General features: G+C 46.0%; 50 protein-coding genes and 1 other annotated feature (2 of these 51 cut by a window edge). Of the genes, 9 read left to right on the top strand and 41 right to left on the bottom strand.

Annotated features, from left to right (window positions below; all coding sequences use genetic code 11):
• The 15 genes from mnmA to C0033_RS04155 all read right to left on the bottom strand — a co-directional run.
• Window positions 1-456, bottom strand: the start of a protein-coding gene (gene mnmA / locus C0033_RS04225; RefSeq protein WP_103226766.1) for a tRNA 2-thiouridine(34) synthase MnmA. It extends 624 nt beyond the left edge of the window; only the first 456 of its 1,080 coding nucleotides appear in the window; its start codon is at window positions 454-456; the stop codon falls past the left edge of the window.
• A 33-nt stretch (window positions 457-489) separates the two neighbouring features.
• Window positions 490-927, bottom strand: coding sequence for a Fe-S cluster assembly scaffold protein NifU (nifU, locus tag C0033_RS04220; RefSeq protein ID WP_103226628.1), 438 nt, complete (start codon window positions 925-927; stop codon window positions 490-492).
• A gap of 51 nt (window positions 928-978) precedes the next feature.
• Window positions 979-2,166, bottom strand: coding sequence for a cysteine desulfurase NifS (gene nifS, locus C0033_RS04215; RefSeq protein WP_103226627.1), 1,188 nt, complete (start codon window positions 2,164-2,166; stop codon window positions 979-981).
• A gap of 265 nt (window positions 2,167-2,431) precedes the next feature.
• Complete coding sequence (trpA, locus tag C0033_RS04210; protein ID WP_103226626.1) at window positions 2,432-3,202, bottom strand: tryptophan synthase subunit alpha; 771 nt, start codon at window positions 3,200-3,202, stop codon at window positions 2,432-2,434.
• Window positions 3,195-4,379 (bottom strand): tryptophan synthase subunit beta, encoded by a 1,185-nt coding sequence (gene trpB / locus C0033_RS04205; RefSeq protein WP_103226625.1) that lies wholly within the window; start codon window positions 4,377-4,379, stop codon window positions 3,195-3,197. Before trpB ends, trpA begins: the two co-directional genes overlap by 8 nt.
• Window positions 4,376-4,987 carry a phosphoribosylanthranilate isomerase gene (locus C0033_RS04200; RefSeq protein WP_103226624.1) on the bottom strand — a complete coding sequence of 204 codons (612 nt, stop codon included), beginning with the start codon at window positions 4,985-4,987 and terminating at the stop codon, window positions 4,376-4,378. Before C0033_RS04200 ends, trpB begins: the two co-directional genes overlap by 4 nt.
• Window positions 4,980-5,771, bottom strand: coding sequence for an indole-3-glycerol phosphate synthase TrpC (gene trpC, locus C0033_RS04195; RefSeq protein WP_103226623.1), 792 nt, complete (start codon window positions 5,769-5,771; stop codon window positions 4,980-4,982). The genes C0033_RS04200 and trpC overlap by 8 nt, the downstream gene beginning before the upstream one ends.
• 9 nt (window positions 5,772-5,780) lie before the next feature.
• Window positions 5,781-6,824 carry an anthranilate phosphoribosyltransferase gene (gene trpD / locus C0033_RS04190; protein ID WP_103226622.1) on the bottom strand — a complete coding sequence of 348 codons (1,044 nt, stop codon included), beginning with the start codon at window positions 6,822-6,824 and terminating at the stop codon, window positions 5,781-5,783.
• Window positions 6,825-6,828: 4 nt separating this feature from the next.
• Entirely contained in the window at window positions 6,829-7,395 is a 567-nt protein-coding gene (locus C0033_RS04185; RefSeq protein WP_103226621.1) for an aminodeoxychorismate/anthranilate synthase component II, read from the bottom strand.
• Complete coding sequence (locus tag C0033_RS04180; RefSeq protein WP_103226620.1) at window positions 7,392-8,873, bottom strand: anthranilate synthase component I family protein; 1,482 nt, start codon at window positions 8,871-8,873, stop codon at window positions 7,392-7,394. The genes C0033_RS04185 and C0033_RS04180 overlap by 4 nt, the downstream gene beginning before the upstream one ends.
• 79 nt (window positions 8,874-8,952) lie before the next feature.
• Window positions 8,953-9,207: a binding site (T-box leader), on the bottom strand.
• Window positions 9,208-9,339: 132 nt separating this feature from the next.
• Window positions 9,340-10,125 (bottom strand): class I SAM-dependent methyltransferase, encoded by a 786-nt coding sequence (locus C0033_RS04175; RefSeq protein ID WP_180994555.1) that lies wholly within the window; start codon window positions 10,123-10,125, stop codon window positions 9,340-9,342.
• Between the two features lie 13 nt (window positions 10,126-10,138).
• A complete protein-coding gene (locus C0033_RS04170) occupies window positions 10,139-10,909 on the bottom strand; it encodes an ABC transporter ATP-binding protein (protein WP_180994554.1) in 771 nt (256 codons plus the stop codon).
• A gap of 79 nt (window positions 10,910-10,988) precedes the next feature.
• Window positions 10,989-12,047: an iron ABC transporter permease gene (locus C0033_RS04165; RefSeq protein WP_242984407.1), complete on the bottom strand. Its 1,059-nt coding sequence runs from the start codon at window positions 12,045-12,047 to the stop codon at window positions 10,989-10,991.
• A 2-nt stretch (window positions 12,048-12,049) separates the two neighbouring features.
• A complete protein-coding gene (locus C0033_RS04160) occupies window positions 12,050-13,282 on the bottom strand; it encodes an ABC transporter substrate-binding protein (RefSeq protein ID WP_146043731.1) in 1,233 nt (410 codons plus the stop codon).
• Between the two features lie 260 nt (window positions 13,283-13,542).
• Window positions 13,543-15,255 (bottom strand): cell wall-binding protein, encoded by a 1,713-nt coding sequence (locus tag C0033_RS04155; protein WP_103226616.1) that lies wholly within the window; start codon window positions 15,253-15,255, stop codon window positions 13,543-13,545.
• 401 nt (window positions 15,256-15,656) lie between these two features.
• On the opposite strand from C0033_RS04155, the gene C0033_RS04150 reads away from it, so the two are divergent.
• Both C0033_RS04150 and C0033_RS27600 read left to right on the top strand, forming a co-directional pair.
• Window positions 15,657-17,210 carry an oligosaccharide flippase family protein gene (locus C0033_RS04150; protein ID WP_347501030.1) on the top strand — a complete coding sequence of 518 codons (1,554 nt, stop codon included), beginning with the start codon at window positions 15,657-15,659 and terminating at the stop codon, window positions 17,208-17,210.
• 10 nt (window positions 17,211-17,220) lie between these two features.
• On the top strand, window positions 17,221-17,346 hold the full coding sequence (locus C0033_RS27600) for a hypothetical protein (RefSeq protein WP_278320740.1): 126 nt from the start codon (window positions 17,221-17,223) through the stop codon (window positions 17,344-17,346).
• Window positions 17,347-18,142: 796 nt separating this feature from the next.
• On the opposite strand, the gene C0033_RS04140 is transcribed toward C0033_RS27600, so the two are convergent.
• From C0033_RS04140 to C0033_RS04130, 3 genes are all read right to left on the bottom strand, one after another.
• On the bottom strand, window positions 18,143-20,305 hold the full coding sequence (locus C0033_RS04140; protein ID WP_103226613.1) for a 3'-5' exonuclease: 2,163 nt from the start codon (window positions 20,303-20,305) through the stop codon (window positions 18,143-18,145).
• 1,192 nt (window positions 20,306-21,497) lie between these two features.
• Window positions 21,498-22,772: a nickel-dependent lactate racemase gene (gene larA, locus C0033_RS04135; protein ID WP_103226612.1), complete on the bottom strand. Its 1,275-nt coding sequence runs from the start codon at window positions 22,770-22,772 to the stop codon at window positions 21,498-21,500.
• Window positions 22,773-22,785: 13 nt separating this feature from the next.
• Entirely contained in the window at window positions 22,786-23,481 is a 696-nt protein-coding gene (locus C0033_RS04130) for a Crp/Fnr family transcriptional regulator (RefSeq protein WP_103226611.1), read from the bottom strand.
• A 228-nt stretch (window positions 23,482-23,709) separates the two neighbouring features.
• On the opposite strand from C0033_RS04130, the gene C0033_RS04125 reads away from it, so the two are divergent.
• The 4 genes from C0033_RS04125 to C0033_RS04110 are packed head-to-tail and all read left to right on the top strand — an operon-like array spanning window position 23,710 to window position 27,148.
• Window positions 23,710-24,558, top strand: coding sequence for a DUF3100 domain-containing protein (locus tag C0033_RS04125; protein WP_347501029.1), 849 nt, complete (start codon window positions 23,710-23,712; stop codon window positions 24,556-24,558).
• The gene (locus C0033_RS04120) at window positions 24,559-25,005 is read left to right on the top strand and encodes a hypothetical protein (RefSeq protein ID WP_103226610.1); all 447 of its coding nucleotides are present in this window, start codon (window positions 24,559-24,561) and stop codon (window positions 25,003-25,005) included. It abuts the gene before it with no gap.
• Window positions 25,006-25,031: 26 nt separating this feature from the next.
• The gene (locus C0033_RS04115; RefSeq protein WP_103226609.1) at window positions 25,032-26,345 is read left to right on the top strand and encodes an amidohydrolase family protein; all 1,314 of its coding nucleotides are present in this window, start codon (window positions 25,032-25,034) and stop codon (window positions 26,343-26,345) included.
• Window positions 26,346-26,371: 26 nt separating this feature from the next.
• On the top strand, window positions 26,372-27,148 hold the full coding sequence (locus C0033_RS04110) for a sulfite exporter TauE/SafE family protein (RefSeq protein ID WP_103226608.1): 777 nt from the start codon (window positions 26,372-26,374) through the stop codon (window positions 27,146-27,148).
• A 111-nt stretch (window positions 27,149-27,259) separates the two neighbouring features.
• On the opposite strand, the gene C0033_RS04105 is transcribed toward C0033_RS04110, so the two are convergent.
• The 15 genes from C0033_RS04105 to C0033_RS04035 form a co-directional block, all read right to left on the bottom strand.
• On the bottom strand, window positions 27,260-27,823 hold the full coding sequence (locus tag C0033_RS04105) for a Maf family protein (RefSeq protein ID WP_103226607.1): 564 nt from the start codon (window positions 27,821-27,823) through the stop codon (window positions 27,260-27,262).
• Window positions 27,824-27,919: 96 nt separating this feature from the next.
• Window positions 27,920-28,666, bottom strand: a complete 747-nt coding sequence (locus C0033_RS04100) for an ABC transporter permease (protein ID WP_103226606.1) — start codon at window positions 28,664-28,666, stop codon at window positions 27,920-27,922.
• Window positions 28,653-29,378: an ABC transporter ATP-binding protein gene (locus C0033_RS04095; RefSeq protein ID WP_103226605.1), complete on the bottom strand. Its 726-nt coding sequence runs from the start codon at window positions 29,376-29,378 to the stop codon at window positions 28,653-28,655. The genes C0033_RS04100 and C0033_RS04095 overlap by 14 nt, the downstream gene beginning before the upstream one ends.
• Before the next feature lie 37 nt (window positions 29,379-29,415).
• A complete protein-coding gene (locus C0033_RS04090) occupies window positions 29,416-30,195 on the bottom strand; it encodes a MerR family transcriptional regulator (protein WP_103226604.1) in 780 nt (259 codons plus the stop codon).
• 144 nt (window positions 30,196-30,339) lie between these two features.
• Window positions 30,340-32,295, bottom strand: coding sequence for a diguanylate cyclase (locus C0033_RS04085; RefSeq protein ID WP_103226603.1), 1,956 nt, complete (start codon window positions 32,293-32,295; stop codon window positions 30,340-30,342).
• A 127-nt stretch (window positions 32,296-32,422) separates the two neighbouring features.
• Window positions 32,423-34,225: a bifunctional diguanylate cyclase/phosphodiesterase gene (locus C0033_RS04080; protein ID WP_180994552.1), complete on the bottom strand. Its 1,803-nt coding sequence runs from the start codon at window positions 34,223-34,225 to the stop codon at window positions 32,423-32,425.
• 40 nt (window positions 34,226-34,265) lie between these two features.
• On the bottom strand, window positions 34,266-34,484 hold the full coding sequence (locus C0033_RS26850) for a hypothetical protein (protein WP_103226601.1): 219 nt from the start codon (window positions 34,482-34,484) through the stop codon (window positions 34,266-34,268).
• Window positions 34,481-36,004 (bottom strand): response regulator, encoded by a 1,524-nt coding sequence (locus C0033_RS04070; RefSeq protein WP_103226600.1) that lies wholly within the window; start codon window positions 36,002-36,004, stop codon window positions 34,481-34,483. Before C0033_RS04070 ends, C0033_RS26850 begins: the two co-directional genes overlap by 4 nt.
• Window positions 35,991-37,748, bottom strand: coding sequence for a histidine kinase (locus tag C0033_RS04065; RefSeq protein WP_103226599.1), 1,758 nt, complete (start codon window positions 37,746-37,748; stop codon window positions 35,991-35,993). Before C0033_RS04065 ends, C0033_RS04070 begins: the two co-directional genes overlap by 14 nt.
• Before the next feature lie 18 nt (window positions 37,749-37,766).
• Entirely contained in the window at window positions 37,767-40,925 is a 3,159-nt protein-coding gene (locus C0033_RS04060) for a glycosyl hydrolase (protein ID WP_103226598.1), read from the bottom strand.
• Between the two features lie 27 nt (window positions 40,926-40,952).
• Entirely contained in the window at window positions 40,953-41,789 is an 837-nt protein-coding gene (locus C0033_RS04055; RefSeq protein WP_103226597.1) for a carbohydrate ABC transporter permease, read from the bottom strand.
• On the bottom strand, window positions 41,789-42,655 hold the full coding sequence (locus C0033_RS04050) for a sugar ABC transporter permease (protein WP_103226596.1): 867 nt from the start codon (window positions 42,653-42,655) through the stop codon (window positions 41,789-41,791). Before C0033_RS04050 ends, C0033_RS04055 begins: the two co-directional genes overlap by 1 nt.
• 96 nt (window positions 42,656-42,751) lie before the next feature.
• Window positions 42,752-44,131 (bottom strand): extracellular solute-binding protein, encoded by a 1,380-nt coding sequence (locus tag C0033_RS04045; RefSeq protein ID WP_103226595.1) that lies wholly within the window; start codon window positions 44,129-44,131, stop codon window positions 42,752-42,754.
• Between the two features lie 303 nt (window positions 44,132-44,434).
• Complete coding sequence (locus tag C0033_RS04040) at window positions 44,435-45,763, bottom strand: MATE family efflux transporter (RefSeq protein WP_103226594.1); 1,329 nt, start codon at window positions 45,761-45,763, stop codon at window positions 44,435-44,437.
• Window positions 45,735-46,190, bottom strand: coding sequence for a MarR family transcriptional regulator (locus C0033_RS04035; RefSeq protein WP_103226593.1), 456 nt, complete (start codon window positions 46,188-46,190; stop codon window positions 45,735-45,737). Before C0033_RS04035 ends, C0033_RS04040 begins: the two co-directional genes overlap by 29 nt.
• Window positions 46,191-46,397: 207 nt before the next feature.
• Here C0033_RS04035 and C0033_RS04030 point away from each other — a divergent pair, with 207 nt between their 5' ends.
• The gene (locus tag C0033_RS04030) at window positions 46,398-46,718 is read left to right on the top strand and encodes a hypothetical protein (protein WP_103226592.1); all 321 of its coding nucleotides are present in this window, start codon (window positions 46,398-46,400) and stop codon (window positions 46,716-46,718) included.
• Window positions 46,719-46,946: 228 nt separating this feature from the next.
• On the opposite strand, the gene C0033_RS04025 is transcribed toward C0033_RS04030, so the two are convergent.
• From C0033_RS04025 to C0033_RS04010, 4 genes are all read right to left on the bottom strand, one after another.
• Complete coding sequence (locus C0033_RS04025; protein WP_103226591.1) at window positions 46,947-49,460, bottom strand: ATP-binding cassette domain-containing protein; 2,514 nt, start codon at window positions 49,458-49,460, stop codon at window positions 46,947-46,949.
• Between the two features lie 71 nt (window positions 49,461-49,531).
• Complete coding sequence (locus tag C0033_RS04020; RefSeq protein ID WP_103226590.1) at window positions 49,532-50,110, bottom strand: sugar O-acetyltransferase; 579 nt, start codon at window positions 50,108-50,110, stop codon at window positions 49,532-49,534.
• 12 nt (window positions 50,111-50,122) lie between these two features.
• Complete coding sequence (locus C0033_RS27595; RefSeq protein ID WP_278320739.1) at window positions 50,123-50,245, bottom strand: hypothetical protein; 123 nt, start codon at window positions 50,243-50,245, stop codon at window positions 50,123-50,125.
• A gap of 15 nt (window positions 50,246-50,260) precedes the next feature.
• A complete protein-coding gene (locus C0033_RS04010; RefSeq protein ID WP_103226589.1) occupies window positions 50,261-51,619 on the bottom strand; it encodes an MATE family efflux transporter in 1,359 nt (452 codons plus the stop codon).
• Between the two features lie 142 nt (window positions 51,620-51,761).
• Between C0033_RS04010 and C0033_RS04005 the strand changes: the two genes are divergently transcribed.
• The gene (locus tag C0033_RS04005; protein ID WP_103226588.1) at window positions 51,762-52,706 is read left to right on the top strand and encodes a helix-turn-helix transcriptional regulator; all 945 of its coding nucleotides are present in this window, start codon (window positions 51,762-51,764) and stop codon (window positions 52,704-52,706) included.
• A gap of 367 nt (window positions 52,707-53,073) precedes the next feature.
• Here the strand turns inward: C0033_RS04005 and C0033_RS04000 are convergent, their stop codons facing one another.
• The 4 genes from C0033_RS04000 to C0033_RS03985 form a co-directional block, all read right to left on the bottom strand.
• Complete coding sequence (locus C0033_RS04000) at window positions 53,074-54,078, bottom strand: tetratricopeptide repeat protein (RefSeq protein ID WP_103226587.1); 1,005 nt, start codon at window positions 54,076-54,078, stop codon at window positions 53,074-53,076.
• A gap of 207 nt (window positions 54,079-54,285) precedes the next feature.
• A complete protein-coding gene (locus tag C0033_RS03995) occupies window positions 54,286-54,519 on the bottom strand; it encodes a hypothetical protein (RefSeq protein ID WP_242984406.1) in 234 nt (77 codons plus the stop codon).
• A gap of 66 nt (window positions 54,520-54,585) precedes the next feature.
• Window positions 54,586-55,782, bottom strand: a complete 1,197-nt coding sequence (locus C0033_RS03990) for an iron-sulfur cluster-binding domain-containing protein (protein WP_103226586.1) — start codon at window positions 55,780-55,782, stop codon at window positions 54,586-54,588.
• Window positions 55,779-57,311, bottom strand: a complete 1,533-nt coding sequence (locus tag C0033_RS03985) for an NAD(P)/FAD-dependent oxidoreductase (RefSeq protein ID WP_103226585.1) — start codon at window positions 57,309-57,311, stop codon at window positions 55,779-55,781. Before C0033_RS03985 ends, C0033_RS03990 begins: the two co-directional genes overlap by 4 nt.
• Before the next feature lie 231 nt (window positions 57,312-57,542).
• Between C0033_RS03985 and C0033_RS03980 the strand changes: the two genes are divergently transcribed.
• Window positions 57,543-57,671 carry the 5' portion of a GntR family transcriptional regulator gene (locus C0033_RS03980; RefSeq protein ID WP_103226584.1) on the top strand. 573 nt of this gene lie beyond the right edge of the window, so 129 of the gene's 702 nt are visible here — the first part of the coding sequence; the start codon lies at window positions 57,543-57,545; its stop codon lies beyond the right edge, outside the window.

Below are 57,671 nucleotides of genomic sequence, written 5' to 3'. Positions count from 1 at the left end.
CTTGGCGGCGGTAGCCGACTTTTTCAGGGCATATCTGCCGCTTGGAAGCTGCTCAATCTGGGCATAATGGCCGGTTGCAATGTACTCCGCACCGATATCCAGGCTCCTTTTCAATAAGGATTCCCATTTCACATAACGGTTGCAGGCAATGCATGGATTGGGCGTTTTTCCCTGTACATATTCGTCGACAAAATAGTCGATCACATTATCTTTAAATTCCTGTTTAAAATTCATCACATAGTATGGAATATCCAGATCCCAGGCCACGCGTCTGGCATCGTCCACGGCGCTTAAACCGCAGCAGCCTCCGTTTTCTTCCTGGGTCGTCTGGTCTTCATCCTGCCAGATCTGCATGGTAACTCCTACCACGTCATATCCCGCTTCTTTCAGTAAATAAGCCGCAACGGATGAGTCCACTCCGCCGGACATTCCAACCACTACTTTTTTCTTATCCATCATTACACCTTTTCCTGGGATTTTTATCCGGGATTAATACTCTTCGGTTTCTTCCTCTTCACCGATGTCTGATTTCGGCTTGGACAGACCCTGAATCTCAATATTGTTCTTCTGGGCATAATCCCAAAGAGCTGCATGAATGGCTTCTTCAGCCAGCAGGGAGCAGTGGATCTTTACAGGTGGAAGCCCGTCTAATGCTTCACAAACTGCTTTATTGGTAACTTCCATCGCTTCCTGAATGGATTTTCCTTTAACCATTTCGGTTGCCATGCTGCTGGTCGCTACAGCGGCGCCGCAGCCGAATGTTTTGAATTTTACATCACGGATAATCTGATTTTCGTCGATATCCAGGTAAATTCTCATGATATCTCCACATTTTGCATTACCTACGGTTCCCATACCGCTTGCATTCTCTATCTCTCCAACATTTCTTGGATGTTCAAAATGATCCATAACTTTCTCTGTGTACATATTTCTCCTCTTTTCTTCCGCCCGATGCGGGTTATATTCTCAGTCTATTATTTATTTACGAGCCTGACGGCGCATATAGTCCTCATAAAGGGGTGACATATTTCTCAGATATGACACGATCTCTTTGATCTGGTCTGCGACGTAATCCATCTGCTCTTTTGTATTTTCTTCATTCAGTGTCAAACGCAGTGATCCATGGGCGATCTCATGAGGAAGGCCGATGGCTAACAGCACGTGGGACGGGTCCAAAGAACCCGAGGTACATGCGGAACCGCTGGAACCGCAGATTCCCGCCATGTCCAGTTTGATTAACAGGGATTCTCCCTCGATAAACTGGAATGCAAAGTTTATATTGTTTGGAAGGCGCATGGTTCTGTGCCCGTTAATGCGGCAGAAAGGAACCTCTGCCATCACCCGTTCCATCAGGTAATCTCTCAGCTCTTTTTCTTTTTTCGTTCTCTCTTCCATGGTGTTCATGGCGATCTCAGCAGCTTTTCCCAGACCCACGATTCCCGGAACATTTTCCGTGCCGCCGCGGCGTTTGCGCTCCTGAGCGCCGCCATGGATAAAGGAGCGGCTCTTAATGCCGGTGCGGATATATAAGAATCCGATTCCCTTAGGACCGTTGATCTTATGGCCGCTGGCGCTGAGCATATCGATATTATATTCATCTACATTGATCGGAACATGGCCATATGCCTGAACCGCATCCGTGTGGAAAAAGATGCCGTGCTCTTTTGCAATGGCGCCGATCTCTTTCACCGGCTGAATGGTTCCGATCTCATTATTGGCAAACATGATGGAGATGAGAATGGTGGTCGGGCGAATGGCTTTTTTAAGTTCTTCCAGCTTAATTACGCCGTTTTCATCCACATCCAGATAAGTGACTTCAAATCCCCGTTTTTCCAGATATTCACAGGTATGAAGCACTGCATGGTGCTCTATTTTACTGGTAATAATATGGTTTCCTTTGGACTGGTATGCCTCGGCTGTCGCCTTGATGGCCCAGTTGTCTGATTCAGTACCTCCTGCTGTAAAATAAATCTCATTGGTCTTGGTTCCAAGAGACTGGGCAATGGTTTCCCTCGCATGGGCAATCGCCTTTTTACTTGGAGATGAAAATTCATAAACGGAGGATGGATTTCCATAAAGTTCTGTAAAATATGGAAGCATCTCCTGTACGACCTCCGGCCGTGTTTTCGTTGTTGCTGCATTATCAAGATAGATAATTTCTTTCATAAGTGTAATCCGCCTTTCTGTAGAATTAAAGTTCAAAGCTTCACCTACAGTTTCTATTATATAATATATTCATAGAATTTCAATAGGAATTATCATTTTCATTATTAAAATCTTGGACAAGCTGTAAATTAAGCCGTTTTTTTCATTTTCTTTTCTAGTATAACCTGTCCTGCTGCATTTATGTTCCTTTTATTATAGAAGAAACAGTTCCGCTTTTCCATCTGATAAAGATCAAATGGGAAAAGACGGAACTGTCTGTTTTCTTTTATGAAATTGCTGCTTTCATCTGTGATACATACCGGCAGACCGGCTCTACACATTCCTTTCCATACTGAGCGGCCAGCTTTACAATGGCGCTGCCCACAATCACCCCATCGGCCTGTTTGGCCATATCGGCTGCCTGTTCCGGCGTTGAGATGCCAAATCCAACGGCGCACGGGATGCCGCTCACCGTTTTCACCATGGACACCATATCGGAAATGTTGGTGGTAATCTCTTTTCTGACTCCGGTCACTCCCATGGAAGAAACGCAGTATAAAAATCCTTCCGCTTCCTTTGCGATCATCTGTATCCGCTCTTTTGATGTGGGTGCGATCAGGGAAATCAGGGCCACTCCGTATTTCTCACAGAACGGCTGCAGTTCCTGTTTTTCCTCAAACGGCATATCCGGCACGATCAGAGCGTCGATCCCGCACTCCGACGATTTTTTCAGGAATTTATCCGGCCCGTATACATAGATGGGATTGATATATGTCATGAATGCCAGAGGCACATCGGTCTTCTCCCTGATACGTTTTACGCTTTCAAATATCTTATCCGTAGTCGTTCCCGCTTTTAGCGCCCTCATATCCGCTTCCTGAATCACAATTCCCTCCGCCACCGGATCGGAAAACGGGATTCCGATCTCGATTAAATCGGCCCCCGCCTCGGCCATAGCCGGAATCAGCTCTTCCGTTATCTCCAGACATGGATCTCCCGCTGTCACAAATGCGATAAACGCTTTCTGGTTCTTAAAAATATCGCTCACTCTACTCATAAAGCTGCACCCCCTTATATCTGGCGATAGCCGCCACATCTTTATCTCCACGCCCGGAAAGATTAATCACGATAATCTGGTCCTTACTCATGGACGGGGCGATTTTTCTCACATAAGCCACCGCATGAGCGCTTTCCACCGCAGGAATGATCCCCTCTGTTTTGGACAGATATTCAAATGCGTCCACCGCCTCATCATCCGTAACCGGCACATACTGCGCCCGGCCCGTATCGTAGAGATTGGCATGTTCCGGCCCGATTCCCGGGTAATCAAGCCCGGCGGATATGGAATACACAGGCGCGATCTGGCCGTATTCATCCTGGCAGAAATAAGATTTCATTCCGTGGAAGATTCCCAGGGTTCCGGTGGCAATCGTAGCCGCATTCTGAGCCGTATCGACGCCAAGCCCCGCCGCCTCGCAGCCCACCAGCTTTACGGACGGTTCTCCGATGAACTCGTAAAATGCGCCCATCGCATTGCTGCCGCCTCCCACGCAGGCCACGATCATATCTGGCAGACGCCCCTCTGTTTCCATGATCTGTGAACGGATTTCTTTACCAATAATGCTTTGGAAATCCCGGACAATGGTTGGAAATGGATGCGGCCCCATCACAGAGCCCACCACATAGTGGGTATCCTCCACCCGGTTGGTCCACTCTCTCAAAGTCTCATTGACCGCATCTTTTAAGGTCATCGTGCCGCTGGTAACCGGATGCACCTTTGCGCCCAGCAGCTCCATGCGGAATACATTTAACGCCTGGCGGTCTGTGTCCTCTTTTCCCATGTATACCTCACATTCCAGCCCTAAAAGCGCGGCGGCCGTGGCCGTGGCAACTCCATGCTGTCCTGCTCCGGTTTCTGCAATCACCCGTTTCTTGCCCATTTTCTTTGCCAAAAGCACCTGGCCTAAGGCATTGTTGATCTTATGGGAACCGGTATGGTTTAAATCTTCTCTCTTTAAATAGATCTTCGCTCCGCCCAGATCCTTTGTCATCTTCTCCGCATAATACAGAAGAGACGGCCTTCCCGTGTAATTTCGGTGAAGATCGTTCAGTTCTTTGATAAACGCCTCATCCCTGCTGTATTTTAGATATGCTTCTTCCAATTCCAGCACGGCGCTCATCAGTGTCTCCGGCACAAACTGCCCTCCATGCTGCCCAAATTTTCCATTGCTCATATCGATAAACTCCTTATCTTTGTAATAATTTTTCTGATCTTTTCCGGGTCTTTTTTCCCGTCTGTTTCCACAGAACTGCTGACATCGATTCCAAAAGTGCCTGTTTTTACAGCTTCGCACACATTCTCTTCTGAGATTCCGCCGGCCAGGAAATACGGCTTTTCTAATTCAGGAATCAAAGACCAGTCAAATGTTCTTCCGCTTCCTCCCAGCTGCCCTTTCACATAAGTATCCAGCAACAGGTAATCGGCATCGCATTCCTGGGCCTCTAATATGTGTTCTCCCCTTTTCACCCGCACCGCCCGGATGACGGGAAGCTTCAGTTCCCGTTTTACTTTATTAATAAAATGCCTGTTTTCGCCTCCATGGAGCTGGATCAGATCTAAAATTCCTTCTTCCGCATAGGCTCTGATCTCTTCTAAGGATTGATTGGCAAATACTCCTACCGTTTTTATAGCCGGGTCTGTCTGCGCTTTCAAAACCTTTGCCTGCCGGATGGATATACACCGCCTGCTGCCGGGTACGAAGATAAAACCTATATAATCCGGTTTGTACCGGTTGACAGCCTCTATATCCTCCTGCCTCATCATTCCGCAAATCTTAATCATAAACCAGACAACCTTTCCTCAGTTCTGCGAGAGCGGCTTTTTTATCTGCGGCTCTCATAAGCGTTTCTCCGATCAGCACTGCGTTTACCTTGGCTTCTTCCAATAACTTGATATCGGAAGCATTTTTAATTCCGCTCTCCGCTACAAATAAAACCTCGGGCGGAACCATTTTCCTCAGCCGCACCGCATTGCCGAAATCCACCTGGAAGTTCTTTAAATTTCGGTTGTTGATTCCGATTATCCTGGCCCCTGCCCGGATGGCCGTCAGCACTTCTTCGTCGGAATGCGCCTCCACCAGAGCGCTTAGCCCTAGCTGGTCGCAGATCTTTATATAATATTTAAGCGTCTCTTCATCTAACAGGGAACAGATCAAAAGGGCGGCGGATGCGCCGATACATTTGGCTTCATACAGCTGATATTCATCGATCACGAAATCTTTCCGAAGCAGCGGTATGGATACGGCCTGATGAATCTCCGTCAGATATCTGCTGCTGCCCATAAAAAATTCCGGTTCCGTCAAAACGGAAATGGCAGCCGCACCCGCTTCTTCATACTCTTTTGCAATCTGCACATAGGGAAAATCCTCTGCAATAATTCCCTTTGACGGCGATGCCTTTTTCACTTCACAGATGAAGGAGATGCCCGGTTTAATCAGCTGCTTTTCGAAATTGAATTCTCCTTTCGGCATATTCATCGCTCTGTGCATCATCATTTCCGGAGATACTTTTTCTTTTCCAATCTTCACCCGTTTTCTGGTGGATTCGGCGATTGTATCTAATATCATGATTTCCTCCTATTCCGCTGTATCGTCTGTCCGGCCTGTTTTCACTTCTTCCGACACCTTTACGAACTCTTCCAGCTTTGCAAGGGCGGCTCCTGAATCGATCAGCTCTTCTGCCATCTTCACGCAGTCTTTTACCGTGCAGTCATCTATTCCCAGATAAAGGCTGAGGGCCGAATTGAGAACTACGATATCTCTTTTGGCGCCTTTTAATGAACCGTTTAATATCGCTCTGGTAATTTCCGCATTTTCCTGAGGGGTTCCTCCCGTCAGTTCTTCCGGGCTGCACCGTTTCAGTCCCACCTCTTCCGGAGTGATCTCGTATTGAGTCAGCTCTCCGAAACGGATTTCGCAGATATGAGTTGGGCCTGTCACGGTGGCTTCATCCAGACCGTCCAAACCGCACACCACCATTCCTCTGTTAACCCCCAGATTGCTTAAAACCTTTGCCAGGGGAAGCACCAGTTTTTCATCATATACTCCCAACAGCTGCATGGATGCCCCGGCCGGGTTGGACAGAGGGCCCAGTATATTGAAAATCGTCCGGATTCCCATCTCTTTTCTTACCGGAGCCGCATATTTCATGGATGAATGATAGGATTGGGCGAACATGAAGCACATATTGGTTCTTTTTAAAAGTTCCTCCGACTGTTCCACAGTCAAATCCAGGCTGGCTCCCAGCCGTTCCAGCACATCGGCAGCCCCGCTTTTGCTGGACACGCTGCGGTTTCCGTGCTTCGCCACCGCCACGCCTCCGGCCGCCACAACAAATGAGCTGGTAGTGGAGATGTTAAATGTCCCCGCCTCGTCTCCCCCGGTTCCCACAATGTCGATCACGCTGCGGTCCGTATGGAGTTTCAATGCCTTTTCCCTCATCACGGATGCACATGCGGTGATTTCGTCAATGGTTTCCCCTTTCATTCTGAGCCCTGCCAGAAAACCCGCCATCTGCGCCTGGGTCGCCTCTCCGCTCATCATCTCATTCATCACTTCTTTTGCCTCTGTAAATGTAAGATCCTGCTGTTCTACCACTTTTTTGATTGCCTGCTGTATCATATCTTCATACCTCCAGAAATTTTTTCATAATCAAGCTGCCTTTTGGTGTCATAATGGATTCCGGATGAAACTGAAGCCCATAAACCGGATAGTTTCTATGCTGTACCGCCATAATCTCACCTTGTTCTCCTACGGCCGTCACCATCAGTTCCTTTGGGAACCGATCCGGCGACGCAATAAGGGAATGATATCTGGCAGCCTTAAATTGTTTGGGAACCTCCTCAAACAATGCGGAGGGTTCCGTAACCGTGATCGTGCTTTGCTTTCCGTGCATCAGCCTGGGTGCATGAATGATCTCTGCCCCAAACACTTCACAAATGCCCTGATGCCCCAGGCATACGCCCAATATGGGGATCTTCGGCCCCAGTTTCTTTACGGTTTCCTCACAGATTCCGGCATCTCTTGGATATCCCGGCCCCGGTGACAAAATGATGTGGGTGGGATGCAGATTTTCGATCTCTTCCACGGTCATCTCATCATTTCGTATCACCCGGATATCCGGGTTCAGCACTCCGCACATCTGAACCAGATTATAGGAAAAGCTGTCATAATTATCGATCAGTAAAATCATATGGAATCCACCTCCCCTGCCTGCATAATGGCCTGAATCACCGCTTTGGCCTTATTCGCCGATTCTTCATATTCTGTTTCAGGAACGCTGTCTGCCACAATGCCTCCGCCTGCCTGAACGTACACTTTTTGATTCTTTTTCACCGCCATTCTTATGGCGATGCAGGTGTCCATATTGCCGGAAAAATCCAGATATCCGAGGGCGCCTCCGTAAATGCCGCGGGGCACTTTTTCCAGCTCTTCGATGATCTCGCAGGCCCTGATCTTCGGCGCTCCGGAAAGGGTTCCTGCCGGAAGCACTGCTTCAATGGCCGAACATCCGTCGCAGCCGGGCCTGATCCCGCTTTCCACCTGGGAGCAGATGTGCATGATCTTTGAATATTTATGGATCATTTTGTATTGGGTGACCTCTACAGAACCGAACTGGGATATTTTACCCAGATCATTTCTCCCTAAATCCACCAGCATATTGTGTTCCGAAAGCTCTTTTTCATCGGCCAAAAGTTCCGCTTCCAGCCTGTTGTCCTCTTCTTCATCTCTTCCCCTCGGCCTGGAACCGGCTACCGGAAATGTGGTCAGCCTTCCTTCCTGGAGGCGGACAAGGGTTTCCGGCGAGGTGCTCATGATCTCATCATCATCAATCTTTAAGTACACCATATAGGGGGATGGATTGGTGGTTCTAAGCACCCGGTATGCGTTTAAAAGGCTGCCGCTGTAGTTGCTGACAAACTGTCTTGAGATGACCGCCTGGAAGATATCGCCGTCCACAATGTATTCCTTGGTTTTTTCAACCATCCGGCAGTATTCCTCTTTGCTCACATTGCATTGAAACTGAGGATGGTCTTTGATTGACGGTTCAGCGGCCGGTTCATTAAGCGGTTCCTGTCCGGCGGCCAGTTTGGCAATCCGGTTTATCTCCTGCAAAGCGTCTTCATACAGCTGTTTCAGATGAAGTTTATCGTTCTTTATATTTACAATAATTGAGATTTTTTGTTTTAAATGGTCATATGCGATTACCTTGTCAAACAGCATCAGATCCAGGTCGTGAAACTGGCCTTTGCTTATTTTTAAGGACGGTTCCGCATAACCGATCATGGAGTATGCAAAATATCCCACAAAACCTCCGGTGAAAGGAGGCATTCCGCTTATCTTCGGCGAACGGTATTTAGAAAGTATTTCGCGTACCGTATCGAGTGGGGCGGCGCTTGATAATTGCTTTTTTTCGGCGCCTTCCAGACGGATTTCTCCATCGCTGCATGTTAAATGCAGGATCGGATCGCAGCCGAGGAAGGAATAGCGTCCCCAGTTTTCTCCGCCCTCCACACTCTCTAACAGGAAAAACCTGCTGTTTTTCTCTGCAATGCGGCGAATCATGCTGATGGGGGTTACTACATCAGCGTAGAGTTCTGCGCATACCGGCAGGATATCATAGGCGCCGGTTATTTCCATTAAATTTTCTGGACTTGGAAAAATCTTCATAAATGCCTCCTTTCGAAATTGTTGTTTTGTGGTGCTTTCTGTTAAATAGAGAAATAAAAAAAAGCCCTCATCCCCAAAAAACAGGGACAAAAGCTTTACTTCTGCGGTACCACCCAAATTGACGTACAAGAAAATACGCCCACTCTGTAACATACTAACATATGTCTCCCTCTGATAACGGACAGGAATCCCGTCAGCACCTACTCCCGGATAATCCGGTTTCAAGCCGCCCTCGCAAGTCCATTCGGATTAAACATTGCCGCTTCCTTCCACCATACGAAAGCTCTCTGTGCACAACATAATAATCTTACTTACTCTTGCTCATCGGTTTTTTCTTTATTTGCTACAGTATATGACGACTTTGGGTATTTGTCAATATTTTTTTACTTATAATTTTGACATTCAGTTACTGTTCACAGCCCTATAAGCCACTGCCGCCCGTTTCCTATAGCTGCCTGCTCTATTATCATTTTTGTGCACCAACCATGAAAATCGGCGCCGTAGGCAATGTTTTCTTTTTCTCCGGTTCAAAAGAGTTGCCATACACCTTTTTATCACCATATATTTTATTTCCGAAATTGACATCCAGCCAAATTTTCTGCATTCCATTCTTTAAAAGTACATCCACATCCCATTGCGGCCTGATGCAGCTGCAGATTGAGAGCGATTTAGCAATATCGTTTCTCTCCCGGATCATGTCCATACTCTGAGGAGTATACTCGTAACCTCCGCTGGACCATTTTCTCTGCTCTTCTGTAAGTCCTGCTTCATCCGCGGCCGCAAAAGCCTGCCCATAATTCGCATCAAAGTTAAGAATCCGGCCACCAGGAGTCAGCACGCGGCACATCTCTTCATATGCTTTTCGCGGGTCAGGCAGAGTCCATGTGACATTTCGGCTAATGATAAAATCAAAACTTTCATCTGCAAATTCAAGCTTTTGAGCATCCATCTGCAGAAAATGTATGTCATCTCCGTATCCCAGAAGGGAACTGTTTTTTTCCGCCTCTTCAATCATCGCCGGAGAATAGTCGATTCCGGTGACTTCACAGCCCAAATCTTTTAATAAAAATGCATAGAATCCCGCTCCCGTGCCCAGATCGAGCGCCTTTATGATGTCTTTTTCCGGCAAGTAACTGGTAATTACGTTAAGCCACATATCTTTCTGGCTGCTGTTTAAATCTGCAAGCCTGGCCTGGCTGAATTCTTCCGCCCGCCGGGACCAGTATTTTTCAATTCTTTCTTTTATTTCCATATTCATTTCCCTTTCATGATACCGCATACAGCGGGTTTACCATAGGAATGCCCATCCTATCATATGTGACCTCAGACTCCACATGATAAGTCTGGCGTACTACTTCTTTTGTCAAAGTTTCTGCCGGGGTTCCCTGGCAATAAACCATTCCATCTTTTAGAATTACAATCCTGTCGGCATATCTGGCAGCCATATTAAGATCGTGAAGCGTAACCAATGTTGTTGTCTTCCTCTCCTTGGTGTATCTGCGCACCAAGTCCAGTATTTCCATTTGGTTCTGCATATCCAAATTCGCCGTAGGCTCATCCATAATCAAAATTTCAGGTTCTTTTACAATTGCCTGCGCAATGGAAACCACTCTTCTCTGGCCTCCGCTCAGCTGCCTAAACATGCGCTCTGCTAACGGCTCGATTTTAACATCCTTCATCACCCGGTATACACGCTCCAGTTCTTCCGGAGGAATCCGTAAAGAAAGAGAACTCATTCTCCCCAATAAAATCACTTCGAATACTGTGAGAAGAGCCGGAACTGCGTTCTCCTGAGTCAGATAACTGACTTTATCCGCACTTTTATATGCAAATAAATTTCGGCATTTCTCCTCCCCCACAAAAATCTGGCCTTTCGCATGCAGAATTCCCATAATACATTTAAGCAGCGTAGACTTTCCAACTGCATTGGCTCCTAATATGGCAGTAATCTCACCTGCTTTTGCCGTCATGTTTACGTCATGAAGGACTATTTTTGAACGATATCCAAACTCTATATTTTTTACTGTAAGATCCATATGCCTTCCTTTCTGCGCTGCATACCTGCTATCCGGGATTATTGAAACAGCGCGGGAAACAAACCCGGTCATATAACGATTACTTTGAGCGCAGTATCAAAACTATAAAGAACGGTACGCCGATGATTGAAGTGATGATTCCAATGGGAAATATAACTCCCGGAACCATAATTTTACTGATCACAGAGGCGACGGAAAGAATTAAAGCGCCGCCCAGCATAGATACGGGTATATAAAATCTCTGCTCTTCCCCCACTACCATACGGGCAATATGTGGTCCCGCCAATCCGATAAAGCCGATAGTGCCCACAAAACAAACGGCTGCCGCGGCCAGAAGGGAGATCATCAAAAATGAAAACAGTTTGATTCTGTCCACATTTATACCCAGGCTCTCTGCCTTTTCCTCTCCCATCAGCAAAGCGGTAAATGCCCATGACTTTCTCATAATCAACGGAAAACATATGAATACCACGCCTCCCACAATCGCTGTTTTCAGCCAGTTCGCTTTCTGAAGACTTCCAAAAGACCAGAACACAATTGTCTGCACCTGCCCTTCGGAGGCGCCGTATTGAATCAACGCCTGAAGAGCCTGAAATATAAAGAGCATGGATATTCCGGCCAAAACCATCGTATCTGTAGACATTCCTCTCACTTTTCCGAGAAAATAAATTAAAAGGCAGACCAGCATGGCAAAAAAGAAAGCATTTACGGAAACAATATACTCGCCCATTGCAAGAAAAACTGCGGTCCCTGTTATTACGGCCAAAGACGCCCCAAATGACGCTCCGGCTCCCACGCCAAGCGTATATGGGCTGGCCAGCGGATTGCATAAAATTGTCTGCATTACCGCTCCGGCAAGTCCAAGGCTGGCGCCCACTGCAATGGCCATAAATGCAATTGGAAGGCGCATGGAACGGACAATCACACGAATACTTCCATCCACCTGATCCGGATGAAATACGGATTTTACCACATCATTTGCGCTTATCACAGCAGGTCCGGTCATCACATCTACCAGCCAGGAGATACAACACAGGGAAATCAGAACCGCAATCAATATGTATTTTTTTCTGGTAATACTTCGGTAAATTTTCGCCCCCGTCATGCCGGGCGCTGTTTGTTCCAAATTGCCTCCCACCGTTAATCCTCCAAGCTCACAAACCAAGTTCCTTTATACTCAACAGGATAAAACTTATCATGAAATTCTTTCAAATTCTTATCAGGGTCCAGATCTTCAAATAATTCCGGATGGATCGTTTTTGCAAAATATTGAAGGCCTGCAAAATCAAAAATATGTCTTGATAAATCGTGGTACAAAGCATACATCTGCCCGTTTTTCACCGCATTAATTTCACTCCAGCCCGGACGATCTCCATAGGATTTTAAGTTTCTTGCAGCAGTTTCTTTGTCCGAAGTATATCCAAGCCCTACATTCACATCCGAATCAGCGAACTGATTGCCGGCAAAAATTATAATATCCGGATTAGCCGCCAAAACCTGCTCCGGCATAACAGGAGCAGACGCTCCCTCTACCAAATCTCTTGTAATATTGTCGCCGCCGCATTGATCAATCAAAGCACCCCACATCTGCTTTCCATAAGACGCGCCAAACGTTCCGGGTCCTGCAGCTTCGCTGAATTCTACATATACCTTAGGTTTTTCCAGATCCGCCCCTGCCTTTTTCATTCGTTCCGTGACGATATCGGTCTGTTCTTTATAAAAATCAACCAATGCCTGAGCCTGCTGCTCTTTCCCCATTACCTTGCCGATAAGGAGAGTGCTGTTGGTGTGATTGTCCATTGTCTGCAGATGGTAATCCACGAATATGACAGGAATTCCTGCAGCATTCAAACGCTCCAGATCTGTTTGAACGCTTTCATAATCATTTTTAGCCATCAGCACAAGATCAGGTTTTAAAGATATGACGGTTTCCACGTTAAATGTATTTTTCGGAACGTACCCCACATCGGGAATGTCTTTAAGCTCCGGAAATTTTTCAGTAAAAACATCCCAAGAGGACTGACGCCTGCCTTCCCAATATTTTCTGGACCATCCCACAATCTTAGAAATGCCTTCCTCGCCCGTAACTGCAAAATACTCCTCGAAATTAAAAGTCAGCACTACCCGCTCAGCCGGTTTCTCCAACGTGACTTCCCGCCCGCATAGATCAGTTACGTTAATTTCTCCTGATGCACTCTCTGTCTGTACGGTTTCTGCCGGAACAGTTTCTGTCGCGTCTCCAGTCTCCTGGCTTTTAGAAGTTTTTGTCAAACTGCTTTCTTTTGACATATCTTTTGTTGACGTTTGGGTACTGCAGCCGGCCAGCATTAAAACTGCGCAGCATGCTGCAATTATTTTTGATAACTTTTTCATATTCTCTTCCTTTCCGGTAACTATCAGTTTGTTTTTCAAAAACTACCGCTTCAGCAGTAAAGCGACGCAGCGATAGACAAAAAGACCATGAAGATCTACTGCATCTGCTGATGTAGTCAAACCTTCATGGTCTTCTGTTTTATCTGAAATACTATGTCTGCATTATCATACGCCTGTATCTTCTTGATACATATTGATCATTATCTTATCAAACTCCGGAGGGGTTTGTCAAATAATTTTACCCAAACGTTTGAACGCAATTAGTTTTTCTCGTAAACTGCTTTGATCTTTCCACCCTTAACTTCGTAGATGAAATCATCGCCGTCTTTTGCATTGCTCTTGTTGTCAACGATTTTACCGGAAGTATTTACCAGTTTGTATTCGTATCCTGCTTCCGCATTCTGAGCCTTGAATGAGTAGTAAACGTAATCTTCGTTGTATTTCACTCCGCTTTCGATTACTTCCTCTTTGGACATGGTTCCATTTACAAATTCATCGGTTGTTAACAGTTTCAGGCCGATAATCTTGCCTTCTTCGTTCTTCTGTACTTCAACTACAGAGTACTTGTCTTCTCTGTCAGCTTTCAGCAGTTTACCCTGCTGATAGTATTTGTCGTTATCCACACCGTTCTTACCGGCTCCCTTGGTGCTTCCTGATTTTGTGAATAAGAAGCTGAAGTTCTCGCCGTCTAAGTCGATGTTCTGGGTACCTGTCTTTAAGGAACCGTCTTCTTCTTTACCGAAGTAGTAGCAGTATGTAGTGTTTCCGCTCTCACCTGTGAAATCCGGTGCGATGCCGTCTTCTGAATTGTAATCCTCACCATTTACAAATGCGGTGAATTTTTCTTCTGTATCGTACCATTCATCATCATGAACCGCTACGATGTTGTTTTTGTTTGAATTTTCAACAGTAACAAATTTCAGGCCGCTGATCATAGCGCCGTACTGGTCGAAACCGTACTTCTTGCCGTTGATGGTCTTGAACTCGCTGGCAACCAGTTTACCGTTGTTGTCGCTGTAGTACCAGTTTGCTTCATCATCATCGTAATCTTTGTTGTTTAAGTACTCTGCAGGAACCACCTGGAACCAGCCTTTATTCACTCTTGCGCCGCTTTCAGGGCTTCCGTAGAATCTCCAGGACTGTGATTTTTCAGCTGTTGTCAGAGAATCAAATGCGTTGGAATCAGATGCAACTTCCTTTGCAGGATCGGCATTCATTCTCCACTCTGCAACCATTCTTCCGTGCTCATCAAACGCATATTTCTTGCCGTTGATGGTCTTTCCTGTTTCGTTAATTGTTTTCTTACCGCTGGCTTTAAAGTAGAACCAACGATCCTGCTCTTCGTCTGTAAATGCGGTATCCGCGTCAAATCCCTTTGTATCTTCGCTTGCATTGTCGTCGATAATGGAAAGTTCCATCCAGCCCACTGTCATGGCGCCGTCATTTTCATCTCCGAAATAGTAAACGCCTTCTCTCCACGCGTCATCGCCTGTTTCTCTGGAGCCGTCTTCATTAACCCAGCCGTAAAGCATCTTTCCTTCTTCATCAAATGTATATTTTTTGCCGTTAATGCTCTTTAAGCTGACCTTGTTGTCAGATCCCTTTAAAGCTTTACCATTAGCCTGGAAATAGTACCAGTGGTTTGCCGGCTCGTCTTCATCTTCGTCGTAGTCTTCATTTTCAACGGCAACCCATTTGTTTGTTACCATAACGCCGTTTTCATCTACATAGTAGTAATTGTCACCGGACTCAATCAGTGTATCCACAGCCATATAGCCTGACTCATCTAAGTAATACCAGTTATCTCCTGATTTTTTCCATTCGTCTTCTACACGTGATCCGTCTTTTGCATAGTACACCCATGTACCATCTTCTTCCTGCCAACCTGTAGCTGCGAAAGAAGCCATGGAAGCTCCAAGTGCCATTAATGCTGTTGCAGATAATACTGCAACTAATTTAGTCTGTTTTCTCATGTTGTTCTCTCCTTTTAATTTCTTGTTTACAGTTACAAGCTTCGTCGATCTTCTCGATCTGTTTTGTATCACTCACATCACGCTGCCTAGTATATAACACGTCTTTTGAAAATGCTATAAACTTTCTCTGTGCTTTTTTTTACGCCTTTTTACGCTCTGTGATAAGAAATTGTAAGAATGAATAATATGGTAAAATGTTGTGAACAACACAAGATAAAATGGGGGCTCAGAGACTTTTCCAGCTTATTCCAACAGGTGAAAATGGGGCTGGAACCAGTTTCCAGTTGACAAATTTATTTTAAAAAATATTTTAGCGCTGGCAGGGCCTGCCATCTTTTCCGCACTGATCCAGAAATATTTCCTCCTTCTTCCATAAAAGCCTGCGTATATTTGATTCCATAATGGAATACATTGTATCAATATATTCTGACGGAGTTCCCATGACCGATTTTTTCAAAAAGCATACGCTTATTACTGGCACTCTCCTTCTCACCATGACCGGTTTTCTGACACGCGTCCTGGGCTTTTTCTACCGTATTTTCCTTTCAAGAACCATTGGGGCGGAAGGTCTGGGACTTTACAACATGGTTCATCCGATCTTCGGAATCTGTTTTGCCCTCTGTGCAGGCTCCATCCAGACCGCCATCTCCAGGTTCGTTGCGGCCAACCTGTCGAAAGGAAAGGCGGTATTCCGGACCGGATTGGCCATCTCCCTGTCCATCTCCATCCTGCTTTCCTTCCTGATCTGCCAAAATGCCGATTTTCTGGCCACAAACGTTCTATTGGAAGCACGATGTGCGCCGCTTCTCCCGTTAATGGCCTTATCGGTTCCATTTTCCGCCGTCCATGCCTGCATCAACGGTTACTATTATGGAATCAAAAAGACAAAGGTTCCCGCATTTTCTCAGGTGGTGGAACAGGTGATCCGCATGGGCGCAGTCTTCTTCATCGCCAACATTCTGGTAGAATCGGGGCGGGAGATCACGGTGCATCTGGCCGTTTTAGGCCATCTGACCGGAGAAATGGCTTCCTGCCTGTACACCATTCTGGCCTTCAGCCTGTTCTCCCCTGATTCCGAAAAATCTCCATATGGCATCTTAGGAGACTTCAAGGAAATGGCTTCGCCCCTCATGACCCTGGCCCTTCCGCTGATGGGCAACCGGCTGGTGCTCAACATCTTAGCCAGTGCGGAAGCGATCTGGATTCCAAGCTGTTTAAATGCATTCGGCTTGACCGATTCGGAAGCCTTCAGCATCTACGGCGTCCTGACCGGTATGGCCCTGCCTTTTATCCTGTTTCCTTCCACCATCACCAATTCCATGTCGGTGCTCCTTCTGCCCACCGTCGCAGAGGCCCAATCCGTAGGAAATGACAGCCGTATCTCCTCCACCATCGCCATGTCGCTGCGATACAGCCTTTATATGGGCATTTTATGCATCGGAGTGTTCATACTGTTCGGCAATGAACTGGGAACCAGCGTATTCCACAACGCGGATTCCGGAGAATACATAACCATTCTGGCCTGGCTCTGCCCATTTCTATATCTGGCGACCACCATGGGAAGTATCTTAAACGGGCTTGGACGCACCACCACCACATTCGTTCAGAACGTCTGCGCCATGCTCATACGCCTGGCCTTTGTCCTGGTAGGCATTCCGCGGTTCGGAATGCTGGCTTATCTGTGGGGAATGCTGGCCAGCGAGCTTTTACTGTCTTCTCTGCACCTGATTTCACTAAAAAAACTGGTCCCATTTCACTGGGACCCGCTAAACATGCTGGTAAAACCGGCGGTCTTTCTGGTGATATCCATAGGAATCTACCTGGCCTTATTCGATCTCTACCGATTTAAAACAGGATTTTCTCTCTTTATAGAAACAGGCGTACACATTCTGTTTCTCTGCGGATGCTACGGAGGACTCCTTCTTCTCTTCCACAAAAAGGGGCATAAATTGTAATTTAACGTAGGTGGCGAAAGGGGTACGCACGGAACGGGGAGGCGGAACCGGAAGGAAACGATCTGAGAGGGAATCCGGGCCGGGGAAGGTAGATACAGCTAAATGGGATTCGGGATTCGCCCCTAAGAACTACTAAGGCCCGTAAGGACAGAACGAGGCAGGCCAGCGCCATTCGCAGTGAACTCTTGATGACTTCGCTGCTCAGCGGCGCTTTAGAAACTGAGACGGAAATCAGTTTTTACCTGCCTCGTTCTGCCCTTACGGGCCTAAGTAGTTCTAAAGGGGTTCCATACGATCCCATTTAGCTGCATCTTCCTTCCCCCGGCCCGGACACCCCCTTTGACCTTCGGCTCCCGGTTCCGCCTCCCCATTCCGTGCTGGTTTTCGCTAGCCTTGTTAAAAACAATATTGATGCATTGGTATTTATTCAATGCCACATTTATATAGACTGTGAGGTGATTCTCAAAAATGCCTTCAGATTTTACTTTAAACGTCAAGGCATTTCACAAAATGACCTCACCCTTTGCATTAAATGATGAAAGCATTTCTGAAAAAGACTTAACGGTTGATGTAAAAACATACTCACAATCCATCAAATCTTTTTTATCCTTAGCTAGCCAGGTAACAGCCGGAAAGAAGGGAGCACCCGGGCGGCGGGCAGAAATGAAAAGGCATAGGGGATCGTGTGCAGACCCTTAGTGATACTTGGACGGCAAGAGCGGAAAAAGGCAGACAAATACTGAATTCCGAATCAGTATTTGAGGCGCCCTTGAGCGATGAAGTCATAAAGAGTTCATCGCGAATGGCGCCGCGCTGCCTTTTTCCGTTCTTGGCGGCCTAGTATCACTTAGGGTCGTAACCCGAATCCCCTATGCCTTTTCATTTCTGCCCGCCGCCCGGGTGCTCCCTTCTTTCCGGCGTTTCTTACTCAACTAAATAAAGATTTTATTCTCCCCCTTGGTAAAGAGGTTCAGGCGGTGGAGGGCTCTTGTGCATGCGATATATAGGAGTTTTTTGTCGTCTTCGCTGTGATAATTTTCAGATTCGCAGTCGCAGATTAAGACAGCGTCGAATTCCAGACCCTTGGACATATAGACCGGAATGATAAAAACGCCGTTTAAATCCGACATGCTCTCGTTTTCGATTAATTGAAGTTCTATTTTGTCTTTCAGCTGGTCAAAGAGGCGGGCGGCGTTTCTCTCTGATTTGCAGATCAGGCCCACCGACTGATATCCCATTTTCTGACAGACGTTGACTTCCACAAGTATTTTGCCGACTAGATCCTCCTGGTCTTTGGCTGTGAAAAGCTGGGGTTCTTCGCCTTTGCGGTTGAAGCTCTTGATCTCCGGGTGCTGGTCGATGAATTTTAGGCTGTAGTTCAGGATTTCATTGGTGCAGCGGAAACTTTTGTCCATGGTGATGAGGGAAGATTTCTTTTTATTCAGTATTTTAGCGATTTGTTCGTATAGGGAGATGTCCTCCTGTTTTTCCAGCGTTTGGTTCATATCTCCTAATACAGTGAATTTGGCATTGGAGAACAGAAGGCTGAATATCTCATATTGGAGAGGATAATAATCCTGGGCTTCGTCGATGACTACCTGTTTAATATTTTTATATTTTCCCGTTCCATAGATTTTCAGCCTTAAATACGTTAAAACGGCGGCGTCATCATAGTACAGCAAATTGCTGTTTAAATTCTCCCGGGTGTATTTTATAATCCGGTCCATGGAAGCGTTTTGCCCGATTCCCTCCGCCAAATGGTAAAAATATTCGCGGTCGTTGAAAAGGGCTCTGTAAAGGTTCAGAAGGTTCAGCTCTGTAAAACGCCTCATTTCATTGATGATAATGACCTCTTCTTCTCTGCCCATACGGATTTTCTTCGATTCCCGTATTGACTCCACAACATAATCTTCCAGCTGCCTTAGCTTTGTGCCCAGCGGAACTTCTGCCCTTACAAGCGTCCTGTCTCTCAGCATTTCCTTGGTTACAATGCATTCCCCTTCAAAACAGATGTCGTCAAATGCAATCCAGCGGTGAGGCAGGTCGCAGATAAAACGGTCTAATATCTCCTTAAAAGATGGGGACATCTTAAATTCCATGCTGTTTTTGATCACACTGCGGTATTTTTTGCTGGTGATCAGGTTTTCTAAGAACTGGTTTCTGGACTGGATGTGTTCTCTCTGTAAAATTGCCGAAACCATCTCTTCAAATACAACGGAAACCACATTGCTCTCTCCCAGTTCCGGCAGCACGTTGGAAATATACTGTTCGAACAGGGGGTTGGGGGAAATGATTATGATGTTGTGGGCGGCCAGCCGGTTGGACAGTCCCTGATACATCAGATAGGCCGCTCTGTGAAGGGCAATGGAGGTCTTACCGCTTCCGGCCACTCCCTGCACCATCATCAGGTCATTTTCCATGTCGCGGATGACCATGTCCTGCTCCCTCTGAATGGTTTCCACGATGGTTTTCATCTTGGGCGATGTATTCTGAGACAGCAGTTTTCTTAAAAATTCATCGGTAATTTGTACGTCGGCGTCGAAAAAATACTCCAGCACCCCCTTTTTTATCTCATACTGACGTTTTAAATCCACCTCTCCTGTAATCCTTCCGCCGGGGGCGTCATAGAATGCGGGCCCTGTCACGAAGCGGTAAAAAACGCTTGCAATCGGAGATCTCCAATCATAGATATACATTTCCCTGCTTTTTTCTTCTTTTAAAGAAGACCTTCCGATATAGATCGGCTCAAACTGGTCTTCATCCTCAAATTTAAAATCAATCCGGGCAAAATAGGGAGACTGAATCAGAGTTTCCAGAACCGATATTTTATTTGCCACCTCTTCATAATCGGCAATCTTTTCATTGACCGGATCTACATACTGACTCAGTTCCGCAAGAGCTTCGAAATCATCTGAGGACCAGAGATTTGAAATGGAATGGGAAGTATTTTCGCGAACCTCTTTTTTAGCGGCTATAATCGCTGATTTGTTGTCCTCATTGCGCTGTTTGGCCTGGTTCAGCTGCTGCTTTGCCAGAGAAATTGTCTGCTCCAGCCTTTTGTTTTCAAATTCTAATTCCGTCTGCTTATTCATCATTCTGCAAATTATCCTTCCTGAGTTCTGAATTCTGCCCCACAGTTACTCAAACAAGTCTAGCATAACCGGAACCTAAAAAACAGTCTTGTTGCGCACCGTGATCTGTGATAAAATTAAGGTGAAAGAAAGGGCTGTTGCAAATCTTTATTTAACTGGCTAAGATACGCCGGAAAGAAGGGGAAACCTGGGTGGTCGGCGGTAATGATAAGAGATAGGGGATTCGAGTTTCGCCCCTAAGAGGTACTAAGGTCGCCAGAAACGAAAAAAGGCAGAGCGGCGCCCATTCGCGGTGAACTCCTGATGACTTCACCGCTCAAGGGGCGCCTCAAATACTGATTCGGAATGAGGCTGCTGAAAAAGTGTTTTGCTTAAAATTCATTCCCCATTTTATGTCAAAAATCCAGGGTTTTTAATTATATTTTCACCACTTCATATCAAATTATTGTGTATAAAATGGGATGACATTTTTGAATTTACAAAATCTGGGACTTTTTCAGCAGCCTCTTCGGAATTCAGTATTTGTCTGCCTTTTTTCATTTCTGCCGGCCAAGTACCTCTAAGGGTCTGCAAACGATCCCCTATCTCTTATCATTACCGCCGACCACCCAGGTTTCCCCTTCTTTCCGGCTGTTGCTTGGCTGGCTGAGGGTAAAAAAGATTTGATGGAGTAGTGAGTAAGTTTTTACATCAACCGTGAAGGCATTTCCGAAAATTCCTTGAAGATCTATGTAAATGCGGTTCCCTACAACTACCTGAGCACATCTATTGTTTTTAACCAGGCTAGCGAAAACCAGCACGGAATCGGGTTGTGAGGAAGGGAGAGGCGGTCTTTACGGGGAACCCGGGCGGGGGGAGAACGAAAAAGGACAATTGGGATCGTATGGAACCCCTTTAGTGATTCTTAGACACGCAAGTACAGAAAGAGACAGGTAGAAACTGAATTCCGAATCAGTTTCTAAGCGCCCCTTGAGCAGTGAAGTCATAAGGAGTTCACTGCGAATGGGCGCGATCCTATCTCTTTCTGTACTTGTGGGTCTTAGTATCACTTAGGGGCGAATCCCGAATCCCAATTGGCCTTTTTTCGTTCTCCCCCCGCCCGGGTTCCCCGTAAAGACCGCCTCTCCCTTCCTCGCAACCCGATTCCGGGCATACCCCCTTCGCCAACCCCGTTAAATAACAATTATTTATCTCTTTACTCTGTTTCACTCAATATATTAGAGATTCCCTCCGGAATCACTAAGATTTTTCCTTTGCTTTCCGTCATCTCATCTGCGATCCTGATGGCTTCTTCCACGCTGCCCGCCGGGATCATATGAAAATCCCTGACGACATTTTCCGCCGCCGAACTCACAAAGATCACCGGATGATCCATCAAAACCCGGGCGAATATCTGGGACTGCCACTGATCCGGCACGGTTTTGTCCTGTGGAGTGTTCAAAATATCATTCATCACTGCCTCTGCGGACTCATGGTTCTTAAATGTCCGGTAAAATTCATCTCCTCCGATTCCGTCCCCGCATTCCGCCGCTATAATGATGATTCCTCCCGGCTTACAGGCGGCTTCCGCGGTGGTCATTCCCTTTACAGACTGGTAGATATTCTGATCCAATGGGTAACCGTTGTTGGTGGTTACCACAATATCCGCTTTTTCCACCTGGCTTCTGCAAAGTTCGTCCAGGAACCGGCAACCGGCCAGATGAGCGTTCTCCCCGTCTCCTGCAAATGATCCGATCACCTCTTTTTTCGAATTAATCACCACATTTACGATGAATTTCAGGTTTGCCATCCTGGCCGCTGCCGCCATATCCTCGTGAATGGGATTGCCGGAAAGGATTCCGCATCTGGAATTGGGATCGGCGATCAGCTTGGAACAATGGTTGCCCCATACGGTTTGGGCCGCCGCCACACCGGGAAGTACACTCTTTCTTCCGCCGGAATATCCCGCAAAAAAGTGGGGTTCGATAAATCCTTCCGCAATCAGAAGATCTGCCTTGGCCGCAGTTTCATTGATTTTCAATTCCCCGCCGGACGGGAGAGTGCCTAAGGATACGAAGGGGCCGGTGAGACAGTCGTGCACCAGTATCTTTTCATTCGAAACGATCTCTTCTCCGAATTTTTCCGCCAGTTCCTCCCTGGTGGTCTCCCGGTGGCATCCGGTGGCGATCAGTAAGGTGATGTCGGCTTTTGGATTGCCCTCCCTGATTTCCTCCAGCATCTGAGGAATGATCACTTTGCTGGGAACCGGCCTGGTGTGATCGCTGCATATGATTACAATCGTATGAGCGGCGCGGGCCAGTTCTTTCAGCCTGGGGCTGCCGATTGGATTTTCCAAAGACTGCTTTACCAGTTCCTCTTGGGATAATTCGGTGATCCGGCCGTCTAAACGGCTGTGTATTACGCCTGCAATTCTGTCGTCCGGGATTTCCGCATGAATATGGCCTTTTCCATATGGTAATTCGATTTTCATAGCTGCCTCCTTCTCACTTCACATAATAAACGATTTCCTTTTTTCCTCTCTCATACTGCTCCAAATCCATAACCATCTTCCCTTTCCGCATGGATACCAGCCCATCTTCCTTCAGTTTGCCGATGGTGCGGTTAATGGTTTTTACCGTCATCCCCAGTTCCTCGTTGAGTTCCTGCCTGGTTTTCGTCACCACCACCTGTTTTTCCCCTTCTATGCCCTTCTCCTTGGCATACTTTAACAGGTAATCAAGTAGCAGAAAGTTCGGCGGGTAAAATAATTTGGCCCCGTTGGTGTATGAGGAACGGTACAGTTTAAATGCCACCTTCTGAGCCACCAGTCTCAGAAAATGAATGTCCTGCTCAATCCAGCTTTCAAAATCCTTTCTGGAAATCATGAGAATGGTGCATTCCGTAATCGTCTCGATGGTTACCGAAGTTTCCGCCATTCCCGCCAGAATGGTCACCTCGCCCACAAAATCAATGGGTTCATTTTTTTCGATCATGAACACATTGCCGTTTTCAAATTCATTGATCACCCGGTGATCCCCATTGCATACGATGCCGAAGTAATCCAGCGCAAAATGTTTCTGGTGAATGATGTGGCCGGGAGGAAATTTTTTAATGGTATAGCGCTTTTTGATTTCCTCCGGCATGTTCCTGATGTAAGGTTCAACCTTAGGATATTTGACGGTCAGTTCTTCCAGTGTCATGAAACCCCTCCAAAAATAATATTCTTATTATTCTTATCCCTGCAAATGGTTTTAACCTGCAAAATAATCAGACACTTTACAGGGTAAGGTTCATTTGTTGGGTGAATCATTTTTATTATACTACATAAATTTCCAAAAAAGGTACTTTTGTCCTTTTTTATACACAATGGTTTTTGTAAAATGGGTGTAAAGAAACAAACAAAACATTCACTTTAGGAGGTAAGCAACGTGAAACAAGAAACTTATCAATATTCCGGATTAAAAGAACGTATGAGAACGGAATACCGAATCATTCTCGCAGCATTTTTATTCATCGTTATTGCTGACTTTATCGGCCAGATCAAGATTCCGCTGGGGCCCGGAACTCTGATCCTGTTTCCTATCTTTTATTCCATTCTTCTGGGCATTCTTTCCGGTCCTGAAGTGCTGAAAATTTTTAAGACAAAAGAGGTAAAGGCGGCTTCCAAGCTGGTAATCGTCTGCATCTGCCCATTTATCGCAAAGCTGGGCATCAACGCAGGCGCTAATATCGAAGCCGTTATCTCCGCAGGACCCGCTTTAATTCTTCAGGAAATCGGAAACCTGGGAACGATCTTTTTAGCCCTTCCGGTCGCATTGATTCTGGGGCTCAAGCGTGAAGCCATCGGAGCCACCCACTCCATCAACCGCGAGACGAACCTGGCCCTGATTACCGATATGTTCGGACCTGATTCGGCAGAAGCCAGAGGAAGCCTTTCCATCTACATCGTCGGCGGTATGATCGGAACCATCTATTTTGGATTTATGGCAACTTTAGTCGCTGCGCTCAACTTCTTCCATCCGTATGCTCTCGGCATGGCTTCCGGCGTCGGCGCAGGTATCATGATGGCATCTGCAACGGCCAGCTTATCTGAGATCTATCCTCAGTTTGCAGAGCAGATCGCGGCTCTTGCCAGCACCAGTGAAACGATTTCCGGAATTACCGGAATCTATGTAGCGATCTTTGTGGGCGTCCCGCTTTGTAATTGGCTGTACAATCATTTGGAGCCAAAACTGGGACCGATATCCGATAAACTGTTTAAAAAGGGGGACAAATAAATGCGTTATATTGAATGGTCTGTTATGTTCATCGTAGCCGGACTCGGCATAGCACTTGCTAACTTCATTGGTTTTGAGGTAGGTTTTATGGATTCTCTTCCCGGCATCTGCGTGCTGCTTTTAATCTCCCTGGCCGCAGTGGTTGTCAGCAAACTGGTTCCGCTGAAACTGCCTATCATTGCCTATTGTTCCGTAATCGGACTGTTAGTCGCCTGTCCGTTTTCACCAATCAGAGACTTTGTGATTTCCTCAGCCGGAAAGATCAACTTCACCGCACCGTTAACCATGGTGGGGGCATTTGCCGGAATTTCCATCAGCGACCAGATCCGCGATTTCGCAAAGCAGGGCTGGAAAATGATTCTGATCGGTTTTCTGGTAATGACGGGAACATTTATCGGATCAGCCCTGGTTTCCCAGCTGGTTCTGTCCCTGACCCACGCGATCTAATTTTGTAAATGAAACTGGAGGAAAAAATGCAAAAAACAATTTGCGATATCTTACTACATAATACTGCCTGTCTGGACGAATCCATGAAGGTAATAAAAGGCAAATCCATCGCTGTCTTGGACGGCAGGATTCTGGAAATTGCAGATGCAAAAGACGCGGTCAGCCGGTTCAGCCCGGCTGAGACCGTGGACGGAAGCCATCTTCTGTGGATGCCCGGCCTTACGGACGGCCATATGCATACAGGACAGCAGCTTCTGCGCGGAAAGATCCTGGACGCCCTTCCTATGATATGGACCAGGATTATGCTCCCGTTTGAAAGCACCCTGACACCGGAAATGATGGAGCTGAGCGCCGGACTGGCGGCTCTCGAGATGATAAAGTCGGGCACCACTTCCTTTGTGGATGCAGGAAGCTATCATATGGAACAGGCCGCCAAGGTATATCTGGCCTCCGGCCTGAGAGGAGCGCTGTCCCACTCCACCATGGATGATTCCAAACTGCCTGATTCCATCCGCCAGACAGCGGACGAAGCGGTTGCGTCCACGGACCGCCTCTATGAGGAATGGAACGGAAAAGGATGTTTAAAGATTTATTACTCTCTCCGCTCTCTAATCAGCTGTTCGCCTGAGCTGATCACGGAAGCATTTGCACATGCAAAGGACAGAGGCGCTTATCTGCAGGCGCATATGAATGAATATCCCAATGAGATCAACTATCATCTGGAACGCTATCAGAAACGTCCTATGGAATATCTGGACTCTCTCGGCGTTTTAGGAAGCAATTTTATCAGCGCACACAGCCTTCTTCTGTCGGAACATGAGATGGATCTGATGAAGCAGTACGGAGTGAAAGCCGTTCACTGCCCGTTCAGTAATTGCGGAAAAGCAGCTCCCAACACTCCGGCCATTCTGGCCCGCTCCATTTCCACAGGTCTTGGGACAGACGGAACCGCCCACGGAGGAATGAGCCTTTGGAATGAGATGAAGATCTTCCGCTCTGTGATGAACGTAACCCGCGGAACCGCAGGCTCTGATCCTGTGATCATGCCGGCGGAAACCATTCTTTCCATGGTTCTGAACGGAGGCGCTGCCCTGATGGGAGAAGAAAACAGCCTGGGCGCGGTCAAAGAAGGATATAAAGCGGATTTGATTTCCATCAATATCGACCAGCCGCACCTTTTCCCAACGAATAACATGACTCATACCCTGGTTGAAAGCGTCAATGCCGGCGATACTTCCGACATGATGGTGGACGGCAAATGGATTATGAGAAACCGCCGGGTTCTGACCCTGGACGAAGAAAAAATCATGAACGCTGCCGGACGATATTTCGAAGCATAAGATCGGGCAGCTAAACGGAGGACACTATGTCAGTCATATTAATCACATTTCTCGGTAACTTCATCGTGGGGGGATTCATCGGAATCTGCGGCATAGCAGGATTTCTTCTCCCCATGATGTACGCAGGGCTGCTGGGCTTTCCGGTCAGCCAGTCCCTTGCCCTCAGCTTTCTCGCATTTTTTGTTTCAGGGGCCATCGGTTCCTATAACTATCATAAAAGAGGCAACCTGGACGTCCGCTTTTCCATTATCATCAGCGTGGGCAGCTTCTTTGGCGGACTGCTGGGCGTTAAGCTGAACGCGCTCATCACCCCGGTACAGGCCAAAATGCTTTTATACCTGGTGGTTCTGCTTTCCGGTATCTCCATTCTATGCAGAAAAGATAAGCCGGCAAATGATTCGGGTACGGAAAAAGACAAAGAAAAAAAGGGGCTTTTAGATTCCCCTGTCTTTGTAATCGCATTCGGTTTTATCACCGGCGCAGTCTGTTCTTTATCCGGCGCAGGCGGACCAGTTCTGGTTATGCCCCTGCTGGTAGCCCTTGGAATGCCGGTTCACATGTCCATCGGCGTCGCCCTGTTCGATTCCGTCTTCATCGCCCTTCCTGCCTGCGCAGGATATATGATGCAGTGCGATCTTTCACAGATGGGCCTTTTATTAGCCGTCACGGTGGTGGCCCACGGAGCCGGAGTTATCATCGGCAGCTCCAATGCCCATAAGATTAAGCAAAAGCCTTTAAAACTTGGGGTTGCGGTGTTCTCAATCGCAATTTCCATCTATATGATCGCCAATCTTTTGCGGTAGGATAAGTCAGGAATGAGGGAAATTGGGCGCGCAATACCGTCTGCCGCCTGCCCTTCCCCGGTTCCTGCTCCCCGCATCGTTTCACATCTCCCCGCCGTTAAGGTCTCAAAATCACATCTTTTTTAACCATTGATATACCCGCCCGACGGGAAGGCCTACCACGTTATTGTAGTCTCCGCGGATGCCTTGGATATGGGCTGCAAATTGGCCTTGAATTCCGTAAGCGCCCGCTTTATCCATAGGATCTTTTGTGGCGATGTAAGCCCGGATTTCCTCATCTTCCATGGGATAGACCAGAACTTCCGTCCGTTCGGCAAATGTTTCCCTTTTTCCATTTTCACAGTTTATAATTGTCACGCCCGTATATACCTGGTGAGTGTTTCCCTGCAGGTCTTTCAGCATCTCAAACGCTTCCTCTGTAGAATGGGGCTTTCCCAGGATTTTTCCGTTAAACGCGACCACCGTATCCGCGCCGATCACGAACGCATCGGTTCCACGGTATGCGGACGCCACATCTTCTGCTTTTTGCTGTGATAATTCCATCACTACCAAATCAGGTTCCGTACTGGTTATGGTTTCTTCAACGGTGCTTGGAATGATTTCCGGCTCCAATCCGATCTGATGGAGCAGTTCTCTCCTCCGGGGTGATGCAGATGCCAATATAATCCGTTTCATAATTTTCCTCCGTAATAGTTCTTTATTTTTATTCGAATCCGATCCGCTGTACAGCTTCGGACGGACTTATTTCTAAATCTATATTCGTTAAACTACTCACTCCCATTTGAAAAATCTGACGGCAATGCCGCTGCTGCAAACGGCAAAGACCACCATCACGCCTAACGGCATCCACATCATTTCAACGGGGCGGCCAAGCGCGGCGGCTTTTAAAAGCTTGATTCCCTGTGTCAGAGGAAGTAGATCCGCCGCTTTTTGTAAAGCCGGAGGCATCACTTCATAAGGAAGGGTGGTTCCGGAAAGGATGAGCATGGGAAAATACAGCAGGCTGGCCGCAATACCAGCTGTTTTCGCATCCCGCGCAATGCCTCCCACCATAATACCTATGCTGAACATGGAAATCATCACCTGGAGATAAAAGGCCAGAAAAAGCGGCCAGGAACCCCGCAGGCGAGCGCCGAACAATGCAAAGGCCAACGTGACTAAGATCAGGGAAACCAGGGAGTAAACCGCATAAACAGCCGCCTGTACAGCCAAAAGAAGCACTGGGCTCGTGGGCGTTACCTGATAACGTTTCAGGATTTTCTTCTGCCTGTAATCGGAAATCACCAGGGGAAGCCCCATGACGCCGCCTGCACAGACCGCAATGGTGGAAACCGCCCCAAAGGACTGCTCCAGAAACGAGTATTCAGCTCCCGGAAACGCGGGCCTGCCGCCGTAAATAATTCCAAGAAGCGCCGCAACGCCCACCGGCATGCAAAGTGCAAATATAATCATATCCATTCCACGGAATGATAATTTCAATTCTGTTTTTAACATGATAAAAAATTTATTCACAGCCATCCTCCTCTTTCGTAAACCACAAATAGGCATCCTCCATTTTCTCATACGGACTCATTTTTACAAATTCCTTCACTGTGCCGGAAAATGCCAGTCTCCCGTCCTTAATAACGCCAATCCGGTCACACAAGTTTTCCACCTCGTCCATAAAATGAGATGTGAGGAAAATCGTCATCCCCTGTTTCTTTAAATCCTGAAGGATGTTCCAGACACCCCTGCGGGCTTTGGCATCCAGTCCGGTGGTCAGCTCATCTAAAAAGACCACTTCCGGATCAGGAATCAACGCGAGAATGATGAACAGGCGCTGCCTCTGACCGCCGGATAACTGGCTTACCGCGGCTTTTTGTTTTTCCATCAGCCCGAATTTCTGCAGCAGAATCTTGTAATCCACAGAATCTTTATACAGACAGGCCGTTTCCTCACAAAGTTCATCCACTCTGATCCGGTCAGCATAATTCGCTTCCTGAAACTGCACGCCAACCTTTTCAAACAGCTGTTTCCTGGCGGTCCGGGGATTCAGGCCCAGAATCGAAATAGAACCTGCATCCGCCTTTCTCGTTCCCAGCATGCATTCAATGGCAGTCGTTTTCCCGGAACCATTGGCGCCTAAAAGCCCATATACCTCTCCCTTGGAAACGGTAATATCCATGTTTTCAATGACCGGTCTGCCAAAATAGGATTTGCTCAGGCCGAAAACCTCGATTACATCAGTCATATCTCTCTACCTCCTTTTTGGTGGTTCAAGAGTATCATTAAATTGAAGTCTGGTGTATTAGTGTAGGGTTTTCCTCCGTCATTTTTTTCATCTTTTCAATTTGTCCGGCCACAAACAGGGCATTTTCTTTCGCCTCTTTCAAAGAAGTGAGCAGTTTATCGCAGGCTGTGATAATATCGTCATCTTCCTCAGGCGTATCGATAATCTCCTGAATATCGATATCCGGATTTACCGATACTGCCTGAAGCATTCTCAGGATAGAGGCCAGCGAATAATTCGCACAGCGCAGCGAGCGGATGATCTTCAAACGCTGCATGTCCTCTTCCGTATAAACGCGGTATCCGTTTTTCCTTCTTTTGGCGGTAAACAGGCCGTTCATTTCCCAGTTCCGCAGCGTATCGATTGAGACTCCCAAAGCGGAAGCCGCCTCCTTTCTGGTAAAATCTCCATGTTCCTGCGGTTCTTTCATACCGGAAAGAAGGCTTTTGGCGATCCGGATGGCTTCCCCGGCATTTTTCCGCTCCTGATCCACCTGTTTCAGGTAATCGTCTGTCAGCCGGGCGGCCTGTTCGTAATCTCCGGATGCGGAAACTTTAATAATGGTTATGGCCTTCTTTCGCAGCCCGTTTTGAAGGACTTCTACGAGGAGAGCGGCACGGGCCAGCTTAAATTGTTCCACATGGAGATCCGTAAAGACCCGGTATCCGTTTGGAAGGCGTTCCGGCACGGGGATTAGTCCGCATGTTTCATATAGCCGGACGGTATTAACGTGAACGCCGAACATTCCTGCCAGATCGCTTGTTTTATAAGTTTTTATCTGAATACGCCTCCCATCTTTTTATGTCATATATGGAAACTCTAATTATAATACATATCCGTAAAAAAGCAAAAATAAAACCGGCAGACATCCCCACCATGCCTGTCAGTTCTATTGTTGCCTTACCGGCGAAAGATCAGTCTTTTAACGCTCTGTCTCTTCTGCTGTACCTTCATGCTTTATTTTTTTGTAATATTCCTTTTTATCCTCATACATTTTAGCGTCTGCCTCTGCTACTATCTGTTTTATATTCTTACAGGATTCCGTCCACTGCGCTCCGATGGCCGCATTGCATTGACGGTCATTTTCAAAATCAAAAGATTCTTTCAGCGCCGCCACTTTTTCCTCAAATTTCTCCTTTGATATATTGAGGCAGAAAACAACAAATTCATCGCCGCCAATCCGGTAACAGTCCGCCTGTCTAAAGACATCTTTCATCTTATCGGCAGCTGCGATCAGAAGTTTATCTCCGCATTCATGACCATATTTATCATTGGCTTCCTTTAATCCGTTTACATCCAGATATACGATACCTATCGGTATATTTTGATTCGCTACGGATTCTATGTCCTTCATGAAGCGGTTGCGGTTATAAAATGATGTGAGTGTATCGTGAAAGCTCAGGTGTGAAAGCTTCTTTTCATTTTCCGCCCGCCTGAACGCCAGAAGTATGAAATAGCAAAGCGTCTGAAGGAGAGAGCTCACATTCCAGATTTTGTCCGCCGGAGGATTATCCGCTCCCAGAAAGCCGACTAAAACGCCGTCTTTTTCCATAGGAGAAACCACAAGACTGTGAATACCCTGTATTGACAGCAGTTCGTACTCCTCAGGATCACTTTCCCTATACTCTTCCAAGTCCTGCATTACCAGGCATTCCTGTTTTTCGAATACCGACAGCCAACGCTTAAAAATAGAAATCGGAATACCCTGAAGTATGTCCTTCTGAGATTTAACCCCTTCCGCACACCATTCATAATCATTGGAGAACTCGTCATTCCTTAACTTAAAAATATAAGTTCGTTCCGCCTGCAGAAAAATTCCCACCTGTTCCAGCACTTTTTGTATATCCTTATCAAGGTTATGGCCCTGATATAAGATGCGGATACATTCCATCACCATCGTTTCCGTATCCAGCATATGTTTTAATTTCATCTTTTCATTTTCTTTTTCCGTCATATCAAAGGCGATTTCCATACGCGATTTGCGCCCGTCCCACTCAATGAGCCTGTCTTTCAGGAGATAGTGGCGTTTGGTAAGAGGATTTGTTATTTCCCAGGTATAATTTTCTCCCGGCTTTAACTTAGAGTTGGGGCAGTAAGAGCATGGACTGTCCTTCCCCTGAATAGCTTTATAGCATTTCACCCCTTCAATATCATCCAGATGAAATTCCCGTTTCCCTGTCTCGTTCACAAACAGCAGGTCATAGTTTTCCACATCCGACACATAGATCAATTCGGAAATTTCATTCATCGGCGCCTGGAGTTCCAAAGCCATCTTCAGCAGGCGCTCCCTTTTCATCAGGTTTTCATCCTCTGCCTTTTGGAGCGCTTTCTGACGCCTGTTCTGAACAGCGCTCAGCCATATCAGATAAAAGGCAACTGCAGAAAATACTGCCATAAGGATGATAAACCAACGTTCCGCCAAATTAGCGTTCTTTTCCGTATACACTTCCGCAGCGGACACGGTCTGGTCCGCCAGTTCAAAATAATCCTGACTCATGTTAAACAGCTTTTCTTTATCCGCACCCTGGCGCACCCTTTGAATCTCTTCTTTTAACTCTTTCCAGCTTTCTTTCATCCGGACCATGAGATTCTGGAACTCCTCACTGTTTAAACGGACCATCCCAAGATCGCCCTCTCCTGTCAGAAGTTCGTCAATGATATTGTCAAGACGGCTTATAAGCTGGTCATCAGGCTGTCCCTGCAGCTCTTCTTTTATGAGTTTTTGAGTTGCGCCGCGCACCACGCCGGCATAGTTAATCACTCTGGCATTTCCCTGTATTCTTTTTACCGCAATAAAAGAAAAGGCTCCTAAAAAAACTAATGCAGCGGACAAAACTATGCCAATCATCTTTTTTTGCAAAGCAGTATTTCCTGACATTATATCTTCCTCCTAATAAAACGCATCCCGTCACTTAATCTGCGTTCTTTCTCATTAAGAAAACCTTATTATTCAGGCACTCTGCACGAAAACAGACAGGTCAAATTAAATGTAACCGTCTGTCATGTTAATAAAAGTTTTCGTATTTCAATTTAAATTCTTCCTGTGGTATAGGCTTTGAGAAAAAGTAGCCCTGTCCATAGTCACAGCCAATATTTTTCAGGAACTCCACGTGGTCCTGCGTTTCAACGCCCTCACACACCACTTTGATATCCAGCGTATGCGCCAAGTCCGTCACACAGCTGATCACATTTTTCGCCTTCTCCCCAATTCCGTATTCCCGTAAAAATTCACGGTCCAGTTTAAGCGTCTGAATCGGCAGTTTATCCAGCAGGTTCAGGCTAGAATATCCGGAACCGAAATCGTCCATTGAAATAATAAATCCCATTTCCTGAAGATTCGTAATTTTCTGAATAATTACTTCTGATATCCCGTTAAATGCGCTCTCTGTAATCTCAATTTCGATACAGTGATGGGGAATTTGATACCGGTCCACAATTTCCATAATCGTGGAATAGCATTTTTGCTGGTAGATCGTAACACGCGAAAAATTCACGGAAACCGAGAATTCCCGTCCGCAGGAATCGAGATGATTCCGGATAAATTCACAGGCTTTTTCCAAAATATAGAAATCGATCTCGGCTATGTCTCCGTTCCTCTCAAACAGAGGAATGAAATCATCCGGGCACACAATGCCCTGTCCCGGAATCTCCCAGCGGACCAGGGCTTCCGCGCTCTGAATCTTTAAATCGTTCAGGCTGTATTTGCTCTGGAGATACATTTTAAATTCCGCATGGCCCAGCGCCCGTTTAAAACGTTTCGTCAGCTGGTTCTCCCAATTCAGCTTTTCAAGAAATGTTTCATCGTACCAGACAGTCATAGACTTTCCCAGCGTTTTTGCATTCTTGTGGGCTATATTGGCTTTGTCCATAACAGACTGGATACGGCCATAGCCTTCCGGAATCTCATATGCGCCGAACGTATATGTAATAAATTCTGAAAGATTGAGCAGTGATTCCTGCTGAAGCGTATCTTTAAGAAGGCGCCTCATATCGTCCACAAGATTTGTAGTCTTTTTTGCCAGAACCATGAAATCATCTGACGCAATCCGGGCACACAGCTGATCCTTGTGATATTTAAACTGTATGCTGTCCGCTAATGCGCACAGCAGCTTGTCTCCCTGTTCATAACCGTAGCTGTTGTTCAGGAACTTAAAGTCATCGATATCAAATTCCACTAAACAGTACTGATTATCCGGATACTGCCGCAGTAAGGAAACCGCCTCCGCCTTAAATCCTTCCCTGTTTAAAAGGCCGGTCAGACTGTCGGTATAGATGCTTTCTTCCAACGCCTTTTGGTTCCGCCTGTTTCCCACCGTAAAACTGCTGATTAAAAAAGCCAGCACCAAGGCATAAATTCCAATAAACCGGCGCAGCTTCTGTTCTGAGCTTTCTTCTGCAAACAAAACCATCCGATCGGCTATCGCAAAATGCTCCTGGCTCAGTTCATAAAGAGTACCCGTGGATACCTGCTTTTTCCTGACCCGGTAAATCTCCTCTTTCATATCTTCCCATAAGTTTTTAAGAATGCTTAACTCATTCTGGTACTTTTTATTCCCATTCCTGTGAAGGTTAAATTCACCCTTCCCGGTCTGAAGATTTTCTATAATTCCGTCCAAACGGGCAATCAGAGCATCGTCCTGATCATCGTTCATCTCTTCTTTAATCAGTTTCTGTGTTGCCCCCCGGACAATTCCACTATAATTGACAATCCGGGCATCTCCCAGATTCTGTACTAAAAGCACCATAAGGATGATGATGGCGGCAACCCACATAGTAGTATAAATGAAAAATTCGTTTTTCTTCCTCATCGACTCTCTAATCTCCATAATCTTATCTTCCAAAATAAGGTTACTCTTCAAACTCTGAACTATGGTCATTAAATTCACTGCCAACTAGAGGTCTCATAGCCATCTCCAAGCGTTCCTTCCTCATATTATATCTAATTATCCATAAATAAACAAGCCATTCCACCAGAATAGAACCGGGCATAAGGGCATAAAAAAAGGATATGAAAAAAGGCAGGGCACCCTGTCTTTTTCCATTCTCCCTTTTTGCGGCATAGCTCACTTAGAAAAACCTGATTTTTCCTCCCTCAGCCGTTCCCTGTACTGTGAAGGATATTCCCCCTTCATCCGGTGAAAAACCGTACTGAAGTACAATTGGTCAAACCCCACCTGCTCCGCTATATCCTTGATGAATGCAGAAGGATTTTCTTCCATCAACGAGGACGCTGTGCTGATCTTTTTTTTCAGCACATATTCTTTAAAGGATTCTCCTGAATAAGTGCGGAACAATTTACTGATATACGGCTGACTGACTCCGAACATGGCTCCCACCTCCTGCAGAGATGGGTTGGCCTTTAAGTTATGGCAGAGCCAGGAGGTGATCTGCCTGTAGATCTCTTCGGACCGTTTTTGGGTATCCGCCTTGCTTTCCTCCTGATAGAGAAAAACTTCTTTAAAGCCGGCCCATATATTTTTCTTCAATTCTTCAAAATTACGCGAAATCTTAATGCTTTCGTCAATCTGCTCATTCATCCCCGCTACGTCTAAGTTCATGTTCGCAATCTGATTCCATTTTCCGATAATCAGATAACAGGCGTTTTTTATCTCGTATACAGGCCGGTCCTCATTTTCCCAACATTGGAATAACCGGTCAAAACCCTGTTCAAACCGTTTCCGGTCCTTAAAATAAAAGGAACCCGTCAGTTTTTCCATCAGCTCCTGATCCGGATTTTCTTTGCGGGATATTTCTTTTACTTCTTCCGGGTATTGGAATTTCTGATTTCTTTTCAGGCTGATTTTCCGTTTCATAAAATGATACATCTGCTTAATCACAGCGATCATGTCGCCGGATGCGGCGATCTCTCTTGCAATTACCTGAGTAACGGTTCCTTCCTGCCTGCCGGATGCAGAAAAAACGGTCTGTATTTTTTCAAGATTTGTTTCCTTTGCCCGGCAGTCCTCCATGCCTTCTAAAAGAACCACCGCATTTTTATAAGGGACTGCGCAGACAGCTTTGTCTCCCAGTTTCTTTATCTGCCGGCCTGCATCTTCCAGAAGATCTGCCCCGTTTCCATTCCTATGCAGCATCATGATGCGGACAAATGGATATGGAAAATAAACCGAGATCTCTAAGACAGCTTCTTCTTCCTCTACTCCATTCAAAAATAAGAATTCTAAATGCCTGCGTCTTTTTATCCGGTAGTCCTGCATCAGCGTCTCTCTGATCCGCTCCATCAGCCGGAAAAATTCATCCCGGTTTATGGGCTTTAGCAGGTAATCCACTGTGTTTAATTTGATCGCCTCCTGGGCGTATTCAAACATCTTATACCCGCTTATGATCACAGACAGCAGCTGGGGATATTCCGTTCTGGCCTGCTGGATCAGTTCTAACCCGGTCATACCATTCATCTTGATATCTGAAATCAAAACATCGGGATTGACGGCGCGGATCTGTTCTAAGGCTTCCTCTCCGTCCTCACAAAGGCCCACTACCGTATATCCTCCCGCTTCTTCCACCAATGTTCTTATGTATCTGGCTACAGGCGGTTCATCTTCCGCGATCAGCACTTTAAACTGCAGCATCTCTTCCACCCTTTTCTTTTAAACAAGAGGATAAAACTACAACAGCACCTCCTGTTTCTGCGTTAAAAAAGGAATAATTAAATCCCTCATAATATAAACCCAGACGGGCAATTGTATTCCTCACACCAATTCCGCCCACTTGAGCCACATTCTTCGTTCTGTCATAGTCATTTTTAAGAAAGCTTTCCACTTCCTTTTGTAAGGATTCCAGGTTTTCTTCCGTAAATCCTCTGCCATTGTCGGAAATTATGATTTTCCACCGGTCTCCTTCCAGTTCTCCGCTCAAATGCACCTCAATGGACTTGTGTTCCTTGTCAAATGCGTGTTCCAACGCATTTTCCACAAACGGCTGAATTACCAGCTTGGGCAGTTCCACCGGCTTTAGAAGCTCATCTAAAGTGATCTTATAATTCAGCTTGTGTTCATAGCGGAGTTTCATCAGCTCCAGATAAGATTCAATATTGTCAAATTCCTCGGCAAACGTGGAATTGCTGTACGGATCGGAGATGGAATACCTCAGAAGCTCAGAAAGTTTAATACAGGCGTCATTGATCCGGTTGTCGCCGCTTTCCAGCCCCATGATTCCGATCACGTTCAGCGTATTGTACATAAAATGAGGATTCATCTGGGATTGGAGCGCACGGAACCGCTCTTCCATCTGAAGGGACTTATAAACGATGGTTTCATTAATCATAAAATTCAGCCGGTTCCTCATATCTGCAAATGCATGGCACAAGTATTCAATCTCATAATAATCATGATATTCTTCGAATTCCGACTCCATGTCCAGATTGTCCAAAGTGACCTTTTCCAGCCTTTTTGTAAACGCGATCAGCGGTCGGGACAGCTTCCTGGAATAGGCGGCAATGCAGAAGATCATGATTACCAGCATCACCATTCCCTGCACAATCAAAGGGAAAAATGCTTCCACAGCCTCCTTCAAGATATCCGCTTTTGTCTTTGTCATGATGATTGTAATGCCGGTGGATGCGGACTCTTTTGACGCCATAAGATACCGGTCATAATCCTGTTCTTTGGGGAACAGCTCATTTTCATAGATCACCCGCCCTTCCGACATCACTCTGACGCCGGCGTGAAGAAGGCTGCTGCTCTCAAACACATAGGACAACTGCTCCATATCCGCCTGCACCACAATATAGCCGATAATACTGCCGGGATCGCGGATAGCCCTGCCCAGGCCTATCACATCTTTATCGTGCTCAAAAAATGCATTTTTCTGTACAGGCAGAAGCAGCTCCGTACCAGCCTTATTCTGCACCTCCGGCAGCCAGGAAAGCCGTCCGATCACCTCTTCATCAATTCTGCTTCCATAATGGTAATCGATATTATAATGATAATTGCTGATAAAATAGCCTTCCGGATTAAAAAAAATCACCTGGTATATGGAATTCGCCAGAGAATACGTTACCATGTTATCCACCAGTATCCTGTAGTATTCTCTCTGGCTCTGAGGCGTTTTGGAATTGTAAAACAGTTTTTTTGTGGTCGAATAAAATTCTCCGCGGCTCAAAAGGTCGATGGAGATAAACGACATATCACTGTAGATTCTGTCCATCTGGGCGGAGACTGTTTCAGCGGAGGAGGTCAGTCTGCTCATGGTATTTTTCTCTGTTTCATGATATTTGTTCATTCCGAAAACAGCCACAAAACCGATGATGGGAATCAATGCGATTACCAAATAAGAAAACACCAGTTTCTGTAAAAAATTCTTAGTTTTTTTCATTGAAGCAGTCCTTATCCATTATTCAATGATATAGAGCAGGGGTTCCGTCAAGATCCCATTCTCATGAAGGCGGTGGGTATATGTCCAGGACTTTCCTTCTGTTCTCCATGTCTTAGGCCCCCAATATGCCTCTTTTTCATCGCAGTTATGCAGCTGGCCGAACATATTAATTCTGGTGCCGTAAAGCAGAATGCGGATTTCATGGGTTCCCTCTTTAAGCTCTCCTAAATCAGTTCTGAATGGCTCCATGAAAACAGGGTCTTTCCTCTCTCCATCCACCCAGACGTCCATAAGCGCCCCCCGGTAATTGGGAATCTCCAGGATTCCTCTGCCTTTTGGCGTATCCGTTTTTATAATATAGGTAAAATTCCCCCCATAAAACGGAAATCCCTGGCAGGTATAATCTCCAAACCCAATCCGTTTTGTTTTTTCCATTATAACTGACCGGCCGCCCCCTGTCCACACGCAAAAATTTCCCAATAAATAGCACCATTCCAGGTTTGTACCAGATCCGAACGGCACCGTAACCTTTAATCTGTTTTTGCCTTTCTTCACATTACCAAGGCTTATTAAACGGATGGAATCATCCAAATACCTTCCCCGGTTCTGCTTCTCCTTCCCGCTTTCCCCGTTCCATTCAACAGTCACATCCTCATCGCCTTCAAAAGCCAAGAGCACCTCTTCCACATCCGTTTCTGATTCCACTTCAAATAAAAGCTCCACAAGGTGCTCCTTTATCTGCGGCCCTTTATCCAGCCAGGGCTGTAAGAAACTATCCGTTCTCAGCTTATATCCAGCCTCTTTTCTCACCTGGCTGTCGATCCTTAGTATTTCTTCCCGGGCCCGCCATTCTTTTTTATCCACTCTGTATTCTGCCATATCCAGCAAAAAAACATTTGGTTCATCCAGGCTGTATTCACATGATACAGGCAGGCGGACGCATCTTCCCCGTTCCATAAGCTCCCGCGCCGGCAGCCGTTTCAGGTTTTCTCCCCCAATCATTTCTTCTAAAATTTCTTTGCTGTCTGCCGGAACCAGCCGGAATAAAAGGGAATCCTGGTCATAAAAATAAGTATCAATCCTGGTATTCTCCCCTTCCCATATGGTTTCCGCCTGAGAAATGTTTCCTGTCATCGTATTATAAAAATGTGCCCGGAACCGGCCCTTTATCCGTATCGATATTTTCCTATTGTTCACCTGCCGCCCCAGATTCTCGGTTTCCATGGCATTATTAATCCTGCCGTTGGCTAAAAACAGCCAACGTTCTTTTCCGTCATCCCTCATCTGGCTGATTATGCGTTCCTCGGGCAGATGCCTTTCATTCAATACCTCGATCTCACAAAACGGCTTCACCGCCCTGACGACCTCAAACCGGTCAAATCCCACATTTCTGCATGTCTTGGCAAATCGTGCCGCCTCTTCGTCTTCTGATCCATCCTTATATTTTGGAACTTGGCCGATAAAAATTATGGTTCCGCCCTGTTCTTTAAAAATTTTCAATATCTCAAGGGTGGTACTCCGCATCGTAACCAGCCCTGGCACGATCACAGCCTGATATTCCATCTCTCCGACGCGCAGCCTGCCGTCCTGTGCTCCGCCGTACTGTACGGGAAGAAGGGATTCAGAGATGAAATCAAAATCGCAAAGGCCGAATAACAGCCACTCCGTCAGATCCGCAAAATGTTCTTCCAATTCCTGACGCCTGCCGGCATTTACAGAATCAGGGCCCATAAACATCCAGTAGCTTTCCACCGGATGAATCACCCCCACGTTCACCCTGGCCTTTCCCCGGGTCAGAGCCGTATTCAGCCTGGCAAAATGGTCTTCTATCAAACGGTACCTTTTATACCAGGGAGAATGTGCGTCTATGGGAGCCGGATAATCCCGTTTTGACTCTCCGCCCATGTACATCCAGGACAAATGGGGTACACGTACCGTAACGCCCAAAGCGGCCTGCCAGTCCCCCTGATGCTTATGTCCCCTGAATTCAAAATTCCAGTTGGTCACCCCATACAGTTCGCTGGCCACACCCGGGCAGCCAAACTGATGGGCCGCGCTTTGAGCCTGCTTTGCCGTGGTGTATTCATGACGGTCCGCCAGCATATCGATTCCCGGAATTCCAAATTCCCGGTAAGAGCGCATGGCCTCGCCCACATGCCGCGATTGGGAATCCAATGTGGGCTCCATCATCAGATGACCGGTCATAAAAAGTCCATGGGCCCGGCACCATTTTCCAATCGTACCGGCATAAGCCCGGGCAAATTGTTCCGATATAAAATCCAGATACCGGTACCGGGCCGCAAACGGCTTTCCGTCCTCATTTTCCCAAAACACTTCCGGTAAACGCTCTAAAATGCTCTCTCCATAGGACATCCGATAGAGTTCATCCGTCCGGTCCGTATAGGGTATTCCGATCTCTTCATCCGCTTCCGGAAAAGAAAGCGTGTCAAAACGGTTCATCTGAGGCTCGTCCGTAAAAATAGCGGGAACGCTTTTACCAAACTCTTCCCCTAGTTCCTTTGCGTAAACATCGTGGGTCACTTGGGTAAACCTCCGGACCGCATCCGGATTCATCACGTCCACATAGGCGGAATCGTTGAACCAGGACAGCTCCTTTGTCACGATCAGATAAGCGTACCAGACCTCTCCTTCCCGGTTCTCCGTCCAATCCTGCCCGGCCCTGCATGATTCATAGCCGGCCAGCCGGCCGTTTTCCAATTTTACCCGGTATTTCATCAAGAGACGGGCCTTCCCATCCGCGCTGACCCTTCTGGGCGGAAGCTTCCGTTCCACCATCTGACCTTCTTCATACGTTTTTTTCGAAAAAAGCAAATAGCGGTTTCTGAACCGTTCTTCCTTTGTCACCCTGCCGCCGCCATAGCCGGAGGGCCATTTATCTTCATCATACAGCCATGTGAGCATTCCGTTTTCCTTGGCAAACCGGCTGCAGTATCTGACGCAGTCCATGAACTCCTCTTCCAGATAAGGCGTTTTTAACCCGATCCGGGAATGGATATGGAATCCGCCCATTCCCATTTCTTTAAAATCCTCCATCTGTTTTTTCAGGATCTCTTTCTTTACCTCTCCGTTCCAGGCCCAAAACGGCGCTCCCCGGTATTCTTTGCCGGGATTTTCAAATTCTTCTTTTGTCAGTTCCCTTTTATTCTCATAAAGCATATGATTTTCCTCCTGCATGGGATTCTTTTATCCTTTCACGGAGCCCATAGTCATTCCTTCCAAAATCTGTTTATTTAAAAACAGATATAAAATCAGCGGCGGCAGAGACACGGTCACCACTGCGGCAAACAGATGCCCCCAGTCAGTAGTAAACGCGGACTGGAACAGGTAAACGCAGAGCTGCACCGTGGTATTTTTCGATCCCGACATGTAATACAGGGGATTGGAAAAATCGTTGTAAACCACCACGGAACGCAGAATGATGATCGTCGCCGTGATGGGTTTGAGCAGTGGGAAAATGATATGAAAAAATAATTTCACCGCCCCGCACCCATCGATAATTGCCGCCTCATCAATCTCCTTGGGCAGTCCGGCAATATATCCTTTATACAGCATAGTGGAAAACGGAAACAGCGTGGCGATCTCCACCAGCACCAGTCCCGGCAGCGTTCCTGCCACATGGAGTTTTGTCAGCATCCAATATGTCGGAATCACCGACGGCGGCACGATAAGCCCGGCCAGAATCAGGCTGTGAGACATTCTTGTCACCCTGTCATTTCTTCTCTGGATCACAAACGCTGCCATGGCGGATACCAGAATCAAGATGCCGATGGACAGCACGGTCAGCTTCACACTGTTCCACAAGGACAGCAGAAACACATGGTCATTATATTCGAATATGTATTTATAATTTTCAACCAGATTCCATTCTTTCGGAAGCCCAATGGATAATCTGGCCGCCTCTTTTTTCGGCTTAAATGAATTAATAATAATGAAGTAAAATATAATCCAGTGCAAAACAATCGTCGAAAGCACGGCAATAATCTCCCCAACCCTGGCCGCCAAACTTTTTTTCTGAACCATTACAGCTCCACCTCCTTCTTAGAAACATAGGAATTGACCGGATAGATGATGAGCGCAATCAGCACGAACAAAATCACATTTCCCGCAGTCGCCAGACCGTAATTTCCTCTTGCAAACAGCTTATATACCACGGTTCCCAGCGTCTCTGTGGCATATCCCGGCCCGCCTTCCGTCATCGTCCAGATCAGGTCATAATTCTTAAAACCTCCGATCAGGGACAGGGTGAGAACCGAGTTGATGGAAGGCACTAAAAGAGGCAGGGTGATCCGGAAAAACTTCTGTATGCCGCTGGCCCCATCGATGGCTGCCGCCTCGTAATACGTCTGGGAAATGGAACTGATTCCCGCAATATAGATCACTGTAGTCACGCCGATCCCCTTCCAAAAATCCACCAGCATAACGGAGACGAGCGCCATATCCGCATCTGTAAGCCACTTGATCTTTTCCATTCCTATGGCCGCCAGCGCCTGATTGATCAGCCCGTTGGTGGGATGCATCAGGCTGGAAAAAGCGATTCCCACCGCCACATTTCCCAAAAGTGTCGGAAAAAAGATAACGCTTTTCAGATAAGACGCGCTTTTAATCCTGCTGCACAGCCCCAAAGCGATCAGCATTCCCAGAATCACTTTGGACAGACTGGTGGTAAATGCAAATACAAAGGTATTGGCAATAGACGCCTTCGTGTTGGTCTGGCTGAAAAAAGTAAAAAAGTTATCCAATCCGATAAACGTGGAATCCATCAGATTCCATCTTGTCATAGAAAAGTAAAAGGATGCAAATGTGGGAATCGCAAAAATCAGCACATAAATAAATACCCCCGGCGCAGCCATCCAATAACTGTAGCTCTTTCGATTCTGTAAGTTCATATACTGTCTCCTTTATTAAAAACTGCCCTCAGCCGGTAAATTATAAACAGATTTTGCTGGCTGGGAGCAGTTATTTGATTTTAACCGTTCATCGGATTACCAGTTAGGAATTCCCTTTTGCTGGGCATCGATTTCATTATCCTTTTCAATTTCAAGCACAGCCTCTTCGGCGGTGAGATCCCCGGATGCGACCTGGGAACAGATTGTAGCCTGGTTGGAGCCTTTAATGGTGCAAAAGTATTCCATAACAGGAGTAGACGCCTTTTCCACCCAGCTCTGAGCTTCTTTTAAAGCGGGATATACATCGTCAGGAAGTTCCACGCCTTTCAGCATAAATGCGCCTGTCGGTTTCTGGTATCCGCAGTATGCGTCCAAAGCTTCTTCCGAAGTGATAAAATCCATAAATTTAAGCGCTAATTCAGGATTCTTCGCATTTTTATTCACAAGATAAGCCTGAGGCATCCAGGTTGATACGCCCCTCTCATCAGGATTCAGGTCCGGAAGCGGGAAAAATCCTATGTCTTCCACATTTTCAGGAGCCACGGACGCCACCGTCCCCAAAATATTGGAGCGGATGATGGAATGAGCCGCAGTGCCTTCAGCCAGCATCAGAGCTGCGTCTTCGGATGTAGCAGCCAGGAAGTCTTCATTTAAATAACCTTTATCGGCTAAATCGTACATTTTCTGAAGGCCGCGCACGAATACAGGCGTCTCAGAAAGCGTGACCTTTTTATTGGTATAATCTTCTGCAAAATTAGGAAATTCCTTCTGCACATAATAGTAATTGGTCAGAAATGGAATCTGGCTCAAACTGGTTTTTGAATTGGGAGCTGCCACAGGCACGATATCCGCCGCCTTTACCGCCTCGCAGTTATTCAAAAACTCATCCCAAGTCTCAGGAATTTCCAATCCCAACTGTTCATAGACCTTGGTATTGTAAAATACGCCAGCCACATTGGACGGGCACATGGGCACGCCGTAAGTGGCTCCGTCCATGGTCACTATGGAACGGTATTTGTCATCTACATGATCCAGAAACGGCTGTCCGGTTAAATCCATAATGTTTTCTTTCGGAGACAATTCCGTCAATTTTGCTCCCACGGCACTCATAAAGATATCCGCCATAGCTCCCGTAGCGATGCGGACTAATTTCAGGTTTTCTCCTTCATCCCCCTGAGGAAGGATCTCCAAGTCCACAGTAACCCCATATTTTTCTTCGAATGCTTTGATCTGAGCGGTAATGGCATCGATCTCCCCATCAATCGTGGAGATCGTCACAGTCAGTGTCTGGCCTTCAAAGCCCTGTTCTCCGGCCTCTGACGGTTTTTCCCCTTTGGTTTCTGAAGCAGATGCCGCCGTATTTTCAACTGATGCGGTTGTCTTTTCCTCCGGTGCCTTGCTCTGACCGGAACATCCTGACAGCGTGGTTAATACCATAGATGCACTGAGCGCTGCCGCCAACATTCTTTTCATCATACCTATCTCCTGCCTTTCTTTTGTTTTTTACATAAAGCGTGAAGGCATTTCGCGAAATGCCTTGAGGTTCTATGTAAATTTCGATATAAAAATAGTATCATTTTGAGGCTGCCGAGTACATATAATTACCAGTTTCTTCACATCTAAAATCAAAAACATAAAACGGGAAAGAAGGACCTAGGCCCATCTTCCCCGTTTTTCCGGCTGCATGTTAGATTTAATGCGGAATGAAACTCTGTTATTTTAATCATATAAACAGTCAATAATATAAATATATAGAACAAACTGCAGCGGGCCTCATTCCTAAGCATAACCATATTCTTTTTTCTTTATTAAAAAAAATACAGCCACAGACAGCCCTAACAGTTCCGCCGCCGGCACAGCGATCCACACTCCCGTTTCACCGAGCAGGTTTGGAAGAACCAGAATTGCCCCCACAATAAACAAAAATGTCCTGGAAAAGGATATGGCCGCCGACGTTTTTCCATCAGAAAATGCAGTGAACAAAGCGGAAGCAAAAATACCGAATCCCATGATCACAAACGCTAACGAATACATAGAAAAACCGCGGAGTGTAATATCATAAACAGGGCTGCCTGCCGGAGTGAAAACAGTTAATGACTTGGCAATCGTCAAATGAATGAGAATATTCGAAAGGATTGAACTCCCAACTAAAAACAACATGCTGTTTCTGAATATCTCCCGCAGCTGCTCCTTATCCCCTTTTCCATACTTAAAGCTGATGATCGGAGCAATTCCGTTGGAATATCCGAAATAAAGGGCGGTAAATATATATTGAAAATATAAGATGATCGTAATGGAGGCAACTCCATCTTCTCCATAATAGTTTAAAAAAGTATAGTTAAATAAAAAAGTGGTTGCAGCGTTGGCCAAATTCGTCACCATCTCCGACGAACCGTTGAAGCAGGAAAGAAAAAGCGTTTTCCAGTCCGCTTTGGGCCAAATAAAATGCAGGGGATTCTCTTTATCCGTAAAGAAATACACCAAACCGGCAGCCGCAGGGACGCAGTATCCCAATCCGGTAGCAAGTGCCGCCCCCTCGATTCCCATATGGAATACCGCCATAAAAATATAGTCGAGAACCATATTTACCGCTCCTGCCATCAGCGTAACAATCAGGCCCAATGCAGGTTTGCCCGCAGTTACTAAAAAAGTCTGAAATGCAGTCTGAAGAAAAAATGCAGGCGCAAACATAAATAATATCCTGGCATATTTGGCGCATAGCGGAAATTGTATCCGGCTCGCCCCCAGAAATGATATGATATCATCAATAAATAGGATACCGGCCACAGCAGCTGTCACGCCCATCAGCAGTTCTGTCACAATCAGGAAACTCATATCATTCTGCGCCTCTTTTTCTTTCCCCTCGCCCAGCTTTCTGGCGACGATGGCGCTTCCTCCCGTTGCAATCATGATCGCAATGGCCATCTCAAGGCTGATGGCAGGATAAACCATGTTTGCAGAAGATAATGCTGTTGTCCCCAACAGCCTTGAGATAAACATGCCGTCGATAATAATGTACATGGACAGACTGATCATCATGATCACATTGGGAATCGCAAATGACAACAGCGAAGTGAATTTAAACTTTTTCGCCAATGTATGATCCATCACGAATTTCCTCCTCTAATATATCAAAATATGCCGTGTTACATGCGATCAATTGATTGACCATCTCTCCTCCCAGCCTTTTCATGGCGTTTTCTTCCATCTTGTGAAGCGGGTCCAATATGGAAGCGGCATATCGCTCTCCGCTTTCCGTAAATGAAACAAGGCGTTCCCTCTTATTCTCTTCATTCGCGGAAATTGAGATGTATCCCTTTTTTTCAAAATCCAGTAAAATGCCGTGTACGGTCTGTTTAGGCAGCGCCCACCACTGGCAGATCTGTTTTTGAGTGCATGTTTTGTAATCGTCCAGAGTATATAAGACAACTAACGCGTTATAATTTAAATCGTGCATCTTCGCCCATATCCTGTATAAATCCAAAGTTTTGCTTAAAGCGGTGTTTACGAGTTTAATCTGTTCTCGAATTTCCATAGTAACCTCCTGATATGAATTTTAGTCCTAATCCGTACTTTCATATATTATAGTACGGATTAGGACTATTGTCAAGAGGGTATAAAAACTGTTACAAAACAGCGAATGATTCCTTTGATTCAAATAGACAGCCTCTCCCTTTTATGTTAATCTGATCACACAATTATACATAATAAGCGACAATGCAAGAATGGCGGTGTATAAAACATGGACAAAATCTTCAAACAATTCGAAGCCTGGTATCTAACCAAAAGAACGGCCTGGGAGCAAAACGGCGTCTTCGTCGATGACGCCGGATTATCAAAATACGGCCATCAATACTGGATCAAACTGCATTCTGACAATGGCTTAGGAAATATCGCTCTGTATGAAAGCAATGGCTTCTACTGGGTCGATTTTGAAGGCGGGAATTATAATTACGATGTTATATTTCAGAAATATGGGATTGAATTTAAAGATATAGATGAGCTGGATGCCTATGAAAAAGAATTTATAGAATATATCACCCGGAGCAGAAGCGTACAATAATTATTAGCTCCTCCTTCCAGGCAACCAGCAAGCCATCTCTCTGTTTTCTCTGCCAGCCTCAACACGAAAATAATCCCTTTATCAATCTCCACGGAAACTGATAAAGGGATTATTTATCCAAATAAAAAGGGCGAAAAGGATGGAATTACATTCCTGGTATCCTTCATCACTGTAATATAGCGGTCTTCTCCTCCTGCCGCCATTTTCAAGTGTCCCTCATCTCTTTCTTTAAAGTTTATGTTTCTCTAAATACATACCGGTAATGCTCTGCGGATTGGCGGCAACTTCATCGGGTGTTCCGGCAGCAATGATGCGCCCTCCGTCCGTACCTCCCCCGGGTCCCATATCGATGATATAGTCCGAATTTGAGATGACGTCCAAATCATGCTCGATTACAATAACCGTAGCGCCATACTCCACCAACCGGTCAAAAACAGTCAGCAGGGTGCGGATATCCAGCGGATGCAGCCCAATTGTGGGTTCATCAAATACGAAGACTGTCCCCGCCTGCTGCCTGCCCATTTCAGACGCCAGTTTGAGCCGCTGGGCTTCGCCGCCGGATAGGCTGGGCGTTGCTTCGCCAAGGGTGAGATAGCCAAGCCCCAGATCTTTTAAAACCTGCAAGCGCTGGTGTACTGATTTTAAATCCCCGCATGCTTCCAACGCGTGCTTCACATCCATAGCCATTATCTCCGGCAGAGAATATTCTTTGCCGGCCTTATTTTTGCGCTTGATCCGTTCCGCCTTTCCGGCATATCTGGAGCCCCGGCACTCCGGACAGGGGATTTCTACATCCGGCAGGAACTGCACGTCCAGGCTGATGGTTCCTGTACCGTCGCAGGTTGGACAGCGCAGCCCGCCGGTATTGTAGGAAAAATCGCCCGCCTTATATTGCTGTGCTTTTGCGTCCGGGGTTTTTGCATATATTTTTCTCAGTTCATCATGTACGTTTGCATAGGTAGCCACTGTAGAGCGCACGTTTATGCCAATCGGCGCCGCGTCGATCAGCTTGACCTGATGTATTCCCTCTGCTGATATTTCCTTTACGTGGCCGGGAAGCTTTTTCCCGGCTATTACCGCTTCCAGTCCGGGGATCAGGCTTTCTAAGATCAATGTCGTCTTGCCGGAACCGGACACGCCCGTTATGGCCGTCATCCTTCCTTTTGGAATATCAGCCTCTAACGGTTTTACCGTATGAATCTCACCGGTGGACAGATGAATCTTCCCTAACTCAAACAGTTCCTCCGGCAGGAGCCGCTTCCTCACCCGGATTCTATTTTCACCGGAAAGAAATGGGCCAATCTGGGAGACCGGGTCCTTTTTCAACACCGGAATGGTACCCTGCGCGATAACACGGCCGCCATCCTCGCCTGCTTCAGGCCCCATTTCGACAATCCAGTCCGCTTCCGACAGAATCTGCGTATCATGATCGACCAGCACAATGGAATTACCGTCCGCAATTAAATCGTGCATAACGCCGGTAAGTCCAACGATATTAGACGGGTGCAGGCCGATAGACGGCTCATCCAAAACATATAAAACTCCGGTAGTGCGGTTCCGAACCGCCCGCGCCAGCTGCATCCGCTGCCGTTCCCCGGTGGAAAGCGTGGCGGCAGCGCGGTCAAGGCTCAGATAGCCAAGGCCCAGATCCATCAGTCGTTTGGCCACCGACCGGAACGATTCGCAGATCGCTTCTGCCATAGGCTGCATCTCGGCAGGCAGAGACTCCGGCACTCCGGCCACCCACGATACCATTTTATCAAGGGTCATCGTACATGCTTCATCCAGAGAAATCCCCCGCAGTTTAGGCTTTCTCGCAGCTTCGGAAAGCCGTGAGCCGCCGCATTCCGGGCACACACCCTGCTCCAAATATTTTTCCACCCGCTTCATGCCTTTTTCGTCTTTCACCTTGGCAAGGGCATTTTCCACGGTATAGTTTGCATTAAAATAGGTGAAATCCAATTCTCCCGCCTGATTGCTGTCATTCTTTGGCTTATAGAAGATATGTTTCTTTTCCGCCGGGCCGTGAAAAACGATTTCACGCTCCTTCTCAGTCAGTTGGGAAAACGGCACGTCGGTGCGCACTCCCATGGCACGGCACACATCCGTCATCAGAGACCACATCAGGGTATTCCACGGTGCAACCGCGCCTTCGTCTATGGTAAGCGATTCGTCCGGCACCAGCGAAGCCTGGTTGACCGTGCGGACCACTCCGGTACCGCCGCAGGTGCGGCAGGCTCCCTGGCTGTTAAAAGCCAGTTCCTCTGCCGAAAGAGCAAAAAAGCGCTCCCCGCATTCAGGGCAGACCAGTTCCTGTCCTGCCGCCACAGCCAACGACGGCCGCAGATAGTGCCCATTCGGGCAGCAATGGCTGGAAAGACGGGAATACATCAGACGCAGGCTGTTCAAAAGCTCTGTGCCCGTTCCAAATGTACTGCGGATGCCCGGCACACCGGGACGCTGGTGCAGCGCCAGTGCCGCCGGTACATAAAGTACTTCATCCACCTGTGCCTTGGCCGCCTGGGTCATGCGGCGGCGGGTATACGTGGAAAGCGCGTCAAGATAACGCCTCGATCCTTCGGCGTACAAAACCCCCAGCGCCAGCGATGATTTCCCGGAACCCGAAACTCCTGCGATTCCCACAATCTGATTCAGCGGGATATCCACATCCACATTTTTCAGATTATGTACTCTTGCATTCCGGACCTGAATCCGGTTGGGAATCTTTTTTCCCTCGTACATTGTTTGATTGTTTTCCCTTTGTCCATCCATCTTTTGCTCACCGATCCTGCAATTTTATTTGTATCTTTTTATTATATCACCTTTTCGGTTAAATCATTTTCTATTTTTCGGATCACCTTGGCAGGAACGCCTCCTACAACGCAGTCATCCGGAATGTCCTTTGTGACAACGGCGCCTGCGGCAACCACCACGTTGTTTCCGATGGTAACACCAGGTAAAATGGTAACTCTGCCGCCAATCCACACATCACTGCCAATGCTGACGGGCTTTGCAATGCCAAGGTGCCTGCGGCGGCCAAGAGGGGAAAGCGGATGATTCACCGTAGTTATCAATGTGCCCGGGCCGATCATGACATAATCTCCAATCCGAACCGGAGCAATATCCAAAATGGTCACATTATAATTCGCAAGAAAATTCTTACCCACATGAATGTTTCTGCCATTATCACAGTTGAAAACCGGAAGGACGATGGCATTTTCCCCGGCAGAGCCAAACAGGGCCCGGAGGGCCGCCGTTCGTTCTTCCGTATTGTGCATCGGAATGGCATTCAGTTTCTGGCACCATTCTAGGGCATGAATTTTTAGGCCATCTACCTCTGCATCCCAAAAATCGTATTCCAGTCCGGCATTTAATTTTTCAAGTTCTGTCATCTCATTTCCTCCTTATCGCTGGTTTTCCAGCCATTCGTTATATTCATCAAATAGCGGAGTGCCGTCAATATACGAAATTTCCGGTAAATCAGGACGCAGTTCCAATACCCGGTCATAAGCACCCGGCACAATCATTCCGCGGCGGCAGTTCTATCTCGTAAGATTTTTAAGCCATCCGTATTTCCGGTAATGGAGGATTGCCGCCGGCAGCTTCACGATTTCATCCAGATTAATAATCAGGAATACGATTACTACCGGCAGATTCCACACAAATGCCCCTAAAAAACCAATAGGAACCGCAAATGCCCACATTGTGACTGCATCGCAGACCAGGCCAAACTTCGAATCGCCGCCCGCAGGAAATATTCCGGCTATGGTTGTCATATTAATGGATTTTCCAACCATGTAGCAGGCGCACAGAATCAGCATCCATTTCAGATATCCCGTTGCCTGGGGCGTTAACGTGGTGACCTTTACGATGGCAGGGGTAAGCGCTACTAATACCACACCGGATAATACACCGCTTATAACCGCAAGCCTGCAAAGGCGGCCTCCATATTCTTTCGCCCTCTTTAAATTCCCCATACCTAACTCGTTGCCTACTATAATACCGCCGCCGTTTCCAAGTCCTGTGCAAAAACTGACAATCAGGTTTTTGACAATATTGGCAATGGAATTGGCTGCCACAGCGTCGCTGCCCAAGTGGCCCATGATAACGGAATATGCAGTGAAGCCGCACCCCCACACCAGATAGTCGCCAAGCATCGGCAGCGTATATTTCCAATAGTCCCGCACAAGATTTTTCTCTGATTGAAAGCAATATTTTATATGCAGTCTGGCTCTTTTTTCCCGCAGGGACTCCACATAGGCCCATCCCATTTCTATCAGCTTTGAGACGGATGTGGCTAAGGCCGCACCCGCAATCTCCATTCTGGGGAAAAACAACAGCCCATAGATCAGGGCGGCATTCAAGAAGATATTGATTACCACGGCGGTTGATCCGATTACCATACTTTTAACGGCATAACCTGTGTTTTTCAAAATGCACAGATAAATCTGGGAGATACCGGTAAATAAATATGACCACGCTGCAACACGCAGATAAATAATTCCACCGGATATAAGCTGCGGCTCATTTGTAAAAATCCGCATCAGGGTTTCCGGGATAAAAAGAGCAGCCAGAAAAAAAGCGGCAGATATAAGGAAAGATACTTTTGTGACATAAGCAAATATTTTTTCAATGGATTTCATATCCCCTTTTCCATAATACTGCGCTGCCAAAATACTTGTCCCCATCGTCAGACCACCCATAAAAAGGTTGAATACAAAGGTAATCTGCCCGGCCAGCGATACTGCGGAAAGGGAATCCTGACTTACAAATCCCAGCATCAGCGCATCAGACGCGCTGACTGCCGCCAGCATGAATTGCTGAAAGGCGATTGGCAATACTAACAAAAACAGTTTTTTGTAAAAGACGGTGTCTTTATCACTCCATTTTTTTGGTTTCATTCAATAACCTCCTGTTGTTTCATTGCGTAACAATCAGTATAGCCGGACTCTCTTTAAAAATCAGCGCTAAAACTTAACAGAAGCTGTGGTAATTTATAATATTCTATAGTAGTATAGAGCTATTAAGGGAGGAGGTTATCCAATGACAACCGAAATACTTTCATCATCAATCGAAGCTTTACAGGAACAGTTCTCCGGGCTTGACTGGACCTATCATGACTTTCCGGTCGGCAGTCAGAGTGAAAAGATGTATTGCTGGCCCGGTCCGGAACAGGAAAATATTCTGATCTGCGTCCATAAAAGCGACGGAGTTCAGGAATTGTTTCACCGTCATGATTTTTTTTACTTTAATTACACTTACAAAGGGGAATATGATTCTCTCAGCTATAAATACGACAACCGGATTACGATCCGTGAACGGGAATTGTATGCAGGACAGCCGTTTGCCGGGCACGCTTTATGTGTGCACGATAATCAGGAAACCATTATCATTGGCGTGCTGATCCGCCGGGAAACATTTTTCCGCTCTTTCCTGCCCTTGTTGTCGGCTAATTCCGGACTGTTCCATTTTTTTCTCGATCCTTCCACAAACTGTTTCTCTGAAGAATATCTTCATTTCAAAATCGAGGACGACTGTAACATCCGCACACTTCTGGAAATGATGGTGATCGAGTATGCCCATAAATGCGAGGATACGCAGGACATATTAAAGCCCCTGGTTCTGGCATTCCTGATGCAGGTGGCACGCCAGTATGCCTTTACGAATCAAAAGCCTCCTGCGGATAACCTATCAGACCGGATTGCCCAATATATAAGCGAACATTTTGACAAGGTAACGCTAAAGGATATTGCGGCACGTTTTTCTTACCATCCAAACTACATCTCCACCCTGCTGCACCGGGAACTGGGAAAATCATTTTCTGAAATCCTGCTTTCGCAGCGAATGGAACGGGCCGCGATTCTGTTGAAAGGCACTGATCTTGCAGTCAATGAGATCGCTTTGATGCTGGGGTACAGCAACAGCAGTAATTTTTATAAGGCATTTCGGGAGTATTACGGGGTTTCGCCGCGGGAATATATCAATTAATGCGGACTTATCTCGTTCTAAAATGATGATGCACAACCAGAGACGGATTTTGGCTATGTGTTTAACTCAAGTTCTCTGTCTGATTCACGTAATAATATCCGGAGTAATCGAACCTGACTTGACCGGTACAAATATAGAAACAGACGGCAAATAGGGAACTTGCTTGCTATAGAAGGGGCTTAAAAACATATAATACTCCGGCTGATATATTCTCCGCCCAGTTTAATAGATAATAAACGGTCTCTTCTTAATTGCCGGATTGTGCTGAAAAAGGCATACCAGATATTTCTATCCGATATGCCTTTTAATTAATATGGTTTCACATTTACCAGGGGCAATGCATCAAGGGACCTGCCTATTCCCCATTTTATGAATTGAATTTTCCTATTACATTTTCCAGATACGGCAAAATATCAGCCTGGGGAATATTGACATTTTCATCAAAAGATAAAAGAGCGGGTTTTTGATCTGCGATTCCAAAAATATAATATTGTCTTAACATGTTGTGATTAGTATCCCCAAAATTATCATTAATGGTAATTACCGGACAGAAGTAAAGCTTTCCATCCTTATCTTTTGGACGAAAAAATCCATTACCAGAATATTCAGACATGTCACTAACTGCAAATTTGTAAATTTCTTCGCACTGTTTTCCTGATTGATCACAAAACCAAACACTATAAGATAATGCATCGTTAGATAAACCATATGCAAATATCTCATGCCTTCCGTCCAGGTCAAAATCATCATATGAGATTCCCATCGGTTCTTCTGAAAATTTCTCCCGAATCAGTGAGAATAACTTTTCTTTGATTTTCTTTTTTAATTCGCCCTCTTTTTCAGTTAATTGTTCTTTCTCATTACATTTTTCTTTTCCGGAAGTCAAAACCGTAACTGCTTCATCTAACATTCCCTGTTTCTCATATAATTCTGACATATCCAGATACACCGCTTCCAAGTCAGGTTCTATTTCAAGAATTCTCTTATAAACCTCTATGCACCTCTCATAATCATCCGAAAATTCTGTGCTTACCAGTTCACATGTGTTTTTTAATTCCTCTTTTAGATCATTCTCCGGAAAACTTTTATATAATATTTCTAATATGCCAACTGCTTCGTCTACGTCTCCCAATCCTATGCGGGCATCTAATACACCCACATATGCTTCCATTACTTTCGGATCAATCTCAATCACCTTATTAAATGCAATAACGGCTTCTTCGTACTTCATCTCTTCCAAATACCTATGGCCTAATTCTAACTGTTTTCTTATAACTTCTTCGGGACTTTTCTGGCAGCCAATTAACAGAAATAAACAGAAAATTCCCATAAGCAGCCTAATTTTATTAGTAATTCGATTGACTTTTTTCATATATTTCCACCTTCCGCGACTTCAGATACCAGTAATATCATGGTATCATTTATTACATACGCTTTCAATGGATGTCCTGCTTAATCACTGTATTTCATGAAACACTTTCTCATTAGTAAAACAAGGAAGGGGCAGTCACAAGTTTTGTATGTTCCCAAATATTTAAGGAAATCTCCATGACAGGCAAACATAGTGCTGATTTTCTTATTAATCCAACTTTGGGTTACTCAGTGCCTTTAAAAGTCCCGCCATATTCTGTCCGAGATTTCTCATATTCTCCAGACCTTCCTGATCCTTCTCCACATCGCCCGGCATCTGACCGTAGGCCATATTCCAATAAGTTGAGCCAACCACATACATTTCATGATTCAGGAAAAAATGATTCATAGCATCAATGGCCTGCAAAGCGCCGCCTCTGCGGGCCGCTGCCATAGCTGACACACTCTCTTAGACAGTCTGCAGGGGGAATGTCCATAGCCCCCGGATCATCCCCCCTTGCCACCCTATTTATTTAGACGCAGGCACCTCAATCTCAATATCTGAAAGAGGAAATGATACGCACGGATGAATTCTGTTAAATTTAAAATCTGCAAGACGTCTTCCATCCACGCTCTTTGGAATATAGACCTCACCAGACTGTAATACGGAATGGCAGAACCCGCATTCTCCACTTCGGCATCTGGACGGAACAGCTATCCCATTTTTTTCCAAAGAATGCATAATCGTATCATTCGGATCAGCAATGATTGTTTTTGTTGTATCTCGAATCGTCACTGTAATCTTAACACTTGTATTCTTCGTTCCCGGATAATCAAGCTGTGAATTCGGATTATGTACCTCTCCGAACAATTCATGGCGAATATATTTCTTCTCAAGCTGCATGTTCTGCAATTCTTTGTCAACAAACTGATACATTACCTGCGGGCCGCACATAAATACAGAATACGGTGCATCCTTCGGCGCATATTTTTTTATAATTTCTTCACTGATAAATCCATATTCATATCCTTCCTTCTCTTCATTGGAAAGAACATGAACTACCTGAATTTTATTGCTTTCAGCACTTAATTCATCAAATTCTTTTTTGTACAAGATTCCTTCTGATGAACGGCTTCCATAAAGAATTACCAGATTGAAATCCCGGTTCCCGCTAACAATATCTTTTGCCATGGATAAAAATGGCGTAATACCGCTTCCTCCAGCCACTCCGACTACGGTCTTCGCATCCCGGATTTTGGAATATGTAAAGAAACCGGATGGCCCAGAAATTTCAACTTTATCTCCTTCTTTCCAGTTATCAAAAATGTAATTTGAGACTAAGCCATCCTGAACAGCCTTAATCGTCAGTTCATAGAATCCGTTCAGCGCATCCTTGGGGGAAGATGAGATCGAATACGCACGATTTACCGCCATACCGTTGATGTCTAAAAAAACATTCAAATACTGCCCTGCCTCAAAATATGCACATTCTGTTGTTCCGTGATCTGCGTCAGGCACCAGACGATAGCATTTAGCATCATCACACATCTGCGTTATCCTGGCCACTTTCATATATTGACGGTTTGGATGAAGTTTTTTTGCCAATTCATTGACCGGAAATGTCTTTGGTAATGCTTCATCCGATGCGGAGGCAAATCTTCTTTTTCGCTCTTCAGAAATCTGCCCAAACGTTTCCATGCTTAAATCTGCAAAAGTTTTACTCATGATACCCTTCCTCCTCTTTGCTTCTCAGCGCTTACGATTTCTCTTCCTACATCTGCTCCGGACTCAAGAGCACTGCTATATCCATCACCATACTCTGTCGATGCACCTACAAAATAGAGCTGATTTACATATCGTTCGGATTTTCTATTTACCTTTCGCTGAACAAATCCATCCCACATGTTCATCTGATATCCATACGGAGTACCTTCCGGTGTGTTAAGATAACGGGCAAATGTCGGTGGCGCCGCAATTACAATTTCTTCAATATACGGCATAATAGAAATGCCCAGTGCCTTCTCCGCATCCTCAATCATTCGGACTGCAGTGTCCTCTTTCAGCTTAAAATATTCTTCTGCTGTCACATCATCCCATCCATTGCCAAAATAAAAGGTAGTAAAAAAGAGCTGGCTCGTTCCCTTAGGTGTGCAGTCCGGAATGAACGTATTCAGGCAATTCATAATAACAAAGCCACCATACTCATGGGTATTGTAGGCATCACTTTGCTGCACGTTAGAATCGGACGTCTTTGCAATAAAATTCGAATAAGCCGTGATACCTAATTCCTCCGCACTTTTATTCATACCAAGATATACCGTCATAAAGGATAATCCCAACTGTCTGCTGTTGACCATTCGGACAGCTTCCTTCGGTACCTCTTCCGAATCAATCATAGTACCGAATACTTTGTTAGGATATGCATTGGACACAATGTGATCTGCATACAGTTCTCTTCCATCCAGTACAATTCCATATGCCTTGTTATCATTTACCAGGATTTTCTCAACTTCTGTGTTATACCAAATGGTTCCGCCATTATCACGGATTACCTTTTCCAGTGCCAGAGAAATTTCATGGGAACGAAGTTTGGGCTGACCGGCTCCAAATACTACATAACCCAAAAGCATATAGCTGTAATTAAAGAAATCCATCTGATCCTCAGGTGCACCCAAATAACACCAATAAGCTGACATAATATGCTGAGCTTTCAATGGCATCCCCAGTGAATCCAACACTTCATGAATAGAATGGCCGGCCATCCGGAAGAAATCCGGGAATTTTTCTCCAAATTCAGATAAATCAAAATCCGGAGAATGTAAAAATTCAAGAGCCTGACTAGCCTGCATACCTAATTTAAACACTTCCATCATAGGCTTACCGCTGCCCGGAACCAGTTCCTCCATCTTCTGACAGAAAGCTGGAACTCCACAAGGCATATCTGCATCAATCCCCTCGCTCGGAATAATATACCGATATGTCCCATCCATATCAACCGCCCAATCAACATCCGCCCCAAGGGAATTAACTAATTTACGGATTCTTCCCGGATTTTCTTCAGGCCCTACCGCACACAGTTCATGGAGTGAAGTTTCGAACTCAAACCGGCCTCTGACAAAGCTGGTGGAACTCCCTCCCGGAATATTGTGACGATCCACAATCAGCGTTTTCAGACCATTTCTTGCTGTATATGCAGCTGTGGATAAACCGCCCAGTCCTGCACCAACAACAATCACATCATAATTTTTACTCATGTCTGATTTCTCCTTTCTTTACTGCGATCCGCTCTGTGATATAAACAGTTGTGTTTATATCACAGAATTAATTCTAATATTACATGTAGTGTCATATCTTGTCAAGAAATTTTATGTATTTGAGTATATTTTTTTATGTTTTACTAAAAGCATTGACATGCCATACATTATATGACTATAATATGAGCGTGTGACATGTGATATAAACAGATTCAGGGAGGTGCTGCATATATGGCATTTAAAGCTCTGGTTTCGCCCAGTTTGACAGATTTATTCGTAGAAGAGCTAAAAAAAATGATTTTAACTCAAACATTAAAAATCGGAGAAAAACTCCCTCCAGAAAGACAAATGGCAGAAGAG

It is taken from the genome of Clostridium sp. chh4-2, assembly GCF_002899675.1.
Classification (GTDB): domain Bacteria; phylum Bacillota; class Clostridia; order Lachnospirales; family Lachnospiraceae; genus CHH4-2.
Note: the sequence above shows the minus strand (reverse complement) of the source record. Positions and strands in the feature narration are given on the sequence as shown.

Coding starts and splice junctions, on each gene's coding strand:
- nifU (WP_103226628.1), bottom strand. CDS start 927: ATGTACACAGAGAAAGTTATGGATCATTTTGAACATCCAAGAAATGTT.
- nifS (WP_103226627.1), bottom strand. CDS start 2,166: ATGAAAGAAATTATCTATCTTGATAATGCAGCAACAACGAAAACACGG.
- trpA (WP_103226626.1), bottom strand. CDS start 3,202: ATGAGTAGAGTGAGCGATATTTTTAAGAACCAGAAAGCGTTTATCGCA.
- trpB (WP_103226625.1), bottom strand. CDS start 4,379: ATGAGCAATGGAAAATTTGGGCAGCATGGAGGGCAGTTTGTGCCGGAG.
- C0033_RS04200 (WP_103226624.1), bottom strand. CDS start 4,987: ATGATTAAGATTTGCGGAATGATGAGGCAGGAGGATATAGAGGCTGTC.
- trpC (WP_103226623.1), bottom strand. CDS start 5,771: ATGATATTAGATACAATCGCCGAATCCACCAGAAAACGGGTGAAGATT.
- trpD (WP_103226622.1), bottom strand. CDS start 6,824: ATGATACAGCAGGCAATCAAAAAAGTGGTAGAACAGCAGGATCTTACA.
- C0033_RS04185 (WP_103226621.1), bottom strand. CDS start 7,395: ATGATTTTACTGATCGATAATTATGACAGCTTTTCCTATAATCTGGTT.
- C0033_RS04180 (WP_103226620.1), bottom strand. CDS start 8,873: ATGAAGATTTTTCCAAGTCCAGAAAATTTAATGGAAATAACCGGCGCC.
- C0033_RS04175 (WP_180994555.1), bottom strand. CDS start 10,125: ATGGAAATAAAAGAAAGAATTGAAAAATACTGGTCCCGGCGGGCGGAA.
- C0033_RS04170 (WP_180994554.1), bottom strand. CDS start 10,909: ATGGATCTTACAGTAAAAAATATAGAGTTTGGATATCGTTCAAAAATA.
- C0033_RS04160 (WP_146043731.1), bottom strand. CDS start 13,282: ATGAAAAAGTTATCAAAAATAATTGCAGCATGCTGCGCAGTTTTAATG.
- C0033_RS04155 (WP_103226616.1), bottom strand. CDS start 15,255: ATGAGAAAACAGACTAAATTAGTTGCAGTATTATCTGCAACAGCATTA.
- C0033_RS04150 (WP_347501030.1), top strand. CDS start 15,657: ATGGAATACATTGTATCAATATATTCTGACGGAGTTCCCATGACCGAT.
- C0033_RS04140 (WP_103226613.1), bottom strand. CDS start 20,305: ATGATGAATAAGCAGACGGAATTAGAATTTGAAAACAAAAGGCTGGAG.
- larA (WP_103226612.1), bottom strand. CDS start 22,772: ATGAAAATCGAATTACCATATGGAAAAGGCCATATTCATGCGGAAATC.
- C0033_RS04130 (WP_103226611.1), bottom strand. CDS start 23,481: ATGACACTGGAAGAACTGACCGTCAAATATCCTAAGGTTGAACCTTAC.
- C0033_RS04120 (WP_103226610.1), top strand. CDS start 24,559: ATGCGTTATATTGAATGGTCTGTTATGTTCATCGTAGCCGGACTCGGC.
- C0033_RS04115 (WP_103226609.1), top strand. CDS start 25,032: ATGCAAAAAACAATTTGCGATATCTTACTACATAATACTGCCTGTCTG.
- C0033_RS04110 (WP_103226608.1), top strand. CDS start 26,372: ATGTCAGTCATATTAATCACATTTCTCGGTAACTTCATCGTGGGGGGA.
- C0033_RS04105 (WP_103226607.1), bottom strand. CDS start 27,823: ATGAAACGGATTATATTGGCATCTGCATCACCCCGGAGGAGAGAACTG.
- C0033_RS04100 (WP_103226606.1), bottom strand. CDS start 28,666: ATGGCTGTGAATAAATTTTTTATCATGTTAAAAACAGAATTGAAATTA.
- C0033_RS04095 (WP_103226605.1), bottom strand. CDS start 29,378: ATGACTGATGTAATCGAGGTTTTCGGCCTGAGCAAATCCTATTTTGGC.
- C0033_RS04085 (WP_103226603.1), bottom strand. CDS start 32,295: ATGTCAGGAAATACTGCTTTGCAAAAAAAGATGATTGGCATAGTTTTG.
- C0033_RS04080 (WP_180994552.1), bottom strand. CDS start 34,225: ATGAGGAAGAAAAACGAATTTTTCATTTATACTACTATGTGGGTTGCC.
- C0033_RS04070 (WP_103226600.1), bottom strand. CDS start 36,004: ATGCTGCAGTTTAAAGTGCTGATCGCGGAAGATGAACCGCCTGTAGCC.
- C0033_RS04065 (WP_103226599.1), bottom strand. CDS start 37,748: ATGAAAAAAACTAAGAATTTTTTACAGAAACTGGTGTTTTCTTATTTG.
- C0033_RS04060 (WP_103226598.1), bottom strand. CDS start 40,925: ATGCTTTATGAGAATAAAAGGGAACTGACAAAAGAAGAATTTGAAAAT.
- C0033_RS04055 (WP_103226597.1), bottom strand. CDS start 41,789: ATGGTTCAGAAAAAAAGTTTGGCGGCCAGGGTTGGGGAGATTATTGCC.
- C0033_RS04050 (WP_103226596.1), bottom strand. CDS start 42,655: ATGAACTTACAGAATCGAAAGAGCTACAGTTATTGGATGGCTGCGCCG.
- C0033_RS04045 (WP_103226595.1), bottom strand. CDS start 44,131: ATGATGAAAAGAATGTTGGCGGCAGCGCTCAGTGCATCTATGGTATTA.
- C0033_RS04040 (WP_103226594.1), bottom strand. CDS start 45,763: ATGGATCATACATTGGCGAAAAAGTTTAAATTCACTTCGCTGTTGTCA.
- C0033_RS04035 (WP_103226593.1), bottom strand. CDS start 46,190: ATGGAAATTCGAGAACAGATTAAACTCGTAAACACCGCTTTAAGCAAA.
- C0033_RS04030 (WP_103226592.1), top strand. CDS start 46,398: ATGGACAAAATCTTCAAACAATTCGAAGCCTGGTATCTAACCAAAAGA.
- C0033_RS04025 (WP_103226591.1), bottom strand. CDS start 49,460: ATGTACGAGGGAAAAAAGATTCCCAACCGGATTCAGGTCCGGAATGCA.
- C0033_RS04020 (WP_103226590.1), bottom strand. CDS start 50,110: ATGACAGAACTTGAAAAATTAAATGCCGGACTGGAATACGATTTTTGG.
- C0033_RS27595 (WP_278320739.1), bottom strand. CDS start 50,245: ATGATTGTGCCGGGTGCTTATGACCGGGTATTGGAACTGCGTCCTGAT.
- C0033_RS04010 (WP_103226589.1), bottom strand. CDS start 51,619: ATGAAACCAAAAAAATGGAGTGATAAAGACACCGTCTTTTACAAAAAA.
- C0033_RS04005 (WP_103226588.1), top strand. CDS start 51,762: ATGACAACCGAAATACTTTCATCATCAATCGAAGCTTTACAGGAACAG.
- C0033_RS04000 (WP_103226587.1), bottom strand. CDS start 54,078: ATGAAAAAAGTCAATCGAATTACTAATAAAATTAGGCTGCTTATGGGA.
- C0033_RS03990 (WP_103226586.1), bottom strand. CDS start 55,782: ATGAGTAAAACTTTTGCAGATTTAAGCATGGAAACGTTTGGGCAGATT.
- C0033_RS03985 (WP_103226585.1), bottom strand. CDS start 57,311: ATGAGTAAAAATTATGATGTGATTGTTGTTGGTGCAGGACTGGGCGGT.